Genomic DNA, 56046 nt, shown 5'->3' with positions numbered 1-56046 from the left:
CGCGGGCCGGGCAGGCCGGCCTGATCGTCGGGTTCGGCAAGTCCCGTCCGTGCGGTCGCGAAATGCCCCGTCTCGACCGAGGAGGGGAAGGCGTGGATATTGGCGTGATCGTTGCGCCGCGCCTCCCACAGGGACCAGCCGCCGGTGGTCACCAGATCCGCCGATGCCATCAGCGCGGCCTCCAGCCCGGCCAGCGCGGGCGGCGCAAAGCGGAACGAGGCCAGCTCGTCCATGCAGTCATAGACCACGGCCGCCGCATCGACATGCTGCACGACGGGCCACATCATCGGCGTGTACAGCCACAGGACCGGGCGCACGATCCCGTTCAGGGCCAGCATCTGGTCGAACAGACCCACCAGGCCCGCGGCCTGATCCTGGGGCGACCAGCGGTCGGGAATGCGGGGGCGCACGGCCTGGACGGTCGTGCCGTGAAAGGCGTGGAACTCCAGATAGGGCAGGTGATGCGTGGTGGGGATTGCCTCCTCCCAGAACAGCACGCGGTAATCGCGGGCAAAGCGGTCCATCAGGTGCTGAGGCCGCTGGGTCACGAAATCCCATCGCAGATGCGACAGGCAGATCAGGGCGGGCTTGTCGGTCGTCGCGGGGTGCGACAGGTCGCGGGGCGTCATGACGGCTCCTTCCGGCGACCGCTGCGGATCGCGTCGATGTCTTGGCCAAGGCAGGCGATGCTGGCGCGCCAGCCCCATCGGGCGATCGCGTCGGGGCGGGGATCGGCGGGCGGCGATGCCAGCAGCCCGTCCAGCGCGGCGGCAAAGGGCGCGCCGGGGGATGCGATGGTCCCGGCCGATGCAGGCACGTGGTCCAGCCCGCAGACCAGGTCCGCATTGGCCAGCACCGGCAGGCCAGCCAGCTGATATTCGGTCAGGATCGCGGGGGCGCCGTCATGCTGACCGCACACCACACCGACGCGGGCGCGGTTGATCAGCCGGTTGACGGCATCATGATCCACCCCCGGGGGGCCCACGATCTCGACGTCCAGGCCGCGGCGGTCGGCGTCGGCGCGCAGGTCGTCGTCGCCGTATCCGACGACCAGCAGGGCCGTGGTGCCGGGGCGGCGCTCCATCGCGTCGAACAGGATGTCGTGGCGCTTGTAGGGCTGCGCGCAGGCGACATAGACCACGTCGCGATCCTTGGCCGCACCGGTCGGATGAAAGGTCACGTCGGACGCAAAGTTCGGGCCGATGGGCAGCACGCGCGTGCGGGCGCCGGGGATACGCGCCCTTATTTCGGCCGATTGCCAAGGGGCGCCGGTCAGGAACAGGTCGAACCGCGCCGCCAGGTCGTCGGGGATCCGCAGTGCCGGGGCGTCGATCGAATTGTAGATGGTGACCGCACCGCGTGCCACATCCATGATGTCATGCCCGACCCCCAGGCCCCAGACGCACAGGATGTCGGGCGCGCCGGTCTGGTGCAGATGGCGCACCGCCTCGGCCGATCCATAAGGCGCGTCATGCGCATCGGCGCGAAAGACGCGCCGCGTCAGGCCGGGGCGGTCCGGATCGGCCCGGCCCGCGGCAAGGCCCAGGCTGGCATCGGATTCGCCGCAGCGCCCGGCAAAGCTCCAGATCTCGGCGGTATCGACGATGCCCGCCGCGATCGCTGCCAAGGGCAGGCGTTCCAGATAGCCGCCGGTGACGGAGACCTGTCCCGTCGGGGGCGGCGGCAGGATGGTGTCGATCTGCGCCGGATGCGTCACCGGGACCGGCGGACCATCGCTGCAATGATCCGAGATGACGACAAGACGACGAGAATGCATGGGGCCGCCGCTGAAAGAGAACGCCGTAGGACATTGCGATGTTCACGACATGTTTCAGCTAAGATCAGGGTTAACGACCACGCAACTTGATTAATGTCAGCGTTGCTGGGGCAGGTTTTGCACTCTGTGTCATGCGCCGTTCGGGCGAACCCGTTGCCTTTCATCGGCTTGGCGGGTTGCGGCGTTCGGTGCCGACCGCCCGGCCGGACAGGTGCTGATTAGCAAACGTTATAGGTCATCTGCTGGAACATCGGGCGCAGGCAGGAGCTTCATTACGTCTTCTGAGGAGGAGACGCTGCATCATGGGAGACGAGACATGAAGTATTCGATGACCTGGATGGCCGGCTGCGCGATCTGCGCATTTGCCGGCATGGCGCAGGCGGATTGCGCCGCCGATCTGGCACGCTTTACCGATACCGCCGCGATGACCGGCGACAGCGCGGGTGCTGCGTCAGGCGGGACCGAGGGCATTGCCAAGGACGGATCGCTGGCGCCGCTGGAGCAGCCGGCGGGCGATGACGCCCAGGCGGATGCCCCCGAGGCGTCGGCCGATGCGTCGTCCGACATGCCCGCAGCCGATGGGGCCGACAGCGCCTCGGGCGAGGGCATCGCCAAGGACGGCTCGCTTGCGCCGCTGGAGGGAACGGAGGCAGAGCCCGGAACGGCCGTCGCCATGTCCGGCAGCGACGTCCAGGCGCAGCAGGAAGGCGAACCGACCGCCGCGGAAGAGGCCGAGGGAGACGAGGCCATGCCCGATCGCGACAGCCTGATCGCCGATGCGGAGCGTGCCCTTGCCGAAGGAGACGAGGCTGCCTGTCAGGAAGCGGTCGACCAGCTGGAGGCGATGTGACGACACGCTGCGCCCGTTAGCAGGGCGCAGCGGTGACTGTGGAACAGCAGGCGACGGCAGTGAGCGTCCGCCGATTTCAGATCGCAACATAGACAATTCTGCAAAATCTGGCCGACGTGGTCGATCCGTCGTGGACAGACTGAAACGCGGAATCGCCCTTGCCGGCAGTCCCAAGGCTCAATGACTGGATGAATGGACCGCCGCCGTCAGACCTACGCTTTTAGCAATCCAGGTCCGGCGGGCAGGACCCCAAAGACCGCGCCCGCCGTTTCCGCGAAGGTCAGCGATAGATATACATGATCTGACGATCCTGCGGGTTCACCAGCACCGTCTGGCCGTTGATATGAGCATAGCGATAATCCGGCTGATCCGGGATCTCGTAGATCGTCACGTTTTCCGGAACGCCCGCGCCGATCACGACCTCTCCGTCCAGATAGACGGGATCCACCGTGTTCGACGTGACATAGGTGGTCACTTCGGTCGTGGGCTCCTCGGCTGCGGCAGCACCGGTCGCGCCGCCGATGGCAAGACCGGCCACCGCCCCGACCGGGCCGCCGATCAGCGCACCCATCGCCGCGCCGCCCAGACCGCCCACAGCGGCGTCCTGCCCGGTGGTCGGGTCCTCAACGGGGGCCTCGATGATGGTCACACGGACCGTCTCGCGGTTGGGATAAAGCGACACGACCTCGTCGCCCGCCTTGACGTTCAGATAGTCGCCATAGGCCCAGCCCTCCAGACCGTCGCCGCTGACCTGGCACCAGTTCGCGCTGTCGATGCAGCCCAGGACCGACACCTCGTCCCCCGCGCCGATGGCGCCGATCACGCCGTGCTGGACGCCCGGGCCGGACCGGACGTTCAAATCCGTGGCAACGGTGGCCATCGTCTGCGCCGAGGCGGCCCCCGCAATCGTCAGGGCCGCAACCAAGGTCGGAACAAGATACGCTTTCATGGTAATCTCCTGTCTCTCGGGCATGCTGCCCGATGATGCGGTGCAAACTTGCCGCACCGATCGGCGGTTCCGAACCGGTCCGTTCACAAATGCATAAAATGCAATTTTCAGTTGAAAAGCGCGCGGGCCAGGTTGATCACGGCCAGAATCTGACGCGTCTCGGCATCGACCCGGTACAACTGATCGTCGCTGCGGTAATAGCGCCAACCCTCCCGGCGTTCGACATCGTAACGGTTCAGGTCGCGGACCAGAACATAGTCCTCGACGCGCAGCCTGTCGCCGACGCCGCGGCCATAGCGGAACTCATCGCGCTTTGCCTGACCCGGCGGAACGCAGGACGGCGATTTCTTGGCAAGGCCCGGCGGGCACCCCTGATGGGCGTGGTTGCGGTCGTTGTCGTGATGGCGCCCGCGGCCCGGATCGGCCGCGACGGGTGCGACCAAGGCGAGCGTCAGCGCGGTCGCCAAGGCAATCCCTGGAAAGGTTGGGGTCATCGTCATGCTCCTGATGCTGGCTCCGACAACGGAGCAAAGGACAACCTCCGACCGGCGCGTGGGTTGCCGCACCCTGCCGGTCATGTGAATGCCGGTGATCGCGCGAAGGATCACCGCGATGCAGGGGGCATGGATCGAATGACCACGGCCGCGCGTTGATGTGCCAGAAGCCGATACGGCAGTCAGGAGTTCACATGTCCGACAGAACCATAGGCGATCTGGCAAAGGCGATGGGCAAGATCGACTTTGCCATGCTGACCACCCGGACCGAGGGTTGCCAGCTTGCCACCCGTCCCATGAGCAACAATTCCGATGTCGAATGGGATGGCGACAGCTATTACTTCACCTATGACGACACGCGCACCGTGTCCGACATCGAACGCGACCCCCATGTCGCCCTGTCGTTCCAGGGGCGCGCAGGCATTCTGGGCGCGCCGCCGCTGTTCGTGGCCGTCGAGGGCGAGGCCGGCATCATCCGCGACAAGGCCACGTTCGCCGACCATTGGACCAGCGATCTGGAACGGTGGTTTCCGGACGGCATCGATACACCGGGCATGGCGCTGATCAAGGTCGCCGCCGTGCGCATCCATTACTGGGACGGCGAGGAAGAGGGCGAGGTCGCCCCTCGGGCCTGACCCATCGCAATCCCGAAAGACCCGCGGGCCGGCATGCCGTCCGCGGGTCTTTCAACGACCTCGGTCTGAAGACGATCAAGCGATATTTCGACAGGGGAAAGGCATCCTGATGCAGCATCACCGCTATCTTTTCGTCGGTGGCCTGCACCGGTCCGGGACATCGCTTCTGACGCGGCTGGTGGCGGCGCATGACGCGGTGACCACGATCAGCGATGCGCCGGTGCCCGAGAACGAGGGGTGCTATCTGCAGGGCGCCATCCCCCATACCGCGCAGCACGGCCGACCGATGAATTTCGCGACCGATCCGCGTCAGCACCTGACCGAGGGCCACCCGCTGGACCGGCTGGAGACCCGCCTGCGCCTGGAACACGACTGGAACCGATGGTTCGACGGCGATCGTCCGTGGCGGGTCGAGAAGTCGCCGGTGAACCTGACGCGGACACGGTTGTACCAGCAATTGTTCCCGCTGTCGCAATTCGTGCTGATCATCCGCCACCCCGAGGCCGTGGCGGCAGCGGTCGCGAAATGGGTCGATGGGCCAGCCCATCAGCTGATCGACCACTGGCTGGACGCGCACTCTCAGATGCAGCAGGACCTGTCCCACCTGCACGCGGCCATGGTCATCCGGTACGAGGATCTGGTGGCATCGCCCGCGGCGGTGGTGAACAGCGTTCACGCCTTCATGTCGCTTTCCCCGTCCCGGATGGACGCGACGGTCCGGGACGGCAATCTGGACTACGGATCGGCGCCGCAGATGACCCCGTCGCAGGCAGAGCGTGCCGCGGCATGGGGCTATGGACCGGGGCTTGAGGTAAGACCTGTCGGTCCTCGCTTGTCCCACCCGTTGCGGTCGGTCAGGACAGCGGCCGAAGACGCCTGGACAGGTGGAAAGGCCATCACCGGCTGATGGAACGAAGGCGGGACACTGCGCCTGAAGAAAGTCGCCGTCCTGCACCTGACCATAGCCTGCTGAAATCATGCCGATTTCAGGGAACCGATGCCATGAAGCCTGATCTTTATCAGGCGCAGGTTCAGGAACTGCCCTGTCATGCGTCCGTTTTGCAGGGGGATGCGCAGGACAATCCGGTCATGCATCCGTCGCCGCTCGACCGCCCCGGCCGGACCTTCCTGCATGATACGGATGCTAATGACCCCTTGGCACGATACCCGTCCCGCACTGCGCCACGTCACCGTCGCCATCCCCGTGCGCGACGAGGCCAAGCGGTTGCACCGGCTGCTGCAGGCGCTGGCCGGGGCCGCCCAAGCCTGTGATCTGCCCTTCACGGCCCTGGTGCTGGCCAACAACTGCACAGATGCCAGCGAACGGATCGCCCGGTCCTTCCGCAGCCCTGCGCTGCAGGTGTCAGTGCATTCCGTCACCTTTCCGGTATCGACCGCCAGTGCCGGGCGCGCGCGGCGGGTGGCGATGGACCTGGCCGCCAGGACCGGCGGGCTGCTGATGACGACGGATGCCGACGCGATCCCGGCGCAGGGCTGGATCCGGGCCGCGCTGGACGCGATGGGTGACGGGGCCGATCTGGTCTGCGGATCGATCAGCGCCGACGTCCCGCATGTTCTGGCCACCCCTTCGGGCGCGCGCATCACCCGGGCCGAGGAGGGCTACAGCGCGCTGCTGCGCCGGGTCCGCCACCGGCTGGACCAGGTGGCGGGGCGCCAGTCCGCGCAGTCGCAGACCCTGCATTACATGGAATCCGGCGCGTCGATGGCGATCCGCGCGGATCTGTACCGGGCCATCGGCGGCCTGCCGGCGCTGGATTTCGGAGAGGATCGCGCCCTGGTCTTTCGGGCCGAGGCGCATGGGCTGGCCGTCCGCTATTCCTGCGACATGACGGCGCGTGTGTCCGGGCGACTGCAGGGGCGCGCCGATGGCGGCATGGCTGCCTGCCTGCGCCACCGGATGCAGGATGCCGATCCGCTGGCCGATCAGGCCATGATCCTGCCCGACGCGCTGCGCGCGATGTGGGACGAGGCGATGTCAGGGACCATCCGCGCCTATCCCGACCGCAGCGTTCCGGCCGGCCCGCAGCTGCGCGCCTCGGACCTGGAGGCGCGGCTGGCGGATCTGGCGGCGCTGGTCGACGGGACCGTCGATCCGGACTTTGCCCGCTGGTCCGACCGGCACGCCGCGATGGTGGTCGGATGACCGACGCCATCGACCGTGCCGAACGGATGATCGCCGATGCTCTGCCGGACGGTGCCGACGGCCCGTCGGGCCCTGCCTTGGCAGCGGCATTGCGCGACAGCGGGCTGTTGGCGGAATGTCTGACCTTGGCCCATCACCCGCGTGATCCGCTGGTATTGCTTGACGCGCTGCAGCGGGTGGGCGGCGCGAACCTGTCCGCCGGGCGGCTGTTCGAGGGGCATGTGAACGCCGTCAAGCTGCTGATGCTGCATGACGGTCCGACCGCGCCCGTGGCGCAGGGGGCGCTTTACGGCATCTGGGGCGCCGACGGTCCCGACCCCGCACGGATCGAGGGTTCGGTCATCCGCGGGCAGAAGCTGTTCGCTAGCGGTGCGGACGTGCTGGACCACATGATCGTCACCGTGCGGTCGGATGCCGGGCTGCACCTGCTGATGTTCGCGCGCGACCAGCTGGACGGGCGGCTGTTTCCCGGCGAATGGGACATGTCGGGGATGAAGGCCACCGCATCGGGTCGCTGCGACCTGGACGGGCTGGCCGTGGCGGAGGCCGTGACCCTGGGCGCGCCCGACGCCTATCTGACCGAGCCGCATTTCCACGGCGGCGTCTGGCGCTATGCCGCGGTCCAACTGGGGGCGATGCGTAGGCTGACGGCCCTGACCGCCGATCAGCTGCGCGCCCGCAGCCAGCAGGATGCCCCCCTTCAGGCGATGCGCCTGCACCGCATGATCACGGCCTGCGAGACGGCCCGCCTGTGGCTGGCCCAGGCCGCCTGCCGGATCGAGCGTCCCGCCGCGACCGCAGCCGATGCCCAGGCCGCGATCCTGGCCCGCCTGCGCACGACAGACGAGGCCGTGGCCCTGCTGGCCAACATGGACCAGGCGCTGGGGGCCGCGTCATTCGCCACGGCGCATCCGGCCGACCGCATCCGGCGGGATCTAAGCCTGTACCTGCGGCAGGCGGGGCCGGATGCCTTGGCCCTGTCATCGGTGGACCGGATCCTGGCCGACCCCGACCTGCACCAGCGGTGGATCGGATGAGCGGCTTTCTGGACCATGCGGCATCTGCCCCGTCGCTGACGCCCGCTTCGCTGGTGCAGGGCCGCCCACTGGTCATCCTGGCCCCGCATCCCGATGACGAGACGCTGGGCTGCGGCGCGCTGCTGTTCGATGCGGCCGCGCAGGGCACCCCGTGTCACGTCATCTGCGTGACCGACGGCACGCGCTCGCATCCCGGATCGCGGCGCTGGCCCGCCCTGGTGCTGGCCGCGACGCGTGCGGCGGAACTGCGCGCCGCCTGCGCGATCCTGGCGCCAGCGGCGCGGGTCACCTGCCTTGGCTATCCCGATTGTGCCGCCCCCGACGACGCGCAGGCGGCGGAACGGGTGTCGGCGCTGATCGCGCCCGACGCGCTGGTGCTTGCGACCTGGGAACACGACCCGCATGTCGATCATCAGCAGGTCGCGCGTCTTGCCATGCGCCTTACCGCCATGCGGGCGGATCTCGCGCTGGCCTTCTATCCGGTCTGGGGGCGGTTCACCGACCGCGCGGCGGAGGTCCGGCTGATCGCGGCCTCGGATGCGGCGGTGGCGGCCAAGCGGCGCGCGCTGGCCTGTCACAGGTCGCAGATGACCGGGCTGATCGACGACGACCCGACGGGGTTCGTCATGACCGACACTCATCAGGCCCATTTCCTGACCCATCCGGAGATCGTCATTGCCCCATAGGGACACGGTGGACCATCTGGCCCGCCTCTATGCCGCCAGCGACGATCCCTGGGATCACCGCACCAGCCCCTATGAGGCCGGCAAGTACGCCGCCACGCTTGACGCCATCGGGCACGGCCCGTTCAGGGCCGCGCTGGAGATCGGGTGCGGCAACGGCACGCTGGCGCGGCGACTGGCCGACCGGTGCGACCGCCTGACGGTGATGGACTGCATCCCCGCCGCGATCCGGTCGGCGCGGCAGGTACTGGCCCCCCTGCCGCAGGTCACCGTCCTGCAGGGCTGCGCGCCCCAGGACCTGCCGGACCTGCGCCCCGATCTGGTCCTGCTGTCCGAGGTGCTGTATTTCCTGACCCCCGAGGAGATCACCGGTCTTGGCGGCTGGCTGCGCGCCCGGGCGACGGGCCCGGTGATCGCCGTCAACTGGACCGGCCCGACCGACGAGGCGCTGGACGGACCAAGGGCCGTGGCCATTCTGCAGGCTGTCCTGGGACCATCGCACAGCACGGTGCATGACGGCTTTCGCATCGACCGCTTTGCCCTTCCGGCCTGATCGGGATCACCGCCGCGGGCGCGCGGCGATCACGAAGCCCAGGACACCCACGACGGGCCCGGGGATCAGCAGCCAGACGGCCGCGGGGCCGATGCGCTGGAACAGCGCCGTCGTCAGCGCGATCGATGCGACCGTGATGGCAAAGCCGATGGCGTTCTGGATGGCCAGCGAGGCCCCTACCGCATCCTGCGGACAGGCACGCGCGGAGAGGGCCGAGAATTGCGGCGAATCCGCGACGACGGTGGCGCCCCAGACCACCAGCAGGACCAGAAGCCAGCCCGGCTGCAGCACCGGCCACAGCGTGACCACGCAAAGGGCGCTTGCCCCCGACAGGATCAGCGCGGCAAGGGCTATCGGTGCGCTGCCCAGGACGCGGGCCAGGCTGCCGCCCGCCAGGCACCCCGCGGCCCCGGCACCGATGATCAGGAAGGACAGGCCCGACACGCCAAGCCCCGGATAGGCGTCCGCCAGACCGGTGGCGGCCACCAGCAGGGGGGTGATGGTCCAGAAGGCATAAAGCTCCCACATGTGGCCGAAATAGCCGAAGGCGGCGGCACGGAACCGGGGGATGGCAAAGGCCCGCAGGGCGCCGGCGCTGCCGCGATGGGCGGGGCGCGCCAGATGCGGGCCGTCGCCCAGGGCGCGGATCATGGCGGCGCCGATGACGGCCAGACCCGACGAGGTCGCGACCACCCATTGCCACGGCACCGCCCCCGCGGTCGAACGCAGCAGATGCGGCAGCGCGGTGCCAAGCGTCAGCATCGCCACCAGCAGGGCCAGCGACTGTCCCGCGCGGTCGGGCGCCCAGCTGACGATCATCTTCATGCCGATGGGATAGATCCCGGCCAGCGACAGCCCCACCAGGAACCGGAACCCCGCGCCGGTCGCGACATCCTGGGCCAGCCATGCAAAACCCAGGTTGAACGCCGCCCCCGCCAGGGCCGAGACGACGAAGATCGCGCTGGCGGCGAACCGGTCCGCCAGGCCGCCAACCGCCATGACCAGCGTGCCGACGATGAAGCCCGCCTGCACGGCATTGGTCAGCAGGCCGATATCGGCCGCGGTCGCGCCCCAGGCCTGCATCAGCCCCTCTGCCGCGCTGTTGGCGCTGAACCACAGCGATGTCCCGAACAGCTGCGCGATCGCGATCACCGCGATGGGGGGCAGCCGGTGGCGTCCTTGGGGTCTGGTCATCGATCGTCCCGACTGGCGATTGCGTCAGGGGGCAGGATGGCCGATCGGGGCGACGGGGGGCAACCGTTTCGGATGGCGCGCGCGGTCAGGCGGGCAGGACGGGAAAGGTCAGGCTGAAAGTCGTCGTGCCGTCCCCGCAGGCGACCGCGATCGTGCCGCCATGCGCCTGCGCGATGGACGACGCGATGTGCAGGCCCAAGCCCAGCCCGGAACTTTCAGCGGTCCGGCCCCGCTGGAACGGCTGAAAGATGGCGCGTTGGGCGGCCTCAGGGATCGGCTCGCCCTCGTTCTGGACCTCGATCACGACGGCGCCGTCGGTGCGGCGGCCACGCACGGTCACCGGGGTGTCGGCGTCGCCATGGTTGATGGCGTTCGACACCAGGTTCGACACCGCCTGCGCGATGCGTGACGGATCGCAGCAGACCGGCCCGCCGAAATCCAGCTCGGTCGTGACCCGGTGCTGGGGCGCGGCCAGACGGATCTCGGCCACGACCTGGGCGATGGCGTCGCCCAGGGGGGCGTCGGGCGTGGCCGCGACAGTGATCCCGTCGCCAAGCCGCGCCTTGGCATGCAGCATCATGTTCTCGACCAACTCGCCCATCCGGTGCAGCGAGGACTGCATCAGCCCGATCAGGCCGCGGCCGCGTTCGGTCAGCGGCTCCTTGCCGAGCATACGGATGCCCGACCGCAGGGCGGTGACGGGGTTGCGCAGGTCATGGCCCAGGATGGCGGTGAACTCCTCCTGGATGCGGACCAGCTTGCGTTCCTGTTCGATCATGCGTTCCTGGGCGTCCAGCCGTTCGGCGGTGTCCAGCGTGCCGCCGATGATGGTGGCGAACATCTTCAGCATCGCGACGGTGCGGGCGTTGTTCACGTCCTTGGTTTCGGTGTCGATGGCGCACAGCGTGCCGAAGAAGCTGCCGTCGCCGCGAAAGATCGGCACCGAGGCATAGCTGACGATGCCGAAGGCCGCGGCGATGGGATGGTCGCGATAGACCGGGTCGGACGACGCCTCGTTGAAGATGATCATCTCGGAGGTCTTGCGGACCGTCTGGCAGAAGGTCGACCCGATCTCGATCTCGTCGCCCGCGGCGATCCCGAATTTCAGGTCGTCGACGGTGCGGCACGCGACCCACCGGTCGGCGGTGACGCGCGCCACCCCGGCAAAGCGCATCCGCGTGGCCAGCATCACCGTCTCCAGGATCGTCCCGACCAGCTCGTTCTCGGCCAGGCGCTGGATGTCGGACTGGAAATCATGCTGTCCGGCCTGATAGGCCGCGTGGTCCTGCCTGGGGTGGTCGCTGCTGTGCAAATCCATCGATGATCCCCGGCATTGGACGGTTTGTCGGCCCGCATCTGTATTGCAGGGCGGCGGGAATGCACAGTGTCTTTTCCGCAGCCCCGCCGTCAGCGATCCGGGCGCGCCCGCGGGAATGGCCGGCTGAGCCCCGCCGCCCCGGCAAGGCCGAACCGCCATGGCAGGTCCTGCGCCCGGCTGATCCCGATCCGCGGCCCGACCAGCAGATCGGGCACCGCCGCCACCAGGACGATGCCGAAATCGGGACCGTCGAAGGCGGCGCCGTCATCGTCGGGCCGGATGTCCAGCGCCTGCGTCAACCGCCCCGGCCCACTGCACAGCGGGGGGGCGGGGCGGCGGGCGCGCATCAGGTCCAGGCCGGTGTCGGGGTCCAGCGCGCGGATCAGCACGGCCGCGCCGGGGGTCGCCACGACGTTCAGGCACAGGTGGATGCCGTAGGATCGATAGACATAGGCGTGGCCCGCCGGGCCGAACATCGAGGCGTTGCGCGGCGTCGGCCCCCGATGGCTGTGCGAGGCGGGATCGTCGGGGGCATAGGCCTCGGTCTCGATGATGCTCCCGCCTGCGCCGCGGACGGTCAGCCGCGCACCGATCAGCCGACGGGCCAGGGCCACGGCGTCCAGTCCCGCGATCTGCTGCATGAACGACGACATGGCATCCCTTCCGATCCCGTTGCGGCAGGGGCCTTGTGGCATGAACGTGCCGGGATTGCCAAACCTTGGCATGGACGGGTGGTCAGGGGACGGGGACCGCGCCTGGTCCTTAATGGAGAACCGACTGGTGTGTCGCCGCAGTGCCCTCGGCCACTGGACGGTTACAGGGGGCAGCGGTCAGACCCGCATCCTCTGCACCATGCCGCCGATCCCAGTACGCAACGCAATGCCCAAATTGAACACCCGGATGTCCAGTGCATGCGGTACATCGACCACGTTCGGGCTGACCGTCCGTCCAGGATCTCAAGCCGGGAAAGGGTGGCAAAGGCAATGCGGCCCCACAGGCCGATGATCGGGACCGCCATGACGGCTGGCCTCAGCACCCTTCTGGTGCTGAGGCGAATGCATGGCCGATGCTTAAGCGACCCAGGCCCGGCGTGGCACGAACAGACAATGATGGTGATGGACCCGGCCATGGACGGTCCGATGGCGTTCCGCACCGCCTTCCACGTGGCATCCAGTACCGCCCATAGGTTGACCGGTTCTCGGTCAGGTCCCGGCGCAGTGGATCACGCGGGTGACAATGAAAAAACGTGGGTTACAGCGCGCCTTTCACCACCGGAAAGGCTGCATCGGCTGCCGCCTGCGATGGTGGTCAGCAGGGGCGTCCAACCTGCATCGGCCGGAACTTCGCTGGAGGGCAGTCGCAAGGAACGATAATCGCGACCGATGGTTCTGCATGATCGTCAACCGATCAGGATCGCCCCCATGTCCCTGCGCCCCATCCTCGTCTTTGACGTCAACGAGACATTGCTGGACCTGGACCACCTGTGTCCGCTGTTCGACGACATCTTCGGCGACGGGGCCGTCATGCGCGACTGGTTCGCGCAGCTGATCCTCTATTCCCAGACCCTGACGATCACCGGACTGCGCAGCGATTTCAGCACCTTGGCCGTTGCGGTGCTGCGCATGATCGGGAAGATCAGGGGCGTGGCGATCACCGAGGGGCATGAGGATGCGCTGCGCCGGACGATGGGCACGCTGCCCGCCCATCCCGATGCCGAGGCGGCGCTGGTCCATCTGCGGGACAGGGGGTTCCGTCTGGTGACACTGACCAACTCGCCGCCCTCTGCGGGAGGGACCGCGCTGGACCGCTCGGGCCTGGCGCAGTATTTCGAGGCCAGCTTCAGCGTCCAGCCGACCAACCGTTTCAAGCCCGCGCCCCAGACCTATCAACTGGTGGCCGAGGCACTGGCGGTACCGCTGTCCGATCTTTGCCTGGTGGCCTGCCATGTCTGGGACACGATCGGGATGCAGGCGCTGGGCGGCAAAGGCGCGCTGGTGACCCATGGCGTGAACGCGGCGCTGGTGCTGCCGGGCGTGCCGCAGCCTGACGTGACGGCCCCCGATCTTGCCGGACTGGCGCAGACCATCGCCGCGCGTTGGGGCCGGGCAGGGGCGTGATCGGTCATGCCAAGGGGCATTGGAGACCGGTTTCCGCCGGGCGTTACCGTTCCGTAGATGCATCGGATCGAGCCGCTATTGACCAGCCTTGTCTTCAGGTGTGGACATGACAGGCCAAAAGACCCATCCGGCTCCGACGGCTCCGACGGCTCCGACGGCTCCGACGGCTCCGACGGCTCCGACGGCTCCGACGGCTCCGACGGGGATGACGGGGATGACGGGGATGACGGGGCCGCGTGTACACGGGGACGTGACCGGGCGAGTCGCGGCGGTCCGGTAAGACTTCGGGCATCCTGACGACCTGTCGGATAGGTGCCCCGAGGCCGTGATGAAGGACATGCCGTGACCAGACCCGTTCTGCTAATCCTTGTCGCGGCGATTGTGCTGGCCGGGTCGTGGCTGCTGGGCGGTCAGGACGTGACGCTTCAGTCGCTGCGCGGGCATCTGGCCGCCGTGGCCGAGTATCAGCAGCAGCGGCCGGTGCTGGTCGCGGCGCTGTTCGCCGCCGCCTATGTCGCGATCACCGCGCTGTCCCTGCCGATCGCGGTCTGGCTGACGCTGGCCGGGGGCGCGCTGTTCGGGTTCTGGGCGGGGCTGGCGATCGTCTCGTTCGCGTCGGCCATCGGGGCGACGCTGGCCTTTCTGGCGGCGCGGTACCTGCTGCGGGACTGGGTGCGGGCGCGGCTGGGCGCGCGGGCCAGGGGGATCGAGACCGGGCTGGCGCGGGACGGGGCGTTCTATCTGTTTTCGCTGCGGCTGATCCCGGTGATGCCGTTCTTTGCCACGAACCTGCTGATGGGCCTGACGCCGATCCGGACCCGGACGTTCTATTGGGTCAGCCAGCTTGGCATGCTGGCGGGCACCGCGGTCTATGTGAACGCGGGCACGCAGCTGGCCGCACTGGACAGCCTGTCCGAGATCGTGTCGCCGCCCCTGTTGGCGTCCTTCGCGGCGCTGGCCGTGTTTCCGTGGATCGCCCGCGCCATCGTGGGCATCCTTCGCCGCCGTCGCGTCTATGCCGGATGGACCCGACCCCGGCGGTTCGACCGCAATCTGGTGGTGATCGGCGCGGGTTCGGCCGGGTTGGTCTCGGCCTACATCGCCGCGGCGACCAAGGCCAAGGTGACCCTGATCGAGGCCGGCGCGATGGGCGGCGACTGCCTGAACCACGGATGCGTTCCGTCCAAGGCGCTGATCCGCAGCGCGACCGTGGCGCATCAGATGCGCCATGCCGCGCGCTTCGGGCTGGCCGACACACCGCCCGCGGTCCCGTTTCGCGCGGTCATGGACCGCATCCACCGGATCATCGCCGACATCGCGCCCCATGACAGCGTCGACCGCTATGCCGGGCTGGGGGTCGATGTGCTGCAGGGCCACGCCCGCCTGATCGACCCTTGGACGGTCGCGGTCACCGACCCGCAGGGCGCCGAGCGGCGGCTGACCACGCGGGCGATCATCATCGCGACCGGTGCGCGGCCCGTCATGCCGCCGCTGCCGGGGCTGGACCTGGTCGACCCGCTGACCTCGGAGACGCTGTGGTCGCGGCTGGCGGATCATGACCACGCGCCGCGGCGGCTGGTCGTGCTGGGCGGCGGGCCGATCGGCTGCGAGCTGTCGCAGGCCTTTGCGCGGCTGTGGTCCGACGTCACCCAGATCGAGATGGCCCCCCGCCTGTTGATGCGCGAGGACCCCGAGGTGTCGGCCCTGGTCGCGGACGCCCTGCGCGCCGACGGGGTGACGGTGCTGACCGGGTACCGCGCGATCCGCTGCGGCATCGACGGGGGCAGGTGGATCGAGGTCGAACGGGACGGCGCGGCCCGCCGCATCGGCTTTGACCAGATCATCGTGGCCGTGGGCCGCAGCGCCCGTCTGGAGGGGTTCGGACTGGACCGTCTGGGGATCGAGACCGACCGCACCATCGTCACGAACGCCTTCCTGCAGACCCGCTTTCCTCACATCCTGGCGGCGGGCGACGTGGCCGGACCGTTACAGTTCACCCATGCCGCATCCCACCAGGCATGGTTCGCCAGCATCAACGCGCTGTTCGGCACCCTCAGGCGGTTCAGGGTCGATGACCGCGTGATCCCCTGGGCCACCTTCACCGATCCGCAGATCGCCCGCGTCGGCCTGTCCGAGACCGAGGCCCGCGACCGGGGCATCGCGGTCGAGGTCACGCGCTATGACCTGGCCGACCTGGACCGCGCCATCACCGACGGGGCGGCGCGCGGCTTCGTCAAGGTGCTGACCCCGCCGGGGCGCGACCGCATCCTGGGCGTGACCATCGCGGGTGATCACGCCGGTGACCTGATCGCGGAGTTCGTCTTGGCCATGAAGCACGGCCTGGGCCTGAACAAGGTTTTGGCCACGATCCACATCTATCCGACCTGGGCCGAGGCCAACAAGGCGGTCGCCGGCACTTGGCGGCGCGCCCATGTGAACCCGCGCCTGCTGGCGCTGGTCGAACGCTATCATCGATGGAGGCGCGGATGATCGACGCCCGACTGCAACCGCTGCAGCGCGCGGCCCTGCGGCACCCGGCGCAGATGCTGGCTGCCCGCGGCGTCATGGCGGACACCATCAGCATCGCGGGCTTTGCCGTGGGTCTGCTGGCGGTGGCCGCGCTGGCCCTGGGGTGGTGGACCGCGGCGCTGGTGCTGATCGCGGCGAACCGGATCATGGACGGGCTGGACGGCGCGGTCGCACGCATCCAGGGCCCGACCGACCGCGGCGCCTTTCTGGATATCGCGCTGGACTTCGTCTTCTATGCGCTGGTGCCGGTGGGGTTCGCGCTGCACGATCCCGCGGCCAACGCGCTGCCCGCGGCGGTGCTGATCGCGGCCTTCGTGGGGACCGGATCGTCGTTTTTGGCCTTTGCCGCCATCGCCGCCCGGCGCGGCGACCGGGCGGCGGCCTTTCCGACCAAGGGCATCTACTACCTTGGCGGCCTGACCGAGGGGTTCGAGACGATCGTCCTGTTCCTGGCGATGTGCCTGGTTCCCGCGTCCTTTCCGCTGCTGGCCTGGATCTTTGCCGCGGCCTGCGGCGTCACCACGATCCTGCGGTGGCACCAGGGCTGGACCGCGTTCCGGTAAAGCCTGGGGCTGACCGGTCCTGCGCAGGTCCGAGGCTGTCACCCACAGCCGGCAGGCGGGGCGCAAGGCAAGCCTCAGGTGCGACGTTGGTCAGCAGATCGACGGCTCTGCCGCCAAGGTGAAACATAGGGTCAGTTTCGAACCGCGTGGTCGAACCGCTTCTTGGAAGGCCTGTCGCTGCCATGGCTGTGCCGATCAGACAGGGGCAGGTGCTTTCGATCCCGGGCTGCGGTGAAGACCAACCCCGTGGCGCGTGACGGTGACGATCATGGCCCTGGGCTTTCCCTCTCCAAGGGATGTCACGCCGAACCAGGGCCATGTCATTGATGTGCCGGCCAAGATAAGCAGATCAGCATGCCACAGGGCAAATCATCGTCGCGGCCGCCTCCCTTCTGCCAGACGTGTGCCATGCAACCGCCAGACAGCAAGGCGGGTGCTTTGAGATCCACTGCTTGCCGCATCCGCCCATCTTTTGCCCGCGGACCGGCATGCGCGACAGAAGGATCCGATCAGGGTCCGGCGGCCGGTTCATCACCGCCTTCACGGGATCACGGCGCAGGTCTCTGATCAGGGTGCCAGGCGCGCGATCGCGCGGTCAAGGCGCGCGGCGCGGGCGGGGTCGCCGCCGCGTTCGGCCCGCGCGCGGACGCCTGCCAGATAGTCGGGCAGGTGCCGACAGGCGCGGTAGTGCTGCATCATCCGCGGCAGGGTCGCCCGGCCGGTCGCGATGTCGCGCATCACGTCGCTGAGCACGCGGCCGTTGCGCAGCATCAGCGCCGTCTTGTGATCGGCATGGCGCAGCGGCACCCGCGTCACGTTCGGACCGTCAAAGCGCTGCACGTGGCGGCGGTCATGGTCGATCGCAGGGTCATAGAACAGCCAGACCTGGGACGCCCTGCGCGATTCGGCGGCGGCATCGGCGAACGGTCCGGTCCAGTCAGCCCGCTTGCCGGTCGGATAGCGCTGGTCCCATCCCGCCAGACGCGGCGACAGCGTCGACTGGGGCGAAAACGCGGCCACCCGGCATCCCGGCGCCAGCGAGGCGAAGGCCGCCGCCCCATAGCCCCCCATCGACGTCCCGAACAGCGTCACCTGGTCGAACTGTTCGAAAAAGCCGCTTTCGCGCAGCGACATCAGATAGCGGTGCAGCGCGGCGTCGCGGAACCATCCGGGCACATAGGACAGGATGCCCATATGCGACCAGCCCTCCTTGCGGATGAACTTGTAACCCCAGGGTTCGCGGGTCACCGGGTGTTCGCGCACCGACGCCAGATTGTCGAAGGACACCAGCAGATGTTCGCGCGACCGTGCCACATAGGTGCAGGCATAATTTGGCATCGAATGATAGAATCCGTGCGCCTGTCCCGACAGCCGCAAGTCGCTGAGCCACGCGGGCGCCGCGATCTGGGGCGCGCCGTCGGGGGTGGCGGTGCCGGGCTGCTGGGGCGCGGCGTCGTGGCCCTGGGTGTCGTCATCGGTGTCGTCCCAGTCCTCCTCCGGCGGGGCATCCTCCTCGGCGGGTCGGGACAGGCGTTCAGCCCAGGCCGAATCCATCTCGGACAGGGCGGGGGGCGTCGCGGCGACGCCGAAGGGCACGGACCAGTCGAAGGCCAGGCCCTGGATCGGGCGCCCCTCGACGAAGGCGGCGATGATCTTGGCCGCCTGGGGGTCCTGATGCGCCAGCAGGCGGTCCAGCCGCCCCGCGAATTCGGTCACCACCGCCGCATGGCGCGCCGCGACCTTTGGATGGCTGGCCAGGAACTCGGCGCGCCGCGCGCGGTGGGCCTGAACGAACGCCTGGTCAGGACCGGTATCGGCCATCGTGAAGTTCAGGCGCTGATACTGCTGGATGGTCATCCGCAGGTGGTCGGGCGTAACGAAGGGCAGCGTTTTGCCCGCCCCGGTGCGTCGCAGCAGGAACGTCTCGCGGTCCTGGGCCATGAAGGCGATGACATGCGCCAGGCCCAGCCCGGGCTGGTCGGGCATCGTCATCCAGCCCTTTTGCAGATAGCGGTCGGCCACGTCCTCGGCCGCGCCGTTCAACCAGGTCACGGGCTCCTTGCCGCGGGCGAACTTGGGCTTCAGCGTGGGGCGCGCAGGCTTCAGCCCCCGGGCCAGCTGCGGGCGAAAGATCGTGCGCAGGGGCGTGGCCACCGTCATCCGCCCTGCCGCCCCGCCGGTGCCGCGGCGAAAGCGCTCGACCAGCGGCAGATCGGCATAGCGGTTCTGACCCGACCCGCCCGCGACCTGAACGGTCAGCGACAGGAGGTCGGGGAACCGTTCCAGCCCCTGGGCCAGGTCGGCAAGGGTGCCGGCCCCGGTGTCGATCATGACGAAATCGTCCGGTTCCAGCCACAGCAGGTGATCGTGGCGATCGCGCAGCGCCGTCTCCAGCGCCAGGTCCAGCGCGCGGATCTGGCGGGCCTTGTCATGGGCGATGCCGGGACGGGTCGTGGGCACGAAGTCGATCAGGCCTGCCGCGGCCAGGGCCTGGGCCAGCGCCGTGGCCTGCGCGTTGGCGCCGTCGCCGTGAACGGTGATGCTGCGAAAGCCCGCGTGACGGTGATGCAGCACCCAGTCCAGCAGGACCGGCGCGCTGTCGTTCATCAGCATGTGCAGCGCGATGTCCGGGCCGGCCGGGACGGGTTGAGGCTGCGGGGCGGTCTTGCGGGGCATGCGGGCGCTTTCGGTTGCGGCGTGGGTCAGGACGGGTGCGGCACGGGGGCGGCGGCGCGCGTCTCCAGCGCCTTGGCCATGCCGGGCCGGCCGTTGCGGGCCGCGATGTCGGACAGCCGCCGCAGCCAGGCGGTCCGGCCCCGCGCCTGCAGGCGCTGGCCAAGCGTGTCCAGGTACCACGGCTGAAGGCGCGACTGGCGATAAAGGGCGTGGAATGCCGCCGCATCCATCGTGCGCGTCGCAAGGCCGCGGACCACCGTGGACAGCATGTCGGTCTGGCGCAGCCGCAGCGCGGTCTTGTGGCCTGCCCGCGGAGTCCGCAGCCGCACGATGTTGTCCCCGGTGAACCGGTCCGCATGGGCGGCGTCCGCGGGTTCCGTCGGGTCATAGACCAAAAAGACCGTCCGCGCGGAGGCGGTCTGGGCCGCGGCATCGGCGAAATCGCCGCTCCAGTCCGCGGCGCGGCCGCTGGGAAAGCGCGCCTCCCACGGGACCAGGGCCGGGGACAGCGTCGACTGCGGGGAAAAGGCGATCACCTGCGCCCCCGGCGCGACCGAGGAGAAGGCGCAGGCCGCGTAGGCCCCCATCGAGGTTCCCGCAAAGGTCACCGTCTGATAGCGCGCGAACAGCCCGTTGTCGCGCAGTTGGCGCAGATAGGCGAACAGCGTCGGATTGCGGAACCAGTTGGCGCGGAACGCGAAGATGCCCAGCTGGGACCAGCCCGACTTGCGCGCGAATTCGTATCCCCAGGCCTCGCGGTCGATCTGGTCCTGGCTCACTTGGGACAGGTTGTCGAAGCTGACGAACAGATGCGCCCGTTCGCGTTCGACGTGCAGCGCCGCGAACTCCTCCTCCGAATGGTAGAAGCCCCGGCGGTAGGGCGAGCGCCGCAGGTCGACCAGCCATTGCGGCGGCACCTCGGGGGCGGGTGGATCGGCGGGGGCGGCGGGTTCGGGCGTCTCGGGGATGGTGGCCCAAGGCGTCATCGACAGCAGCGGCATGGTCGGCACCGGCGGGCCGTCCGGCAGCGGTGCCAGCAGGATGGCCGATGCGATCACCGGGCGCGCGGGCAGCTTGGCCGGGGGCGGCGGGGGCGGGGTGGCCGCGATCGACGCCTGCCGCGCGCGGCGCGCGGCCAGTTCGGCCTGGCGGCGTTCGGTCTCGGCCTGCAGGACCGCGGGGTCGAACAGGCGGGCGTGCTGGTCCGGCGCCTCGGCCAGCAGCTGTGCAGAGAGGACATCGATCTGGCGGCGGAACCGGCCCACCGCCTCGGCATGCAGCGCGCCAAGGGCGGGAATCAGCCCGACCAGCTCTGCCCGCGCCTGCGCCACGCGGTCGGCCCATGCGGTGATGCCGGTCTCCTCGACCACATTCAGATTGTGCTGGTCATAGTAGTCGAAGTTGATCCGGTCGGCATCCGCGCTGTTGGCGGTGCCGCGCCAGCGCTTCATCAGGAAGACCTCGCTGGCACGGATCATGTAGTGGTTGACGTGGCACAGATCGTACCCCGCCATCTTCGGGGAGGTGGTCCACCGCTGCCGCAGAAGGTCGCGGGTCACGTCCTCTCCCGAGCCGTTCACGATCAGCAGCGGATGCGCGGGAAGGCCGTAGAAGTTCTTGAAGACCGGTCGATGGACGCCCAGGTGCTGCACCGGCAGCGGTCGAAAGATGGTCTTGATGGCGAACTGGCTGTGCGTGAACGGAATGTCCGTGGGCGAGGCCATGGTGAACTGGCGGATCTGCAGCTCGTCCCTAAACGGGATCACGCCGCCGTTGCCGAAGATGCGCCACTGCGCGGCGACCGCGTCGGTGCGGTCGGGCAGGGCCGCGAACAGCGCGTCCAAGGTGCCGTCCCCGGTGTTGACGTGAAAGAATTCGTCCCCGTCCAGCACCGCGATCCAGTCGCTGCCCGTCACTTCGGGCAGGGCCATGGCGCGGGCATAGGCGCGGCGCTGCGGGTCGTCGGGCTGGCCGGCGATCAGGTCGCTGTTGTCGAAGTGGATGACAATCCCCGCCTGGTCCAGCAGCTGCAGCATCTGGTGCGTGCCGTCGGTGCAGTCGTTGGAATAGATGACGAAGCGGTTGAACCCGATCAGCCGGTGATAGCACAGCCATTCCAGCAGGAACGGCCCCTCGTTCTTGACGGTCGTGACGATGGTCCGCGTCGCGTTCGATTTCCAGCGGAACGAAAGATCGGGGGACAGGCTGTTCATGGCCGCACGGGTTTCCTGTGTCGTGACCCCGTCCATATCAGAGCGGCGCGGCTTCCTCAAAGGGATATGCCGCCCTGCGGTTGTCGGCGCGCGCCCGGCCTGCCCCATGGCGTGCCCGCCTGCCGCGCGGCATGGCATCGGCCCAAATCCTGTGCGCTTTGTGCAACAGCGGCGCCCGCTGCGTCGTTATCCCCTTCACAGGATGCAAGGGGCGGCTTCAAGTCGGATCTGTGACGGCCCGCGCGGGCAGCCCGGAAAGGGATGGTAAAGGCACATGGCATCGATTCTGGGTTTCCTGCAGCTGGCAGGCGCGGTGGCGCTGCTGCTGTTCGGTCTGGGACTGGTGCGCGACGGCATGGTCGAGGCCTTCGGCCTGCGAATGAAGCTGATCCTGGGCGCGGGCACGCGCACGGGGCTGCGGGCCTTCGCATCGGGGCTTGCCGCCACCTTGGGTCTGCAATCGTCGACGGCCACCGCCCTGCTGACCGCGTCCTTCGTCCAGCGAGAGATGATCGCCACCCGCCGCGCGCAGATCGTGCTGCTGGGCGCGAATGTCGGCACGGCGATGACGGCGGTGATCGTGTCGACCGACATCACCGCGGTCGCGCCGGTCCTGGTGCTGCTGGGTTACGGCCTGCGCCGCCGGGGCACGACGGTGACGTCGGGGGTGGGCACGGCCCTGATCGGCGTAGGGCTGATGCTGGTGTCGCTGACGTTGCTGGACCAGGCGACCGCGCCGCTGCGCGCCTCGCCGCAGATGGCCGCCTTCCTGCCGATGCTGGATCAGGCCTGGCCCGTGGCGCTGGCCTTCGCGGCGGGGATCGCGCTTTTGTGTTCGTCATCGTTGGCGGCGGTGCTGCTGATCGGGTCGCTGGTTCTGCCGCCCGACCTGACGGTGGTCATGGTGCTGGGCGCGAACCTGGGCGGCGCGATGGCGCCGGTGCTGGCGGGGGCCACGCTGGATATCGCCGCGCGGCGGGTGCTGCTGGGCAACCTGACGGTGCGCGCCATCGGCTGCCTGATCGCGCTGCCGCTGGCGGGATTGGCGGCGGGCGCGCTGAATGCCATGCCCCTGGCCGTGGGGCCCTTGGCGGTCAGCGCCCACCTGGCGTTCAACCTGGCGCTGGCGGCGCTGATCTGGCCCTTCAACGCGCTGGTCTGCCGTCTGGTGGCGGTGCTGATGCCGCAGGACGCGCATGCGGCCTCGACCGCGCCGCGCTGGCTGGATGCGCAGGTTCTGGACGCGCCGCCCCTGGCCCTGACCGGCGCCCGGCGCGAGGTTCTGGACATCGGCGACAGCGTCGAGCGGATGCTGGCCCAGACCCGCGCGGCGTTCCGCAAGCACGATCCCGCCCCCCTGGCCGAGGTCCGCGCGATCGAGGATCAGGTCGACCGGCGACAGCAGCAGGTCAAGAACTATCTGTCGCGCCTGACCGGCGACGCGACCGAGGCCGAGCGTCGGCAGGCCATCGACATCCTGGATTACGTCATCAACCTGGAACATATCGGCGACATCATCGACCGGGGCCTGTCCCCCGAGGTGGCCAAGAAGATCGGCCTGGGCCTGCGCTTTTCGGGCGAGGGGTTCCGCGAACTGGACGCGCTGTTCCTGCTGACGCAGGAGAACCTGCGCATGGCGCAGACGGTGTTCATGACGCGTGACCGCGACATGGCCCGCCGCCTGATGGAGCAGAAGGTCACCATCCGCAACCTGGAACGCCAGTCCGCGCAGCGCCACCTGATCCGCCTGCGCGAAGGCCAGACCGAAAGCCGCGAAACCTCGTCCCTGCATCTGGACCTGCTGCGCGACCTCAAGCGGATCAATGCCCATGCGGTCTCGGTCGCCCATCCGATCCTGCAGGACGAAGGGCTGCTGATCGAAAGCCGGCTGCGCGGCAGCTAGGCCCGGGGCGCGCGCCAGCCCGCGCCGTCGCGGATGCCGGTCAGGTGCAGGTCCGCGTCCAGCAGGATCAGGTCCGCGGCCCGGCCCGGCGCGATGCGCCCGGCCTTGGCCCCGATCAGGTGGGCCGGGACCGACGTCGCCATCGCCAGCGCCTGCGCCGGGTCCGCGCCCGCCGCCACCGCGACGCGCACCGCGCGGTCCAGCCGCAGGTCCGCGCCGGCCAGCGTGCCGTCCGCCAGCGTCAGCCGCCCGTCGCGCCGCAGGATGCGACGGCCCTGCAACGGAAATTCGGTCAGCGTGGTGCCCGCGACCGCCATGCAGTCGCTGACCAGGAACAACCCTCCAGGCCGTGCGCGCAGCGCGACGCGCAGCGCCGCCGGGTCGACATGGGTGCCGTCCGCGATGATCCCGGCCTGCGCATCGCCCGACAGGACCGCGCCGACCAGACCGGGCTGGCGGTGGCCAAGCGGGCTCATGGCGTTGAACAGATGCGTGGCGCAGCGCGCCCCCGCCGCAAAGGCCGCCTGTGCCTGATCCAGCGTGCAGTCGCTGTGGCCAAGGCTGACGATGATCCCCGCCGCGGTCAGGGCGGCGATCTGGGCAGGGGTGGCGGCTTCGGTTGCCAGGGTCACCATCAGCGCGGGTAGGTCCGCGCGGGCGGCGATCAGGGCGGCCATGTCGGCATCGGTCATCGGGCGGATCAGGGCTGCGTCATGCGCCCCGGCGCGGCGCGGGTCCAGATGCGGCCCCTCCAGGTGCAGGCCCAGAAAGCCCGGCGTGTCGACGCGGGCGGCGGCGATCCCGGCGGCCAGCACGCGTGCCGTGACCTCGGGTCCGTCGGTGATCAGCGTCGGCAGGATGCCCGCGCAGCCCAGATCGCGATGTGCCGCGCAGATGCGCGCCAAGGCTGCGGCGTCGGTTCCTGCACCGACCATCAGCCCGGCGCCGCCGTTCACCTGAAGGTCGACAAAACCGGGGGCCAGGATGCCGGGCATCGGAACCACGCCCGCCGGGCGCGGCACGATGGCCTCGATCACCCTGTCGCGCAGGATCACCGCCATGTCGTCCAGCAGCTGCGCGCCGTCGAACAGGGTGGTGGCGGCCAGGGTCTGCAGGGTCATGGCGCCCAGGCCCGTGCCATGTCCAGCGCACCGTCCACGCCTGTGCCGCGGGCGGGAACGACGGGCCAGTCCGCCGCCAGCGCCGCGGCATAGAAGGGGCCCAGCCCGCCGGTGCAGACCACCGGCAGGCGGTCGCCATCCTGCAGCACGCGCACCGCGTCGCCAATCTGGGCCACCGCCTGGTCCAGAATCGCACGGGCCGCGGGATCGTCCGAGGCGACCAGGCGCGGGGCCAGTTCCGCAAAGCGCGCGGGCGCGGCGCCGGTGCCGAAGGCGATGATCCCCTCGATCCCGCCGAATTCGTCGCGCAGCGCGGACAGCAGGGGCGTGTCCGGGACCAGCCCGTCGCCCGCCCGCATCGCCCGCGCCAGCAGGGTGCGGCCCAGGACGGCACCGCTGCCCTCGTCCCCCATCAGAAAGCCGCGCCCCCCGATCTGGCGCAGCTGGCCGCCGCGCTGGACCGCCAGCACCGACCCGGTGCCGACCGCGACCAGGATGCCATCATCCGCGCCAAGCGCGCCACGCGCGGCAGTGACGGCATCGTTCACCACCAGGCTGCGCGCGAAGGGCAGGCGCGCCTGCATCGCGCGGGCCGCGTCCTGCATGCCGCCCCCCGCCAGGCCCAGCACCGCGGTCAGGTCCGCAGGCGAGGCCCCGGCCTGAGCCATCGCCGCCGTCGCCGCGGCCAGCACGCTGGTCACCGCGCCGAATGGATCGGAATTGATGTTTGCCGGCCCGCCCTGACCGCGGCCCAGCACGCGGCCCGCCGCATCGGCAATGGCCGCCCGGCAGCCCGTGCCGCCCCCGTCGATCCCCAGATACAAGCTCATCACGTCCCCATGTTTCGCCAGAGGGAACGCGACCGACGCGGAAATGAAAAGCCCCAAGGTCGGATCGTCCCGCCGGACAAGCAAAACCCCCGAAAACACGAGGTTTTCGGGGGTTTTGTTTTTGGTGCCCAGGAGAGGACTCGAACCTCCACACCTTGCGGCACACGGACCTGAACCGTGCGCGTCTACCAATTCCGCCACCTGGGCAGGTGGTATGAGCGGCTGATTAAAGCGAGTGCGGGGGGGCGTCAATGGGGGTCGTGAAAGTTTTTCGACAGTTTTTTGCCAAGACCTGCCAAGGCGGTGCGCGAAGCTGCCCGCGACCCTGCGCAGCCTTGCCCGGAACGCGCGTCGGGGGTAAGGATCACGCGACATTCGGCCTATCAGAGGGAGGCGAGACGCCCATGGCGAAACTGGTCACGATCTTTGGCGGATCGGGCTTTGTCGGCCGGCAGGTGGCCCGGCTGATGGCCAAGGAGGGCTGGCGCGTCCGCATAGCCGTCCGCCGCCCCGACGAGGCGCTGTTCACCCGCACCTATGGCGCGGTCGGGCAGGTCGTCCCCGTCATGTGCAACATCCGCGACGAAAACTCTGTCCGGGCTGCCCTGGCCGGGGCGGATGCCGCGATCAACTGCGTCAACATCCTGAACGCGCAGGGCAAGAGCACCTTCAAGACCGTGTTCGAGACCGGCGCCGACAACATCGCCCGCCTGTCGGCGGAGATGGGCGTCGCGCGGCTGGTCCACATCTCGGGGCTGGGGATCGATCCCGAATCGGACAGCACGTACATCGCGTCGAAATCGCGGGGCGAGGCCGCGGTGCTGGCCGCGCGTCCTGATGCGGTCGTGCTGCGCCCGTCGGTGATCTTCGGTGCCGACGACAATTTCTACAACCGCTTTGCGGGCATGTCGCGGATGGGGCCGGTGATGCCCATCGTGGGCGGCAACACCCGGATGCAGCCGGTCTTCGTGGGCGACGTCGCCCGCGCGGCGGTGATGGGCGCCACCGGCGCCGCCGCCCCCGGCATCTATGAGCTGGGCGGCCCCGAGATCCTGACCACGCGCCAGATCGTGGGGCAGGTGCTGTCCGCCGTCCACCGCCGCCGCGCGGTGGTGAACCTGCCGTTCCCGATCGCGAGACTGGCATCGGCCGCGATGGGCGTGGCGCAGGCGGTCACCGGCGGCCTGTTCACCAGCCCGCTGAGCCGCGACCAGCTGGCCCTGCTGCGCAAGGACAACGTCGTCACCCCCGGCGCCCGCGGTTTCGCGGATCTGGGCATCGTGCCCACGGCGGCCGGGTCCGTCCTGGACGACTATCTGGTGCGCTTCCGCCCGTCGGGCCAGTACGATTCGATCAAGCGGTCGGCCAAGAACCTGCGCGAGCACTGATGGACCACAACACGATCGTCGCCGCCGCCCTCGGGGTTCTCGAGGGCCTGACCGAGTTCATTCCGGTGTCGTCGACGGGCCACCTGCTGCTGGCCGGTCATTTCCTGGGCTTCGATTCGCCCGCCCGGTCCTTCGAGGTGCTGATCCAGCTGGGCGCCCTGCTGGCGATCCTGGGCCTTTACGCTGCCCGGCTGGTGCAGGTGGTGCGCGACGCGCCCCACGACCCGGTCGCCCGGCGGTTCATCGGCGCGGTCCTGCTGGCCTTCGCCCCGGCGGCGGTGATCGGCGCGATGGCGCACGGCTTCATCAAGACGGTGCTGTTCGAGACGCCGATGCTGGTCGCGGTCATGCTGATCCTGGGCGGCTTCGTCCTGCTGTGGGTCGACCGCCGCGCCGCCACCCCCCGCTATACCCGGACCGAGGACATTCCTTTGTCGATGGCCTTCCGCATCGGCCTGTTCCAGTGCCTTGCCATGATCCCCGGCGTGTCGCGGTCGGGGGCCACCATCGTCGGTGCCCTGCTGATGGGCGCGGACAAGCGGTCGGCCGCCGAATTCTCGTTCTTCCTGGCGATGCCCACGATGCTGGGCGCCTTCAGCCTGGACCTGTGGCAGAATCGCGCGGTGCTGGATGCGGGCGCGATCAACGACATCGCCGTGGGCTTCATCACCGCCTTTCTGGCCGCCGTCGTGGTGGTACGCTGGCTGCTTGGTTATGTATCCCAGCACGGATACGGGCTGTTCGCATGGTGGCGCATCATCGTCGGAAGCCTTGCGTTGCTGGCACTTGCACTGGGTATGTAAGCAATGCTGACCTAATATTGAGGGTGTTCGGACAAAAACTTGGTCCGCGCACCGAAAAAGTGGCGATTAGGTCAGTACTGCTGACTTTTCATCGCAAAAGCCTTGGTTTATTGCGGTTGCCGAAGTCCTTTCAGGGAAGGTAGCGCAGCCATGGCCACGCAGAAGATGCTGACATTCGTCTCGACCCCGCGCGAGATGCCCGAAAAACGCGCCGCTGCCGACCGCAGCGAGGATTTCCACGAGATCTATCGCGAATTCGCCGCAGCCAAGGCCGCCGAACAGTCCAGCCGCTGCAGCCAGTGCGGCGTGCCCTATTGCCAGTCGCATTGCCCGCTGCACAACAACATCCCCGACTGGCTGCGTCTGACCGCCGAGGGTCGCCTGGAGGAGGCCTATCGCGTCAGCCAGGCCACCAACACCTTCCCCGAGATCTGCGGCCGCATCTGTCCCCAGGACCGCCTGTGCGAGGGCAACTGCGTGATCGAGCAGTCGGGCCACGGCACCGTCACCATCGGCGCTGTCGAGAAGTACATCACCGACACCGCCTGGGACAACGGCTGGGTCCAGCCCTTCAAGCCCGCGCAGGAGCGTGCCGAATCGGTCGGCATCATCGGGGCCGGGCCGGGCGGCCTGGCCGCGGCGGACATGCTGCGCAAGCAGGGGTTCCAGGTCACGATCTATGACCGCTATGACCGCGCGGGCGGGCTGATGACCTATGGCATCCCCGGCTTCAAGCTGGAGAAGGACGTGGTGATGCGCCGCAACCAGCTGCTGGCGGACAGCGGCGTCGAGTTCGTGCTGAACTGCAACGTGGGCGAGGACATCAGCTTCGACGCGATCCGCGGCAAGCACGATGCGGTGTTGATCGCCACGGGCGTCTACAAGACCCGCGACCTGGACCTGGACAACGCCGATCACGGCGGGATCGTCCGCGCGATCGACTATCTGACCGCCTCGAACAAGGTCGAGTTCGGCGACGACGTTCCCGATTTCGACGACGGAGAGCTGAACGCCAAGGGCAAGCGCGTCGTCGTCATCGGCGGCGGCGACACGGCCATGGATTGCGTGCGCACGGCCATCCGCCAGGGCGCGCAATCGGTCAAGTGCCTGTACCGGCGCGACCGCGCCAACATGCCGGGGAGCCAGCGCGAGGTGCAGAACGCCGAGGAGGAGGGCGTCGAGTTCGTCTGGCTGTCGGCCCCCGGCGCCTTTGCGGGCCACGTGACCGGCATCGCCGCCGAGGCGCAGGAGCGTGACGTCGACGGCCTGCCGCAGATCGCCTCGGTGCGCATCCAGAAGATGCGCCTGGGTCAGCCCGACGTCACCGGCCGCCAGTCGCCCGAGCTGATCGAGGGCGCCGATTACGACGAACCCGCCGACCTGGTCATCAAGGCCCTGGGATTCGAACCCGAGGACCTGCCGAAGCTGTGGGGCGTGGACGGGCTGGAGGTCACGCGGTGGGGCACCATCAAGGCGAACTTCCAGACGCACCAGACCTCGATCCCGGGCGTGTTCGCGGTGGGCGACATCGTGCGCGGCGCCAGCCTGGTCGTCTGGGCGATCCGCGACGGGCGCGAGGCCGCGGACGCGATCGCGACCTTCCTGACGGGCGATGCCCGCATCGCCGCCGAATAGGTGCAGGGCGATGGCGCACCACCATGACACGGGGCGTGCAGCGTGCGGACGGCGGCATGGAGCAGCGGCGGCGCGGGCCGTCCCCGCTGTCGGGATCATGTCGGGCCTGTTGACGCTTCTGGTGCTGGCGGGCGGGATGCTGGCGGCGGGGCAGGCGGGGGCGGCCAGCTTCACGCCGCCCGCGGGCTGCACGCTGAACGTCACGGTGCAGAACCGCAGCTGCACCGTCAGCCAGTACTATACCTGCAGTGCAGATCCCCAAGGGTATCAGCACAGCGCCCATTTCGGGCGCGAGGGGCTGTACCACCTGTCCACCATCGACGCTGAGACCCGCTGGATCGAGAGCCAGAGCATGTCGTCCGGCCTGATCGACCGGCTGGTCGAGGAGGCCGATGACCATGCCAGCTTCAGCGAGTTGTTGGCCACGGGGCGCGATGATTTCGACTTCTGGACCCAAACCGATGACGGCCAGCGGCTGCACCACCAGGGCGCCGACACCTTGACCGGAGAGACCGTCACGATCGATGGCCAGGCACTGGAACGGACCCGCTTCCGGCTGACCACCCGCGACGCCGGCGGCGAGGTTCTAATCACCCGCGAGGGCAGCCAGTACATCAGCCGCGAGTTCAACCGCTTCTATGGCGGGACCGAGACCGGCAGCGACTGGACCGGCGCCAAGACCGAGACCGACGACAGCCCCGTGCTGTTCACCTTTCCCGGCGAGGCCGGGTTCGGTTCCACAACCCCACAATTCGACTGCGATCAGTTGCTGACGCAGATCCCGCAGGAAAGGGCCGCATCATGACCATGGACTGGCAAGCACAGGAAGAAGCCCGCCGCGCATGGATGGACCAGAACAGCCTGTACCGCGAGGAGGACGAGCATTCGTCCTGCGGCGTGGGCTTCGTGGTCGATCTGGACGGCAAGGCCAGCCGCCGGGTCGTGCAGAACGGCATCGACGCGCTGAAGGCCATCTGGCATCGCGGCGCGGTGGATGCGGATGGCAAGACCGGCGACGGCGCGGGCATCCACGTCCAGATCCCGGTGCCGTTCTTCTATGACCAGGTGCGCCGCACGGGACACGAACCCGATCAGAACAAGCTGATCGCGGTCGGCCAGGTGTTCCTGCCGCGCACAAACTTTGCCGCCCAGGAGGCCTGCCGGACCATCGTGGAATCCGAGGTCCTGCGGATGGGGCACTATATCTATGGCTGGCGCCATGTGCCGGTGAACACCGCCGTGCTGGGCGAGAAGGCGAACGCCACCCGCCCCGAGATCGAGCAGATCCTGATCCGCTGCGAGAAGGACATCGACCAGGTCCGCTTCGAGCGCGAACTGTACATCATCCGCCGCCGCATCGAGAAGGCCGCCATCGCGGCGCAGGTGCGCGAGCTGTATTTCTGTTCGCTGTCCTGCCGGTCAATCATCTACAAGGGCATGATGCTGGCCGAGCAGGTCGCCGAATTCTATCCCGACCTGAAGGACGAGCGATTTGAATCGGCCTTCGCGATCTATCACCAGCGTTATTCAACCAACACCTTCCCGCAATGGTGGCTGGCCCAGCCCTTCCGCATGCTGGCCCATAACGGCGAGATCAACACGCTGAAGGGCAACTTGAACTGGCTGCGCAGCCACGAGATCCGCATGGCATCGTCGGCCTTTGGCGACGCGGCCGAGGATATCAAGCCGATCGTGCCCGCCGGGTCGTCGGATTCGGCGGCGCTGGATGCGGTGTTCGAGGTTCTGGTGCGGTCCGGGCGGTCCGCGCCGATGACCAAGACGATGCTGGTCCCGGAAAGCTGGTCCAAGGCCACCACCGACATGCCCAAGGCCTGGGCGGACATGTACGCCTATTGCAACGCGGTGATGGAGCCGTGGGACGGCCCCGCGGCGCTGGCCATGACCGACGGGCGTTGGGTCTGCGGCGGTCTGGACCGCAACGGGCTGCGCCCCATGCGCTATGTCGTGACGGGCGACAACCTGCTGATCGCGGGCTCCGAGGTCGGCATGGTCCCGGTGGACGAGACCGGCGTGCGCGAAAAGGGCGCGCTGGGGCCGGGGCAGATGATCGCGGTCGATATGTGGGACGGCAAGCTGTACCACGACACCGATATCAAGGACCGCCTGGCCGGCAGCCAGCCCTTTGGCGAGTGGATCGAGAAGGTCACCGAGCTGAATGACATCATGCGCGACCTGCCCGAGGTGGTGCGGTATCAGGGCGACGCCCTGCGCCGCCGGCAGAGCGCGGCCGGGTTCACCCATGAGGATCTGGAGCATGTCTTGGCCCCCATGGCCGAGGATGCCAAGGAGGCCATCGCGTCGATGGGTGACGACACGCCGCCTGCGGTCCTGTCGAACCAGTACCGCCCGATGAGCCATTTCTTCCGCCAGAACTTCAGCCAGGTGACGAACCCGCCGATCGACAGCCTGCGCGAGACGCGGGTGATGAGCCTCAAGACACGCTTCGGCAACCTCAAGAACGTGCTGGACGAAAGCAGTGCCCAGACCGAGATCGTGGTGCTGGAGAGCCCGTTCATCGCCAACGGCGAATACGATGAGATGGTCAAGATGTTCGGCGACACCGTCACCGTCATCGACTGCACCTTTGCCGAAGGCGCGGGGCCGGACGCCCTGGGTGAGGGTCTGGCACGCATCCGCGCCGAGGCCGAGGATGCCGTGCGGTCGGGCGCGGGCCATCTGGTGCTGTCTGACGACGCGCAGGGCCCTGGTCGGGTCGCGATGCCGATGATCCTGGCGACCAGCGCAGTGCATTCCTGGCTGACCCGCAAGGGCCTGCGGACTTTCTGTTCGGTCAACGTGCGGTCGGCGGAATGCATCGACCCGCATTACTTTGCGGTGCTGATCGGCTGCGGCGCGACGACCGTGAACCCCTATCTGGCGCAGGATTCGATCGACGACCGGATCGCGCGCGGGCTGCTGACCGGGACCCTGGTCGAGAACATGCGCCGCTATCGCACGGCCATCGACGCGGGCCTGCTGAAGATCATGGCCAAGATGGGCATCTCGGTCCTGTCGTCCTATCGGGGCGGTCTGAACTTCGAGGCGGTGGGCCTGTCGCGCGCCATGGTCGCGGAATATTTCCCCGGCATGCAGTCGCGGATCTCGGGCATCGGCCTGCACGGGCTGCAGGCCAAGCTGGAGGCGCTGCACCGGGTCGCCTTCCGCACCGACAACGTGGACATGCTGCCGGTCGGCGGCTTCTACAAGCTGCGGCGGACGGGTGAAAAGCACGCCTGGGAAGCCAATACCATGAAGCTGCTGCAGGTGGCCTGCGAAAAGGCGTCCTATGACATCTGGAAGCAGTTCAGCGCCACGATGCGGACCAACCCGCCGATCCACATCCGCGATCTCTTGGACATCAAGCCCTTCGGCAAGCCGGTGCCGATCGAGGAGGTCGAATCGATCACCTCGATCCGCAAGCGCTTCGTGACGCCGGGCATGTCGCTTGGGGCGCTGTCGCCCGAGGCGCACATGACGCTGAACATCGCGATGAACCGGATCGGCGCAAAGTCCGATTCGGGCGAGGGCGGAGAGGACCCGGCGCACAGCCACCCGCTGCCCAATGGCGACAACCCCTGCGCCAAGATCAAGCAGGTCGCCTCCGGCCGCTTCGGTGTCACCGCCGAATACCTGAACGCCTGCGAGGAGCTGGAGATCAAGGTCGCCCAGGGTGCCAAGCCCGGCGAGGGCGGCCAGCTGCCCGGCATGAAGGTCACCAAGCTGATCGCGCGTCTGCGTCACTCGACGCCGGGCGTGACGCTGATCAGCCCCCCGCCGCATCACGACATCTATTCGATCGAGGATCTGGCGCAGCTGATCTATGACCTCAAGCAGATCAACCCGCGCGCCAAGATCACCGTCAAGCTGGTCGCCAGCAGCGGAGTGGGCACGATCGCGGCGGGCGTGGCCAAGGCCAAGGCCGACGTGATCCTGATCAGCGGCCATAATGGCGGCACGGGCGCCTCGCCCGCCACGTCCATCAAGTTCGCGGGTCTGCCCTGGGAGATGGGCCTGACCGAGGCGCATCAGGTCCTGGCCATGAACCGCCTGCGCGAGCGGGTGACGCTGCGCACCGATGGCGGTCTGCGCACGGGCCGCGACATCGTCATGGCGGCGATGATGGGCGCCGAGGAATACGGCATCGGCACCGCCGCGCTGATCGCGATGGGTTGCATCATGGTCCGCCAGTGCCAGTCGAACACCTGCCCGGTGGGCGTCTGCACCCAGGACGAGAAGCTGCGCGCCATGTTCACCGGGTCGGCGGACAAGGTGGTGAACCTGATCACCTTCTATGCCCAGGAGGTGCGCGAGATCCTGGCATCCATCGGGGCGCGCTCGATCGACGAGATCATCGGCCGTGCGGACCTGCTGACCCAGGTCAGCCGGGGTGCGGCGAACCTGGACGATCTGGACCTGAACCCTCTGCTGATCACCGTCGATGGCGCGGACAAGATCGTCTATGACCGCACCAAGCCGCGCAATGCCGTGCTGGACACGCTGGATGCGGAAATCGTCAAGGACGCCGCACGCTTCTTCGAGGACGGCGAGAAGATGCAGCTGTCCTATGCGGTCCGCAACACCCACCGCACCATCGGGACGCGCACGTCGTCGCTGATCGTGCAGAAGTTCGGGATGCGCAACAACCTGCAGCCCGACCACCTGACGATCCGCCTGACCGGCAGCGCCGGGCAGTCGCTTGGCGCCTTCGCGGCCCCGGGGCTGAAGATCGAGGTCTCGGGCGATGCCAACGACTATGTCGGCAAGGGTCTGTCGGGCGGCACCATCGTGGTGCGGCCGCCGATGGCCAGCCCGCTGGTCGCGGCCGACAACACGATCATCGGCAACACGGTCCTCTATGGCGCGACGAACGGGCATCTGTTCGCGGCGGGCCGGGCGGGCGAGCGGTTCGCGGTTCGCAACAGCGGTGCAAGCGTGGTGATCGAGGGCTGCGGGTCGAACGGCTGCGAATACATGACCGGCGGCGTGGCCGTCATTCTGGGCCGGATCGGCGCGAACTTCGGTGCGGGCATGACCGGGGGGATGGCCTATCTGTACGACCCCGAGGGGCTGGCGCGCGACTACATCAACCCGGAAACGCTGGTGATGTGCGCGGTGACCCAGGACCACTGGGAGGATCAGCTGAAGGGCCTGATCGAACGGCACCTCAAGGAGACCGGCTCGCGTCGCGCCGACGAGATCCTGTCGAACTGGGACCGCGAGAAGGGCAACTTCCTGCAGGTCTGCCCCAAGGAGATGCTGCAGCACCTGTCCCACCCCATCGAGGCGGTGGACCAGACCCGCGCGGTTCCCGCGGAATGACATCCGGCGCGGCCCCCTTGCGGGGCCGCGCTGCGTTTCAAGGCCGGGCGGTGCAGGTGACGGGGTCCGCGTCCGACATGGCGTCGGTGAACGTCACCTGGTCGCCCTTGGTCCACCATTCCAGCGCCCCGGCCACATAGCGCGCGCCCGATGCCGCGATCACGTTGACGAAGATCCGCGGGCCGTCCTCCAGCGTGACCAGCGCCAAGGCATCGTCCCCCGACGTCACATAGGTCACTGCCACCTGACGCCCGTCGTCGCAATCATGCGTGACGCTGGTCATGGTGGCATCGGGCGCCAGCGGCAGGGACAGCATCGGCTGTGCCAGCGCGGGGGCGGCAAGGGCCAGCAGCAGGGGCAGGATCGGCGCGGCACGTCGGGTCATGGCATCCTCGGGGCGGTTGTTCGCGGGCAGGGTGGCGCGGGGCCGCGCGGCTGGCAAGGTGCGCTTGACGCAAAGCGCCGCACCATGAGACATGCGGGCATGATCCTGCGCCGCGCCCACCCCCCCAAGACCGAACCGGCCCGATCCGCCCGCAGGCGCGGCAGGCCGATGTTCTGGCTGCGCTTTCTGGCGCTGAGGGCGGTGCTGGTGATGCTGGGGTCGGTGGCGATCTATGGCGTCGTGAACCCGCCGCATACCTGGACGATGGTCGGCGCCGCGCGCCAGCACCCGCTGACCCCGCGCGAATGGACGCGGCTGGCGGACATCGCCCCCGTGATGCGCCGCGCGGTGGTCGCGGCCGAGGACGCGAATTTCTGCAGTCACTGGGGTTTCGACATGGTCGAGATCCGCAAGGTGGTCGCGTCGGGGTCGTCGCGGGGGGCGTCCACGATCACCCAGCAAACCGCCAAGAACGCGTTCCTGTGGCAGACGCGCAGCTGGCCGCGCAAGGCCGCCGAAACGATCCTGACGCCGCAGATCGAGGCCTTGTGGTCCAAGGCCCGCATCCTTGAAGTCTATCTGAACCTGGCCGAATTCGGGCCGGGCATCTTCGGCATCCATGCCGCGGCGCGCGACCATTTCGGCACCACCCCCGACCGGCTGACCCTGGTGCAGGCCGCGCGCCTGGCCGCCGTCCTGCCCAACCCGCGCCAGCGCAGCCCGTCGGGGCCGTCGGCGCGGTCGCGGGCCATCCTGGACGGGGCGGAGACGATCGCGCGGGACGGGCGGGCCGCCTGCTTCTGATGGCTGCGGTTGAAAGCGGCGGGGTCGGGGCGTATCAACGGGGCGTTGCGACAATAAGAAGAAGGTCTCGAGCAGCCATGAACACCAACACGCAGACCACGCGACTGTACCACACCGCCCTGTCCCCGTTCTGCCGCAAGGTGCGGCTGGTCCTGGCCGAGAAGAAGATCGAGGTCGAACTGGTCGAGGAGCGGTACTGGGAGGGATCGCCCGATCTGAAGCGCCGCAACCCGGCAGGCAAGCTGCCGGTGCTGCGCTATCGCGGCAACCTGCTGGCGGAAAGCCAGGCGATCATCGAATACCTGGACGAGGCGGTGCCCGCCCCGTCGCTGATGCCGCAGACCCCGCTGGAGCGCCACGAGGTGCGCCGCCTGTGCGCCTGGTTCGACGACAAGTTCCATACCGAGGTCACCCAGCCCATCCTGAACGAGCGCGTCTGGAAGAAGATCACCCGGTCGGGGTATCCTGACAGCCGCGTGGTCAAGGACGGGCTGCGCGCGGTCAAGGACCACATCGACTATCTGTCGTCCCTGCTGGAGACGCGGCGCTGGCTGGCGGGCAACACGCTGAGCCTGGCGGATTTCACGGCGGCCGCGCATTTCTCGTGCCTGGATTACATCTCGGACGTGGACTGGGACCGGTCCGAAGGTCTGCGCGACTGGTATGCGACCATCAAGTCCCGCCCCGCGTTCCGGTCGGTCCTGGCCGACCAGGTGCCGGGCATCCATCCCGCTCCGCATTATGCCGAGCTTGACTTCGGCTGAGGGCGGGGGGGCCAGCCCCCCATCGCCTGACGGCGATCCCCCCCGGGGTATTTGGGCAAAGCAGAAGGCCCGGATGCAGGCCGAGGCGCGCGCAGTGGGATTTGCCGCGATGGGCGTCATGCGGCCGGACGGCGTGCCGGAGCTGGCCGGGCGGCTGGCGGATTTCGTGGCCCAGGGGCGGCACGGGCAGATGGGCTGGATGGCCGAACGGATGAGCTGGCGCGGCGACCCGGCGGCGCTGTGGCCGGAGGCGCGGTCGGTGGTGATGCTGGCCGAGCTGTACACCCCCGAGGGCGATCCGCTGGCGGTGCTGGATCAGCGCGACCGCGCCGCCGTCAGCGTCTATGCGCAGGGGCGCGATTACCACGACCTGGTCAAGAAGCGGCTGAAGCGGTTGGGGCGCTGGCTGCTGGAGACGGCGCCCGAGTCGGGGCACCAGATCAAGGTCTTTGTCGACACCGCGCCGGTGATGGAAAAGCCCCTGGCGCAGGCCGCGGGCCTGGGCTGGCAGGGCAAGCACACCAACCTTTTATCGCGCGATCTGGGCAGCTGGTTCTTTCTGGGCGCAATCTTCACGACCATGCCGCTGCCACCGGACGTGCCGCAGGTCAGTCATTGCGGGTCCTGTCGCGCCTGTCTGGACGTCTGTCCGACCGGGGCCTTTCCTGCGCCCTACCAGCTGGATGCGCGGCGCTGCATCTCCTACCTGACGATCGAGCACAAGGGGCCGGTGGACCCCGACCTGCGGGCGCTGATGGGCAACCGGATCTATGGCTGCGACGACTGCCTGGCGGTCTGTCCGTGGAACAAGTTCGCGCAGGCAGGCTCCGAGATGCGCTATCGCGGGATCATCGATGCGCCGCCGCTGGCGGAGCTGGCGGGACTGGACGACGCGGCGTTCCGGGCGCGGTTTTCGGGGTCGCCGATCAAGCGGATCGGGCGCGACCGCTTTGTCCGGAACGTGCTGTACGCGATCGGCAATTCCGGCGACGCCGCGCTGGCACCCGTGGCGCGGGGACTGACCGGGGACGCCGATCCGGTCGTGGCCGAGGCCGCGTCCTGGGCCGCGGCGCGGCTGGCGCGCTAGAGCAGGAAGTCGTCGCCGTCCAGCGACAGCCGACCGTCCAGCCGGATCAGCATGTCGGCCTGTCGGTCGCCGTTCACGTCGATCAGCAGGTGCGTCTGCTGGCCCACATGCTCCCACCGCAGGGATCGCTGGCCCTGATGCCCGCCCGATCCGGCATAGGTCAGGTTCATCGCGCGCAGGTCCAGCAGATCCTCGCCCGTCCGGAAATCGGTGATCAGGTCGGGGGCACGGCGCGGGCTGTCCATCGCGCCGAAGAACCGGAACGTGTCGCGCCCCATGCCGCCCTGCATCACATCGCCGCCCGTCCCGCCGACTAGCACGTCGTTGCCCGGCCCGCCCAGCATCCGGTCCGCCCCCGGACCACCGCGCAGCAGGTCGTTGCCCGGCCCCCCGGACAGCCAGTCATTGCCCACACCCCCGTCCAGCGTGTCGTTGTGCCAGCCGCCGTTCAGGCGGTCGTTGCCCAGCCCGCCGACCAGCCAGTCCGCCCCAATGCCGCCATCCATGACGTCGTCGCCGGCATCCCCGAACATGCGGTCGTTGCCGGCCTCTCCGAACAGGCGGTCTGCCCCCGCGCCGCCGGACATGCGGTCGTTGCCGGCCCCGCCGCGAAGGATGTCATTGCCCAGATCGCCGTTCATCCAGTCGTTGCCGCCGCCGCCCAGCAGGGTGTCGTTGCCCATGCCGCCGGACATGACGTTGTTGCCGCCGCCCCCCATCAGCAGGTCGAACCCCGTGCCGCCGAACATGCGGTCATGCCCGGGGCCGCCGTTCATGTGGTCGTTGCCCGCCCCGCCATCCAGCGTGTCGTCGCCCGCTCCGCCCTGCAGGACGTCATTGCCCACCCCGCCGATCAGGCGGTCGCGCCCGATCCCGGCGGTCAGCGTGTCATTGCCCGTGCCGCCGTCCAGCACGTTCCATCCGACCATCGAGATCAACAGGTCGTTGCCGTCCTCTCCGAACAGGCGGTCGTTGCCGGATCCGCCGAACAGGCGGTCGTCGCCCATGCCGCCGAACAGCATGTCATTGCCGCCCTCGCCGTTCAGGACGTCGTTGCCGCCATCGCCGTACAGCGTGTCCCAGCCCCAACCGCCCCACAACGTGTCCTGGTCATCGCCGCCCCACAGCATGTCGTTGCCGTCACCGCCCCACAGCACGTCATGCCCGGCACCGCCCAGCAGGCGGTCGCCCCCCGTCCCGCCGAACAGCGTGTCGTTGCCCTCGCCGCCGTCGAGCTGGTCGTCATCCTCGTTTCCCTCCAGGACATCGTCGCCGACCCCGCCCAGCAGGGTGTCGCGGCCGGTGCCGCCTGACAGGCGGTCTGTGCCGTCGCCCCCCTCCAGGTGGTCGTTGCCCACCCCGCCGATCAGCAGGTCATCGCCGCCATCGCCGAACAGCCGATCGTCGCCATCCCCGCCCAAAAGCGTGTCGCGCCCATCGCCCGCCTGCAGGCTGTCATGGCCTGCGCCGCCGTCCAGGTAGTCGATCCCGGCCCCGGCGATCAGCGTGTCATCACCGTCCCCGCCCAGAAGGCGGTTGTTGCCGGACAGATCCTCCAGCCAGTCGTTGCCCGCCTCTCCGGACAGCACGTCGTTGCCGTCGCCCCCCGACAGCCGATCGTTGCCCGCCCCGCCATACAGCGTGTCGTTGCCCGAATCGCCATGCAGCGTGTCCGTTCCGTCGCCGCCATAGAGCAGGTCGTCGTCATCGTCGCCGTGCAGCAGGTCGTCGCCCGCATCCCCGAACAGCGTGTCGCGGCCCGGGCCGCCATGCAGGCTGTCATGGCCGTCGCCGCCGCGCAGATAGTCGTTGCCCGCCTCTCCGCGCAAGGTGTCGTCGCCCGCGCCGCCGGAGACGGTGTCGTTGCCCGCCCCGGCCATGATCTGTTCGCGCCGAGCCCCGCCGATGAGGTGATTGGCGTCCGACGTACCGAAGATCCACAGCGCCTCGGTCGAGGGGGGCGGGACGGGGGGCGTCACCACGGGGTCGGTTTCGGGCGCCAGATAGTGGCCCACCGGGAACAGCGCGTTCGAGAAATCGGCCGCGGTCAGGCCGCGCCCGGTGCGGGTGGTGATGTCCAGGATGGTGTCGCCATAGATGATCATCACCCCGTTCGCCGTGGGGATGAAGCGCAGTTGCCAGACACTGCGGATGTTGCCCAGCATCGACATGTCCAGCCGGTCCACCGCGGGGTCATAGTCCAGGATGGTGATCCGCCCGGTCACCCGCGACGGCACGAAGATGTCGGCCCCCGCGCCGCCCACCAGGGTCACCGGGCCCGCGCCCGCGACCAGGATGTCGTTGCCGTCGCCCCCCTCGATCCGGGTGGTGGCGGCGCCGGCGACCAGCAAGTCGCCCCCGGTGCCGCCACGCGCGGTGCCCGCCCCCGCCGTGGCCGTGGCCCCGATCGGGCCGGGCTCGAAGACCAGTTGCGTCACGCCCGTCTCGGTCCCGGAACCGACGAACAGCAGGATGCGGCCGTCGATCACCCGCGCCTCGATGTCGGTGACATCGGCCAGGGTCATCGCGTCGGTGTCGATGATGGTGGTCAGGTGCAGCAGCCGCCCGTCGGGCAGCATGGTGAACACGCTGATCCCGTCATCGGCCCCGCCTGCAAAGACGAAGGCCCGCCCGCCCAGGACCACGGTCTCCAGCGCGGTGGCGTTCTGGAACCGGGTCGACCCCTCGTCCAGGACATGGTCGACGGTGGTCAGCCGCCCGTCGGCGGTCAGGCGGAACACGGTCAGCGTCCCGGACCCCGTCGCCGCCATCACCACATAGGTGCGGCCGCCGAACTGCACCGCATCCACGTCGGATGGCACGTCATAGCCGGTGCCGCGGTCCGCCCCGTGCACCATGCCCGGCGTCAGCGCGCCCGACGCCGACACCAGATGCGTCGCGATGAAGTTCCCGTTCCCCGAGATCGAGATCAGGATCCGCTGCCCGTCCACGCTGACATCGGTGATCTTGTCCAGGTTCGCGTCGGTCGTGCCCGCCGGGGTGGCGATGGTGGCCTGGCCTGCCCGGACCAGCGCGCCGTCCGCGCCCATCCGGTGGGTGGTCAGCGTCAGCCCGCCGCCCTGCGCCGAATACAGCACCTGCGCCTGGCCCGTGTCCACCTGGCCCAGGGCCGTCACCTGCGGACCCAGGCTGGTGCCGAACAGCCAGCCAAAGGTCGACATCGCCCCGATGTCACCGCGCAGCGTCACGCCCAGGTTGCTGGCCCCGCCCATCTGGCCCACGTGGATCAGCGTGTCGCCGCCCATGTGGATCGCGGTGATCTGCGGCGGTCCCTGATAGGTGAAGTCGGCCAGATAGGGGCGGGTGCGCAGCATGGTGATGGGGGCCGCGGGGTCGCTGATCGCATAGGTGCTGATCCCGCCCCGGACCTGGTTCGCCGCCACCAGCAGCAGGCGGCCGTCGGCCTCGACGATCTCGAGGTCGGTCAGATTGGACAGCCAGCGTTGTTCCGTGACGCCAAAGGTCGTCACGTGGCGATACACGATCATGGCAATACTGCGGGTTGTCCGGCCATCGGCGCCGGGAACAGGGGGCAGGTGTTAAGATGGTCTTAACCGCGCCGCCTGGCCAGTCTTGCTTGACGTGAATTTTAGGCAAAGGCCCGCGCCGGGGCGGGAACCCTCAGGCGGGCAGCGCCAGCGGCCCATAGAGGATCAGCCCCGGCTGGCTGGCCGGCCCGTCGCGCGACAGAAGATCGGCCAGCGACGCCACCGTTCCGGGCAGCAGGCGCTGGCCGGGATGGCCAACGGCCTCGGCCAGCAGGGCGGGGGTTTCGGGGGGCAGGCCGTGGTCGATCAGCCCCTGTGCCATCTTGGGAAAGCTACGCTGGCCCATGAACACCACGGTCGTGGTCAGCGGGTCGGCCAGCGCGGCCCAGTTGATGTCGCCGGGCAGCTGGCCGGTGATGTCGGCACCGGTCACGAACTGCACCCGCCGCGCGGTCAGGCGCCGGGTCAGCGGCATGCCCATCGCCGCCGCCGCGGCACTGGCCGAGGTGACGCCGGGCACGATCTCCCACGGGATGCCGGCGGCGGTCAGGGCCACCAGCTCCTCCTCCAGCCGGCCGAAGATGCCGCTGTCGCCCGACTTCAGGCGCACGACGCGGCGCCCTGCCTGCGCATGCTGCACGATCAGCGCGTTCACGGCTTCCTGCTTGGCCGACGGGCGGCCCGCCCGCTTGCCCACGGCGATCAGGTCGGCCTGCGGACCCGCATGGTCCAGCACCGGTCCGGATGCCAGGTCGTCGAACAGCACCACGTCGGCATGGGCCAGCCTGCGCGCGGCCTTCAGCGTCAGCAGGTCGGGATCGCCCGGACCCGCCGAGACAAGCGAGACGAAGCCGGGGGGAAAGCTGGGATCGGACAAGGGCTGTGGGCCTTATGGGCGGGCGGGGTTTCAGCTATACCACCCCGGCCCGGTGTGACAATGCCGCGCGTTTTCTTTGCCCGCGGCACGGGCGATGAAACCATATCGCCGCTGGCGCGTGATCATCCGGGCATCAAGGGAGAATGCGATGACGGTCATCTGTTGGTTCAGGCGGGTTCTGCGGCTGGACGACCACCCGGCGCTGGTCGCGGCCGCCGCCGCGGGCGCGGTGATCCCGCTGGTGATCCTGGACCCGCGCGAGGCAAGCGACCGGCCCGCCAGCGCGCAGCGCCAAGCGATGGCGCTGGCGCCGCTGGACCGCGCGCTGCGCAAGATCGGCAGCCGGCTAATCGTGCGGCGGGGTGATCCGGCCAAGGTGCTGGAACAGGTCCTGCAGGAAACCGGGGCCGATGCGGTGCACACCACGGTGGGGTTTCCCTTCGCCTCAGACGACGGGCTGGCAGAGGTGGTCGAACGCGGCGGGGCGCGGCTGCATCTGCACGACCTGGCCGACCTGGTGCCGCGGGGGTCGGTGCTGACCGGGTCGGGCGGGGTCTACAAGGTCTTCTCTCCGTTCTGGAAGGCGGTGCGCCAGGTCGACATCGCCCAGCCCCTGGCGCCACCGTCGCTGTCCGCGCCCGATGCCTGGCCCGACAGCGATGGCACCGACTGGCCCGAGGCGCGCGCCGCGATGGACCGAGGCTGGGATGTCATGGCCGCCCATGTCCGCGCCGGAGAGGAGGAGGCCCATGCCCGGCTGGAGGAGTTCATGTCGGGCGACGTCGCAGGCTACAAGCAGGAGCGCAACCATCCCTGGCGTCCCCAGGCCACGTCGGGCCTGTCCGATGCGCTGGCCGTCGGAGAGATCAGCGCCCGGCGCATCTGGTCACGCTGCCGCGGAGAGTTCGAGCAGGGCATTCCGGGGATCGAGCCGTTCCTGTCCGAGGTCTGCTGGCGCGAGTTCGCGCGCGAGCTGATGTTCGAGACGCCTGACATGGACCGCAGCTGCTGGCGCAAGGAGTGGAACGACTTTCCCTGGCGCGCCGACAATGACGACGCCGAGGCCTGGCGGCGGGGCCGCACCGGCGTGCCCATCGTCGATGCCGGGATGAGAGAGCTGTACGTCACGGGGCGGATGCACAACCGCGTGCGGATGATCACCGCCAGCTATCTGACGAAACATCTGCTGACCGACTGGCGCGTGGGGCTTGCGTGGTTCGAACATTGCCTGGCCGATTGGGACGCTGCGTCGAACGCCATGAACTGGCAATGGGTGGCGGGCTGCGGGCCGGATGCCTCGCCCTATTTCCGGATCTTCAATCCGGAGACACAGGCCGAGAAGTTCGACGGCAAGAGCCAGTACCAGGACCACTGGATGCGCCCCGACGCGCCCGGCGCCCGGGAATTCGCGGCGGCCATTCCGCGGGTCTGGGACCTTGACCTGACGAAACGCGCCATGCCGCGGATCTCGCTGGCCGAGGGCCGTGCCCGCGCCCTGACGGCCTATGAGGAGGTGAAATCGTGACGCGCGCGCTGATCCTGGGGGCGACGGGCGGCATCGGGCGGGCGCTGTCCGCGCGGCTGGAGGCGCAGGGGGCGCAGGTCACGGGCCTGTCGCGATCCGCCGACGGGATGGACCTGACGCGGCCCGACACGGTCACGGAACACGCCGCGCGGCTGGCGGGGCAGTCCTTTGACCTGATCGTGAACACGACGGGCGCGCTGGTCATCGACGGGCACCAGCCGGAAAAGTCGCTGGACGCGGTCGATGCGGACGCCATGGCACGACAGTTCGCGCTGAACGCCACCGGGGTCGCACTGGCGATCCAGGCCTTTGGTCCGCTGCTGGCGCGGGACCGGCGGGCGGTGCTCGCGTCGCTGTCGGCGCGTGTGGGCTCGATCGGCGATAACGACCTGGGCGGCTGGATCGGCTATCGCGCGGCCAAGGCGGCGCAGAACCAGATCATCCGCACCGCATCCATCGAATACCGCCGCCGGAACCGTCACGCGATCCTGGTCGCGCTGCATCCGGGCACGGTCGAGACGCCGCTGACCGCGAAATACGCCTCCCGCTATCCGACCATCACCCCCGACCGCAGCGCCGAGGCGTTGCTGGCGGTGATCGACGGGCTGACGACCGACGATACCGGCAGCTTCTGGGACTGGAAGGGCGCGCGGGTGCCGTGGTGATCAGGTCAGATAGGGCGACGCGGCGCCCATGATCTGACGCCCGCCCGGCTTGACGAACGACCCCCAGGTGCCCGCGATGCGGCCCTGCGGGTCCAGCAGCACCTTGTTGAAGTTCCACTGCGGCACGAATCCCGTCTGCGCCCGCGCCCAGGCATAGAACGGGTGCACGTCCCCCTTGGCCACGTGCAGGATGTCGGTCATCGGCAGGGTCAGCCCGTATTGCAGCTCGCAATATTCCTTGGCCTCGGCGCCGCTGGCCAGTTCCTGGTTGAAATCGTCCGACGGCACGGCCAGCACCACCAGCCCGCGCGGGGCATAGGCGTCGTGCAGCGCCTGCATGTCGGCCAACTGGCCCGCGAACCCGCACATGGACGCGGTGTTCACGATTAGCACCGGGCTGCCGCGCCAGTGGGCGGTGTCATAGCTGCCCCCGTCGACGGACGGAAAGGTGAAATGCGGCACGTCCTCTGCCCGCGCGCGGGTCAGGCCCAGGGCGGGCAGGGCGGTGGCAAGGGACAGGAAAAGGCGGCGTCTCATGGGCTTTCTCCTTGGGTGCGGGTCAACTCATCGGGCGGTGGCAAGGCGACCCGCCAGCGCGGCGGCGCCAAGGGTCGCGATCAGGATCACGGGCCAGTTTCCGGCGCCCCAGTTGGCGACGACGATCCCGGCCAGCGCCCAGATCACGGCCGCGGAATAGGCCCATTCGCGCGGGCGCAGCGACTGGACCGCCAGTGCCAGCGCGCTGACCGCGATCAGGCACAGGATCGCGGCGGTCTGGGCCGACAGCCAGCCGTGGCCGCCCAGCCAGATCCCAACCGACACGCCCGACGCCGCCGTCAACCAGCCCGCGTAAAGCGCGATGGGCCGCCCCTCCAGCCAGCGGTCGCGGCGACCGGCCCAGATCATCGCGACGATGGCACTGACCAGCATCGCAATGATCATCAGCGTGGCCAGACCCGGCAGGCGCTGCGCCACCGGCAACCAGAAGAACCCGACGACCAGGCTGACCAGCAGCGGCGCCCGCAGCGGCAGCCAGCCCTCGTCGTCGGCACGGCGCCACAGTCCGAAGGCGGCGCCGGCGATCAGCCACAGATAGATCAGGCCCCAGATCGAGAAGGCCCAGCCCGCAGGCTGGATCGGCGGGTCCGGCTGGGGAATCGGAAAGCGGTCGGGATCGTAGCCCGCAAAGCCCGGGAACAGCAGCGGAGAGACGGCAAAGGCCACCGCCGCCAGCAGGACCAGAAGGGCAAGGGTGCGGTTCGGCATGGGCAGGGCTTTCTGCTGGGGCGCGGGGTGCAGGTTGGCGCGTTGTGCGCGTTTGTCAACGTGCAGGGTGGCGCGGCGGTTGCCATGGGCGCGCGTTCGCGCCATGGATAGGGCCCCCGCATCCCGGCGCGACACCGCGCCGCAGCCCGATGGCCCGTGCAGACGATGAAGCTCAAGGATTTCGCCAAGCTGGTGGGCATGTCCGCGACCACGGTCAGCCGCGCCCTGAACGGCCACCCCGAGGTGAACGAGGCGACCCGCGCCCGCCTCGTCGCCGCCGCCCGCCAGCACGGTTATCAGCCGAACGCCCATGCGCGCTTTCTGGCGATGGGCCATGCCAGCACCATCGGCTGCGTGATCCCCATCGGCGGCCGGAACGAGATCGTGAACCCGATCTATGCCGATTTCCTGGCCGGGGTCGGCGAGGAATGCGCCCGCCGCCGGTTCGAGATCAACCTGACCGTCGTCCCCGAGGAGGATCAGCCCGACGCCTATCGCGCGCTGTCGTCAAAGGGTCTGATCGGGGGCGTGATCGTGCAGTTCCCGCGCCATGACGACCCGCGCCCCGCGCTGCTGGATCGGATCGGACTGCCTTATGTCGTGCATGGGCGGGTGACCGGGCATGACGGTCCCTACAGCTGGGTGGACGTGAACAACCTGCGGGCCTTTGAACGCGGGACGGGGTTCCTGCTGCAGCTTGGTCATCTGCGCATCGCGCTGCTGAACGGGGACGAACGGCTGGATTTCGCGCGCCGCCGCCGCGACGGATACCTGCGCGCGCTGCGCGATGCGGGCCATGCGCCGCGGCCCGCGCTGATGACCACCGGAGAGATGACGGCCGCCTATGGCTATGCCCAGGCCCGCGCCCTGCTGGCGGGCCCCGAGGCGCCGACCGCGTTCCTGTGCGCGGCCACGATGATCGCAACCGGCGTGCGCCAGGCGATCGAGGAGAGGGGGCTGGTCCTGGGCCGCGACGTGTCGGTGCTGACCTTTGACGACGACCTGTCCTATTACGCGAACCGCGATGCGGTGCCGGTGTTCAGCGCCATGCGGTCGCCGGTGCGGGTGGCGGGGGCGCGCTGTGCGGCGCTGCTGATCGACCGGATCACCGGCGGTCCCGGTGATCCGGTGCAGGAGCTGCTGGAGGCCGAACTGGTCGTCGGCCGGTCCACCGCGCCGCCGGCCTAGGGCATCGGCCCGTCGCCCGTCCGGGGCATCGCCGCGCGCAGGGCCGCGTCATGGCCGAACCCCAGGATCTGCCCCTCGGCCGCCAGATCGGTGATGCGGGGGTCGGGGGCCAGCATCGGCACCAGCGCGTCGCGGTCGTCCAGCGCGCGCAAGGTGCGGGCCAGCAGCCCCACCTGCGCCGCATCCAGGCAGGGCCAGCCCGCAACATCCAGCCGCCCCAGCATCGAGGGATAGACCTCGGCCAGCACCAGTTCCGCGTCCTGCCATGGCTGGAACGGCCAGACCGCCGTGCCCGCCCGCTGGCGCAGGCGGTTCAGCCAGGGGATGCCCGTCAGGCTCTGCGCGCCGACCGCACCCGCGCCGGCCAGCTGAAAGGGCGATTTCGGGCGCGGGCCTCCGGGAATTGGGGTTTCCGTCACGCGGTGCGGTGCCAGGTCGGGATGGGGCGGGGGCCTCAGCCGCGGCAGGTCCGGCGTGGGCAGCCGCCGCCCGTCCCCCCAGAAGACCGGCGCATCCAGCGCCCGGTTCAGCCCCGCCGCCACGTCACGATAGTTGCTGCAGTTGCGCGCGTCGTCGCTGTGCTGCGCGTCCAGGTGGTCCCACAGCGCAAGCGCGTCGGCCCGTCCGGTGATCTGGCGCGCCAGCCCCGACGGATGGCCAAAGGCGAAATCCGCCCCGATCAACAGCCGGGTTCCCGGTTCGGCCAATCTCTGCAGCAGGTGGTGGGCCTCCATCCGGGTCGGCGGGTTGGCCAGCAGGCCGCGGTCGTCACCGATCCAGATCGAATCGGCCCCTCGTGTCGGGCGTCCCGCCGCCGACCAGTCCAGGACCACGATCCGGTCAAAGCGCGGCAAGACGCGCCTCGGCCCGGGCCAAGTCGGCGGGGGTGTTGATGTTGGCAAAGACCGCGTCTGGCCAGACCGCACGCCCCGGCTGATGGCGTTCGGCAAAGCGGCGGACGCGGCGCTGATCCGCGGCCAGCGTCGCGGCCAGGTCGTCGCGCAGCGCCACGGGCCACAGCCCGAAGGTCGGATGTTCGCGCGGCCCCTGCGGATCGTCGCCCGCTGCCAGCGCAAACCCCATGGGCCCCCGCGCCGCCCACAGCCGCGCCACCAGGTCCGGTGGCAGGAAGGGCGAATCGCCCGGCACGGTCAGCACCTGCGCGGCCCCCAGGCCCCGCGCCCAATCCATCGCCACCAGCACCCCCGCCAACGGCCCGGGGCGGTCGGGCAGGCTGTCAGGCAGCACGGGCAAACCGAACCGGGCAAAGCGCGCCGGATCGCCGTTGGCGTTCAGCGCCAGCGGCTCGGCCTGCGGGCGCAGGCGGTCCAGCACATGCGCCAGCATCGGTCGCCCGGCCAGCGCCATCAGGGGCTTGTCGCCGCCGCCCATGCGGGTCGCGCGGCCTCCGGCAAGGATCAGGGCGGGGATGCGGGGGGGTGATGTCATGGCGCGACTGTGGCCCCGCCGCATCGGCGGCACAAGGCATCACCGCGTTTCCAATAATTGACAGTTTTGCTTGGTGGGCCGATAACCCCCCGGACCGCCGCAGGCCCGACGCCCTTTCGCGCCCGCCTGCCCGACACCAACTGGATGCAAGGACCGCCATGACCCATCTGCTCAGACAGCCGCTTCGCGCGGGGCTTGCCGCATTTCTGGTCGCCGCGACGCTGGCCGGTGCGGGCCTGGCCCAGGACGTGCCGACGACCCAGAGCCAGCCAGAGGCTGCAGTTCCTGCCGCCCCGCAACCCGCCGCCGACGGGGCCGCACCGGCGGCTGCGCCCGACGCCGCGGCCCCTGCGGCCGTCCCCGACGCCGCGACCCCGGATGACGCTGCGGCGGGCGTGCAAGCCCCGTCCCCGACGCAACCTGCCGCGCCGGGCCAGACCGCGACCCCTGCTGACCCTGCCGATGCGGCGCAACCGGTGCCGGTCGTGGCCGAACGCGACCCCGGCCTGCCGCATGACCTGTCGCCGATGGGCATGTTCCTGGCCGCGGACTGGGTCGTGAAGGGGGTCATGATCGGGCTGGCGGTGGCGTCGGTCATCACCTGGACGATCCTTCTGGTGAAGCTGATCGAGCTGTGGGCCGCCTCGCGCCGGGTCACGTCGGCCACGCGGCGCATCCAGGCCGCGCCGTCCCTGCCGGACGCCCTGGCCGGGATCGGGCGCCGCCGCGATCCGGTGTCGCGCATGATCCGCTCTGCCGCCGAGGAATACCGCCGGTCCGAACCGGCCCTGGCGCAGGCGGGCGATCACGGCATCAAAGAGCGCGTCGCCTCCCAGCTGGACCGGCTCGAGGTCGCCGCCGGTCGCCGCATGGCACGGGGCACGGGGGTGCTGGCCACCATCGGGTCGACCGCCCCCTTCGTGGGTCTGTTCGGCACCGTCTGGGGGATCATGAACAGCTTCATCGGCATTTCCGAATCGCAGACGACCAACCTGGCCGTCGTGGCGCCGGGCATCGCCGAGGCACTGCTTGCCACCGCCATCGGCCTGGTCGCGGCGATCCCCGCGGTGGTGATCTACAACGTCTTTGCCCGCGCCGTCACCGGCTACCGGATGCGTCTCGGCCATGCCGCGGCGGGGGTCCAGCAGATGGTCAGCCGCGATCTGGACTTTCGCGGCCGCGGCCCTGCGGCGGGGGTCTAGGCCATGGCCGGAGGCATCCGCGACACCGACGACCTGGCCGACAACCACGAGATCAACGTCACGCCCTTCATCGACGTGATGCTGGTGCTGCTGATCATCTTCATGGTGGCCGCGCCCCTGGCGACCGTCGACGTGAACGTCGATCTGCCGGTGTCGAACGCGACCCAGGCCGAACGCCCCGAGCAGCCCGTCTATGTCAGCGTCAGGCCCGATCTGAGCCTGGCCGTGGGCGATGACAACGTGGCCCCCGGCGCGCTGGCCGCGGCCCTGACCGCGGCGACAGGCGGCGACCGCGAACAGCGCATCTTCCTACGCGCAGACCGTGCGGTGGCCTATGGCGACCTGATGGGGGTGATGAACACGCTGCGCGACACCGGTTATCTGAAGATCGCCCTGGTGGGGCTGGACGCCGTGCAGGCCCCGCCCGAGGTCCCGGCCGTGCCTGCCGCGGGTGCCGCGCCATGAGCGGTCGCGCCCTGCGCATGCTGGGCGAAGGGGGGCTGTGGGCGGGTGCCTCGGTCCTGGTGCTGGCGGCGCATGTGGGGGCGGGGATCTGGATCATGGGGCGCGCGGATGCAGGCGCCCCGCCGGGCCTACCCGATGCGGTCTTCGTCGACCTTGCCCCGGCGATGCCGCCTGCTGCCGACATGCCCCAAGGCGCGGAGGCTGCCGCCGGCTCGGACGCCCGTCCCGAAGTCGAGGCCGAGGAGGAGCCTTTGCCTGAGGAGCCGCAGCCCGAACCCCAGGCCGAGCCCGAACCCGATCAGGTGGTCGAACCCATCGACCCGGCGACGCTGGACCTGCCCGATTTCCAGCAGTTCGCGCCCCCCGACATTCCGGTCCGGACGGCGCTGGCTCTGGACAGCTCGACCCGCCCGCAGCGGCGTCCCGAGCCGCAACCCGAACCCGAACCGCGCCGCGACCCGGAACCGGCGGCAGAGCGTCAGCCCGAACCGCAACGCCGGCAGGCGGCACAGGCCGCCGGGCAGCGCGGTCAGGCCGAGACCAGTCGCCCGGCGGGCAATGCCCAGGGCGGCGGGGCCTCACGGCAGGCTGCGGCCGATGCCGCATCGCTTTGGGGCGCGCAGGTCGGGGCCTGCATCCAGCGGCGCGCATCGCTGCCCCGGAACGTTCGTCAGGGGGGGCGGGTCAATCTGGCGCTGACGGTCTCGCGCAGCGGTGCCATCCAGGGTGTTGGCATCGCCGGATCGTCGGGAAGCCCGAACGTGGACCAGGCGGCGCTGACCGCCGCGCAGCGCGCAGGTCGCTGTCCCGCAGCTCCTGCAGCGCTGACCGATCCGATCTATTCGTTCACGTTGCCGATCCGTCTGGACGTCCGCTGACCGCAGGGTCGCGCAAGCCGCCCCCATCGAAGGGGCGTCTTGCGCCGGGGGCTGCGCCCCCGCGGTACGGTGCCGAAGGGGCAACTCCATGCGATGCCTTGGCGGGTGCGGGGGGTCCGGGGGGTGCAGCCCCCCGGGGCTCCGCCGGGCTGCAGGCCCGGCAGCGGCGCGTCAGACGTGGTGCAGGACCAGCGGGCGGCCCTGATGCGCGCCGACGCGGATGGGCGCGTCGTAGAGGTCCGACAACACCGCCTCGGTCAGCACCTCGGCCGGGGTGCCTTCGGCGGCCACGCGGCCGTCCTTCATGGCGATCACGTGATCGGCCCAGGCCGCGGCATAGTTGATCTCGTGCACCACCATCGCCACGCTGCGCCCGCCCTGATCGACCAGCCCTCGCAGCCGGCCCATCAGGGCGCGGGCATGGGCCATGTCCAGGTTGTTCAGCGGCTCGTCCAGAAGCAGCCAGTCGGTATCCTGCGCCCAGGCCATCGCGATATGCGCGCGCTGCGCCTGACCGCCCGACACCTCGTCCAGGAACCGGTCGGCCAGATCGGTCAGGGCAAAGGTCTTCAGCGCCAGCCAGACCAGCGCGTGATCCTGCGGACCCGGGCGGCCCTTGTGATGCGGCCAGCGGCCGAAGGCCACCAGCTCGGACAGGCGCAGGCGGCTGGCGATGGCGGTCTGCTGGCCCAGGATCGCCATGACCTGCGCCAGCCGGTCGGTCGGCGTCGTGGTCACGTCGTGGCCGGCCACGGTGACCCGGCCCCGCTGCAGCGGCTCCAGCCGGCCGATCAGGCGTAGTAGCGTCGACTTGCCCGCCCCGTTCGGGCCGATCAGCGCCGTCAGCCGACCCTTGGGCAGGGTCGTCGTGATGTCGTGCAGGATCGGCGTGCCGGCGATCGCGTGGCAGACCCCTTCGATCTGGATCATCGGATGCGCCCCTTCAGCAGCAGATAGAGGAAGAACAGCCCGCCCGCGAATTCCACGACGACCGACAGGGTAGCGGCCTGGCCCAGCTGGCGTTCGAACAGCCACTGTCCCCCCACCAGCAGGATCGCCGCCGACAGCGCCGACGCGGGCAGCAGGACGGCGTGGCGCGCGGTCCGCATCAGTCCATGCGCCAGCCCCGCCACGATCAGCCCGAAGAAGGCCACCGGCCCGACCAGCGCGGTCGAGACCGAGACCAGCACCGCCACCAGCCCCAGCACGCCCAGCACCATGCCGCGGTGGGCCAGCCCCAGTGACACCGCCGGATCGCGTCCAAGCGCCAGCACGTCCAGCTGCGCCGACAGCCGCCACGCGACCAGCACCGCCACCGCGGTGATCGCCGCCGCCCAAGGCAGCAGCGTGGCATCGACCCGGTTGAAGCTGGCAAAGCTGACCGACTGCACCACGGCGAATGCGTTGGGGTCCAGAATGCGGCCCAGAAATCCCGACAGCGACCGGAACAGCACGCCCAAGATCACCCCGGTCAGGATCATTCGTGGCAGGTCCCGCGCGCCGCGCAGCAGCAGTGTGCCGAACAGCAGGGCTGCCAGGGCGGTCATCACCGCGATCTCGGCCAGGAATTTCGGGCCTGCGGGAAGGCCGGTCAGGCCCGCGCCGCCCAAGGCCACGACCAGCGCCGTCTGCAGCAGCACGTAAAGCGCGTCGAACCCCATGATCGACGGTGTCAGCACCCGGTTCGCGGCGACCGTCTGGAACAGGATCGTGGCGACGCCGATAGCGGTGGCCACGGTGACCAGCGCCGCCAGCTTGGTTGCGCGCAGGCCCAGGATGAAGCCGCGATTGCCGCCGCCCAGCCCCTGCAGCATCCAGACCGCCGACAGTGCCGCCAGCAGCAGCGCCATCCCGCCCAGCATGATCCGCGCGCGCCTATCCATGGGCGGGCTTCGACCGAGCGGGCCGCCGATGCAGCAGCCACAGGAACAACAGCGCGCCCAGAACGCCCAGGATGGTGCCCGCGGGGACTTCATAGGGGTGGATGACCAGCCGCCCGGCCAGATCGCAGCCCAGGACCAGCACCGCCCCGGCCAGTGCCACCACCGGCAGGGAGGCGCGCAGGTTGTCGCCCATGATCCGCGCCACCAGGTTCGGCACGACCAGCCCCACGAAGGGGATCATCCCCACCGTGGTCACCACCATCGCCGTCACCACCGACACCACCGCCAGGCCCAACCGCATCACCGCCGTCGACGACAGGCCCAGCCCCGTCGCCACCTGATCGCCCAGGCCCAGGATCGCGAAGCGGTCGGCCGAGAACCAGACCAGCCCCGCCGCCGCCCCCGCGATCCACAGCAGTTCATAGCGCCCCGAGATCACGCCCGAGAATTCGCCGCTGAACAGCCAGGTGCCGACATATTGCATCAGGTCGCTCTGCCAGCCCACGAAGGTCACGACCGAGCCCAGCACACCAGACAGGACCAGCCCCGCGATGGGGACCAGCATCACCTCGCGCACGGGCAGGCGGCGGATCACGGCCAGAAACAGCGCGGTGGTGACCATGGCCGACAGGCTGGCCGCGACCATGCGCAGCCACAGGGGGCTGGTCGGCCACAGGATGGTGATGGCCAGAAGGCCAAGCGCCGCGCCCTCGGCCGTGCCCGACGTGTCGGGGCCGACGAAGCGGTTCCTGACCAGCGCCTGGATCAGCACCCCCGCCACCGACAGCGCGGCCCCGGTCAGCACCACCGACAGCGTGCGCGGCAGGCGCGATTCCAGCAGGACCAGCATGGCCTGCGGATCGCGAAAGGCGTCCGTCACGCGGATGTCGGCGGCGCCGACCGTCAGGCTGGCCAGCATCAGCGCGACCAGCGCCGATGCCAGGGCGGGCAAGGGGCGCATCAGTCCGCGAAGGCCTGCGTCAGCTGGTCCAGCACCGCCATGGTCGAGGCGTAGCCCCCGGCCGAGATATAGGCCGCCGCCGGGTCCAGCCGGATCACCTGATCCTGCTGCCAGGCGGTCGTGCCCGCCACCAGGTCCGAGCGCAGCGTCTCCATCGCGCCCTGGCCGTCCTCGCCGATGGCGGCGCCGCGATCGACGACCAGCAGCCAGTCGGGATCGGCCTGGGCGACGAATTCATGGCTGATCGCCTGGCCGTGGGTGGCGTCGTCCAGGCCCGGCACGGCCTCCTCCAGCCCGGTCGCGTCGAAGATCCAGCCGAAGCGCGACCCGGCGCCATAGGCGGACATCTTGGAGCCGTTGGTCATCACGATCAGCGCGGTGCCCTGGCCATCGGCGGCGGCACGCAGGTCGGCCAGCCTGGCGTCCAGGGTGGCGGTCATTTCCTCGGCCTGGGCGGTCTTGGCGAACAGCGCGCCATAGGCGTCGATCCGGGCGCGGGCATCGGCCAGAAGATCCGGGCCGAAGGTCATGTCGATGGCCGGCGCCACCTGCGACACCGCCGCCAGCTGGGTCGAGGAGCGGCCGCCGACGATCACCAGGTCGGGCGCCAGCCCCGCCAGCGCCTCCAGATCGGGTTCGAACAGGGTGCCGACGGGGGTGGCGCCCGCCGCCGCATCGCGCAGGGCGGGGACCAGGATGTTGTCGATGCTGCCCGCGGGCGTCACGCCCAGGGCGGTGATCGTGTCCAGCGCGGCCATATCATAGACCGCGACGTTGTCGGGATTGTCCTGCAGGGTCACGGGACCCTGGGCGGTATCGACGGTGACCTGGGCCAGGGCCGCGACCGGCGCGGTCATCAGGGCGGTGGCCAACAGGGCGGGCGATGCGATGCGGCGCATGGCGTTCCTTTCGATCAAGGTTGCGCGTGGTGGCTGGATCCTGGCTGCACGCAGGGCGGGCTTAGCGCCGTCGCGCGCGCCGCGCAAGAATGTCAGGGTCTTTTTGTCGGAATATCGCGGCGAATTGTTGACTCAATCACTTTGGCATCCTAGCTGCGGGGCATTCGCGAAAGGACATCCCATGCGCATGACTGCCGATTTTCCCACCGCCCGCGCCGCCGCGCTGACCGGCACGATGGCCAAGCATTTCGGTCACAAGATCCCGGTGACCCATGACGACCGCCTGGCGGTGCTGACCTTCGAGATGGGCGTGGCCCGGATCGAGACGCAGGACGCGTCCCTGCGCCTGACGCTGGAAGCCGCGGATACTGAATCGCTGGAGGGTCTGCGCGCGGTGATCGAAAGCCACCTGATGCGGTTTGCGCATCGCGAGGAGCCCGGGCCCCCGGCCTGGACGCCCCCTGCCTGACCGGTCACGCGATTTTCGCTGGATTGGCGGGCCGGTTTCTGGTCGAAGGGGCGCCAAGCCGCGGGTCCGGGGACGGGCCGGGCGGCGCGCAATTCAGGCAGGACCGGCGATGAGCATCCATCTGTACCCGAACGACCTTCCCGACGATCTGGTGCTGGGCCCGGTCGTGGCCATCGACACCGAGACGATGGGCCTTGACCCGCGCCGCGACCGGCTGTGCCTGGTGCAGCTGTCGTCCGGCGACGGCGAGGCGCATCTGGTCCAGATCGACCGGGGCCAGACCGAGGCTCCGAACCTGACCAAGCTGCTGACCGACCCCAAGGTGGTCAAGCTGTTCCATTTCGGCCGTTTCGACATCGCCGCGCTGGAGAACGCGTTTGGGGTGGTCACCTCGCCCGTCTGGTGCACCAAGATCGCCTCGCGGCTGGTGCGGACGTTTACAGACCGGCACGGGCTGAAATACCTGCTGCAGGAGCTGGTGGGCGTCGATGTCAGCAAGCAGCAGCAGACCAGCGACTGGGGCGCGGCCGACCTGTCGGACGCGCAGCTGGAATATGCCGCGTCGGACGTATTGCACCTGCACAAGCTTAAGGATGCCCTAGAGGAGCGGCTGAAGCGCGAGAACAGGCTGGGTCTGGCGCAGGCCTGCTTTGACTTTCTGCCCGCGCGTGCCCATCTGGACCTGCTGGGCTGGGGCGAAGAGGGCGACATCTTTCGCCACTGAGCGGGCAACGGGTATTTGGACAAAGAAGAAGGGCAGGGCGTGGCGGATTACATCGAGACGGCGCGACGGGTGATCGGGGTCGAGATCGCAGGGCTGGAGGCCCTGTCGGCGGGTCTGGGCCACGAGTTCTCGCGCGCGGTCGAGATGATCCTGGCGGTGCGCGGCCGGGTGGTCGTGTCGGGCATGGGCAAGTCGGGCCATGTGGGCCGCAAGATCGCGGCGACCTTCGCCTCCACCGGGACGCCCGCGCAGTTCGTGCACCCGGCCGAGGCCA

General features: G+C 69.4%; 51 protein-coding genes and 1 tRNA gene (2 of these 52 cut by a window edge). 28 read left to right on the top strand and 24 right to left on the bottom strand.

Annotated elements, in window-relative coordinates; all coding sequences use genetic code 11:
* Nucleotides 1-629 carry the 5' end (the start) of a UDP-galactopyranose mutase gene (glf, locus tag EOJ32_RS00850; protein WP_205963163.1) on the bottom strand. It extends 1660 nt beyond the left edge of the window, so only the first 629 of its 2289 coding nucleotides appear in the window; it begins with the start codon at nucleotides 627-629; its stop codon lies beyond the left edge, outside the window.
* Nucleotides 626-1777 carry a glycosyltransferase gene (locus EOJ32_RS00845; protein WP_127897398.1) on the bottom strand — a complete coding sequence of 384 codons (1152 nt, stop codon included), beginning with the start codon at nucleotides 1775-1777 and terminating at the stop codon, nucleotides 626-628. The genes glf and EOJ32_RS00845 overlap by 4 nt, the downstream gene beginning before the upstream one ends.
* Nucleotides 1778-2093: 316 nt before the next feature.
* Between EOJ32_RS00845 and EOJ32_RS00840 the strand changes: the two genes are divergently transcribed.
* A complete protein-coding gene (locus EOJ32_RS00840) occupies nucleotides 2094-2627 on the top strand; it encodes a hypothetical protein (RefSeq protein ID WP_052714768.1) in 534 nt (177 codons plus the stop codon).
* A 280-nt stretch (nucleotides 2628-2907) separates the two neighbouring features.
* On the opposite strand, the gene EOJ32_RS00835 is transcribed toward EOJ32_RS00840, so the two are convergent.
* Both EOJ32_RS00835 and EOJ32_RS00830 read right to left on the bottom strand, forming a co-directional pair.
* The gene (locus tag EOJ32_RS00835) at nucleotides 2908-3576 is read right to left on the bottom strand and encodes a DUF1236 domain-containing protein (protein WP_127897397.1); all 669 of its coding nucleotides are present in this window, start codon (nucleotides 3574-3576) and stop codon (nucleotides 2908-2910) included.
* A gap of 107 nt (nucleotides 3577-3683) precedes the next feature.
* Nucleotides 3684-4070, bottom strand: coding sequence for a hypothetical protein (locus EOJ32_RS00830; RefSeq protein WP_127897396.1), 387 nt, complete (start codon nucleotides 4068-4070; stop codon nucleotides 3684-3686).
* Nucleotides 4071-4264: 194 nt separating this feature from the next.
* Between EOJ32_RS00830 and EOJ32_RS00825 the strand changes: the two genes are divergently transcribed.
* Both EOJ32_RS00825 and EOJ32_RS00820 read left to right on the top strand, forming a co-directional pair.
* Nucleotides 4265-4705, top strand: a complete 441-nt coding sequence (locus tag EOJ32_RS00825) for a pyridoxamine 5'-phosphate oxidase family protein (protein ID WP_127897395.1) — start codon at nucleotides 4265-4267, stop codon at nucleotides 4703-4705.
* Nucleotides 4706-4814: 109 nt separating this feature from the next.
* Nucleotides 4815-5612: a sulfotransferase gene (locus tag EOJ32_RS00820; RefSeq protein ID WP_127897394.1), complete on the top strand. Its 798-nt coding sequence runs from the start codon at nucleotides 4815-4817 to the stop codon at nucleotides 5610-5612.
* 68 nt (nucleotides 5613-5680) lie between these two features.
* Here the strand turns inward: EOJ32_RS00820 and EOJ32_RS20015 are convergent, their stop codons facing one another.
* Nucleotides 5681-5839 (bottom strand): hypothetical protein, encoded by a 159-nt coding sequence (locus EOJ32_RS20015; RefSeq protein ID WP_164871365.1) that lies wholly within the window; start codon nucleotides 5837-5839, stop codon nucleotides 5681-5683.
* A 13-nt stretch (nucleotides 5840-5852) separates the two neighbouring features.
* Here EOJ32_RS20015 and EOJ32_RS00815 point away from each other — a divergent pair, with 13 nt between their 5' ends.
* The 4 genes from EOJ32_RS00815 to EOJ32_RS00800 are packed head-to-tail and all read left to right on the top strand — an operon-like array spanning nucleotide 5853 to nucleotide 9142.
* Entirely contained in the window at nucleotides 5853-6869 is a 1017-nt protein-coding gene (locus EOJ32_RS00815) for a glycosyltransferase family 2 protein (RefSeq protein ID WP_164871364.1), read from the top strand.
* Nucleotides 6866-7906: an acyl-CoA dehydrogenase family protein gene (locus EOJ32_RS00810; protein ID WP_127897392.1), complete on the top strand. Its 1041-nt coding sequence runs from the start codon at nucleotides 6866-6868 to the stop codon at nucleotides 7904-7906. Before EOJ32_RS00815 ends, EOJ32_RS00810 begins: the two co-directional genes overlap by 4 nt.
* Nucleotides 7903-8592 (top strand): PIG-L deacetylase family protein, encoded by a 690-nt coding sequence (locus EOJ32_RS00805; RefSeq protein WP_127897391.1) that lies wholly within the window; start codon nucleotides 7903-7905, stop codon nucleotides 8590-8592. Before EOJ32_RS00810 ends, EOJ32_RS00805 begins: the two co-directional genes overlap by 4 nt.
* 7 nt (nucleotides 8593-8599) lie before the next feature.
* Nucleotides 8600-9142, top strand: a complete 543-nt coding sequence (locus EOJ32_RS00800) for an SAM-dependent methyltransferase (protein ID WP_164871363.1) — start codon at nucleotides 8600-8602, stop codon at nucleotides 9140-9142.
* 6 nt (nucleotides 9143-9148) lie between these two features.
* Here the strand turns inward: EOJ32_RS00800 and EOJ32_RS00795 are convergent, their stop codons facing one another.
* From EOJ32_RS00795 to EOJ32_RS00785, 3 genes are all read right to left on the bottom strand, one after another.
* Nucleotides 9149-10336 carry an MFS transporter gene (locus EOJ32_RS00795; protein WP_127897389.1) on the bottom strand — a complete coding sequence of 396 codons (1188 nt, stop codon included), beginning with the start codon at nucleotides 10334-10336 and terminating at the stop codon, nucleotides 9149-9151.
* An 85-nt stretch (nucleotides 10337-10421) separates the two neighbouring features.
* Nucleotides 10422-11654: a GAF domain-containing sensor histidine kinase gene (locus EOJ32_RS00790; RefSeq protein WP_127897388.1), complete on the bottom strand. Its 1233-nt coding sequence runs from the start codon at nucleotides 11652-11654 to the stop codon at nucleotides 10422-10424.
* 89 nt (nucleotides 11655-11743) lie between these two features.
* Nucleotides 11744-12307: a DNA-3-methyladenine glycosylase gene (locus EOJ32_RS00785; RefSeq protein WP_240542465.1), complete on the bottom strand. Its 564-nt coding sequence runs from the start codon at nucleotides 12305-12307 to the stop codon at nucleotides 11744-11746.
* A gap of 768 nt (nucleotides 12308-13075) precedes the next feature.
* On the opposite strand from EOJ32_RS00785, the gene EOJ32_RS00780 reads away from it, so the two are divergent.
* The 3 genes from EOJ32_RS00780 (at nucleotide 13076) to EOJ32_RS00765 (ending at nucleotide 16863) form a co-directional block, all read left to right on the top strand.
* A complete protein-coding gene (locus tag EOJ32_RS00780) occupies nucleotides 13076-13771 on the top strand; it encodes a haloacid dehalogenase type II (RefSeq protein ID WP_127897387.1) in 696 nt (231 codons plus the stop codon).
* 342 nt (nucleotides 13772-14113) lie between these two features.
* Nucleotides 14114-16261, top strand: coding sequence for an FAD-dependent oxidoreductase (locus tag EOJ32_RS00770; protein WP_127897386.1), 2148 nt, complete (start codon nucleotides 14114-14116; stop codon nucleotides 16259-16261).
* Entirely contained in the window at nucleotides 16258-16863 is a 606-nt protein-coding gene (locus EOJ32_RS00765) for a CDP-alcohol phosphatidyltransferase family protein (protein WP_127897385.1), read from the top strand. Before EOJ32_RS00770 ends, EOJ32_RS00765 begins: the two co-directional genes overlap by 4 nt.
* Before the next feature lie 567 nt (nucleotides 16864-17430).
* Here the strand turns inward: EOJ32_RS00765 and EOJ32_RS00760 are convergent.
* Both EOJ32_RS00760 and EOJ32_RS20560 read right to left on the bottom strand, forming a co-directional pair.
* The gene (locus tag EOJ32_RS00760) at nucleotides 17431-19539 is read right to left on the bottom strand and encodes a glycosyltransferase family 2 protein (RefSeq protein WP_127897384.1); all 2109 of its coding nucleotides are present in this window, start codon (nucleotides 19537-19539) and stop codon (nucleotides 17431-17433) included.
* A gap of 26 nt (nucleotides 19540-19565) precedes the next feature.
* Nucleotides 19566-21752 carry a glycosyltransferase family 2 protein gene (locus EOJ32_RS20560; protein WP_164871362.1) on the bottom strand — a complete coding sequence of 729 codons (2187 nt, stop codon included), beginning with the start codon at nucleotides 21750-21752 and terminating at the stop codon, nucleotides 19566-19568.
* Between the two features lie 274 nt (nucleotides 21753-22026).
* Between EOJ32_RS20560 and EOJ32_RS00750 the strand changes: the two genes are divergently transcribed.
* Entirely contained in the window at nucleotides 22027-23655 is a 1629-nt protein-coding gene (locus EOJ32_RS00750) for a Na/Pi cotransporter family protein (protein ID WP_127897382.1), read from the top strand.
* Here EOJ32_RS00750 and nagA read toward each other — a convergent pair.
* The 3 genes from nagA to EOJ32_RS00735 all read right to left on the bottom strand — a co-directional run bounded on the left by nagA (nucleotide 23652) and on the right by EOJ32_RS00735 (nucleotide 25813).
* Complete coding sequence (nagA, locus tag EOJ32_RS00745; RefSeq protein ID WP_127897381.1) at nucleotides 23652-24776, bottom strand: N-acetylglucosamine-6-phosphate deacetylase; 1125 nt, start codon at nucleotides 24774-24776, stop codon at nucleotides 23652-23654. The genes EOJ32_RS00750 and nagA overlap by 4 nt on opposite strands.
* Nucleotides 24773-25606, bottom strand: coding sequence for a BadF/BadG/BcrA/BcrD ATPase family protein (locus EOJ32_RS00740; RefSeq protein WP_127897380.1), 834 nt, complete (start codon nucleotides 25604-25606; stop codon nucleotides 24773-24775). The genes nagA and EOJ32_RS00740 overlap by 4 nt, the downstream gene beginning before the upstream one ends.
* 122 nt (nucleotides 25607-25728) lie before the next feature.
* Nucleotides 25729-25813, bottom strand: a tRNA-Leu gene (locus EOJ32_RS00735).
* 197 nt (nucleotides 25814-26010) lie between these two features.
* Here EOJ32_RS00735 and EOJ32_RS00730 point away from each other — a divergent pair.
* The 5 genes from EOJ32_RS00730 to gltB all read left to right on the top strand — a co-directional run bounded on the left by EOJ32_RS00730 (nucleotide 26011) and on the right by gltB (nucleotide 34772).
* The gene (locus tag EOJ32_RS00730; RefSeq protein WP_127897379.1) at nucleotides 26011-26994 is read left to right on the top strand and encodes a complex I NDUFA9 subunit family protein; all 984 of its coding nucleotides are present in this window, start codon (nucleotides 26011-26013) and stop codon (nucleotides 26992-26994) included.
* Nucleotides 26994-27797: an undecaprenyl-diphosphate phosphatase gene (locus EOJ32_RS00725; protein WP_127897378.1), complete on the top strand. Its 804-nt coding sequence runs from the start codon at nucleotides 26994-26996 to the stop codon at nucleotides 27795-27797. Before EOJ32_RS00730 ends, EOJ32_RS00725 begins: the two co-directional genes overlap by 1 nt.
* 150 nt (nucleotides 27798-27947) lie before the next feature.
* Nucleotides 27948-29432 (top strand): NAD(P)-dependent oxidoreductase, encoded by a 1485-nt coding sequence (locus tag EOJ32_RS00720; RefSeq protein WP_045982537.1) that lies wholly within the window; start codon nucleotides 27948-27950, stop codon nucleotides 29430-29432.
* Nucleotides 29433-29529: 97 nt separating this feature from the next.
* Nucleotides 29530-30237: a hypothetical protein gene (locus EOJ32_RS00715; protein WP_127897377.1), complete on the top strand. Its 708-nt coding sequence runs from the start codon at nucleotides 29530-29532 to the stop codon at nucleotides 30235-30237.
* 2 nt (nucleotides 30238-30239) lie between these two features.
* Nucleotides 30240-34772 carry a glutamate synthase large subunit gene (gene gltB, locus EOJ32_RS00710; RefSeq protein ID WP_164871460.1) on the top strand — a complete coding sequence of 1511 codons (4533 nt, stop codon included), beginning with the start codon at nucleotides 30240-30242 and terminating at the stop codon, nucleotides 34770-34772.
* A gap of 37 nt (nucleotides 34773-34809) precedes the next feature.
* Here gltB and EOJ32_RS00705 read toward each other — a convergent pair whose 3' ends face one another.
* On the bottom strand, nucleotides 34810-35157 hold the full coding sequence (locus EOJ32_RS00705; RefSeq protein ID WP_164871361.1) for an MliC family protein: 348 nt from the start codon (nucleotides 35155-35157) through the stop codon (nucleotides 34810-34812).
* Nucleotides 35158-35241: 84 nt separating this feature from the next.
* On the opposite strand from EOJ32_RS00705, the gene mtgA reads away from it, so the two are divergent.
* The 3 genes from mtgA to queG all read left to right on the top strand — a co-directional run bounded on the left by mtgA (nucleotide 35242) and on the right by queG (nucleotide 37812).
* Nucleotides 35242-35961 carry a monofunctional biosynthetic peptidoglycan transglycosylase gene (gene mtgA, locus EOJ32_RS00700; protein WP_127897374.1) on the top strand — a complete coding sequence of 240 codons (720 nt, stop codon included), beginning with the start codon at nucleotides 35242-35244 and terminating at the stop codon, nucleotides 35959-35961.
* 77 nt (nucleotides 35962-36038) lie between these two features.
* Complete coding sequence (locus EOJ32_RS00695) at nucleotides 36039-36725, top strand: glutathione S-transferase family protein (protein WP_045982541.1); 687 nt, start codon at nucleotides 36039-36041, stop codon at nucleotides 36723-36725.
* A gap of 73 nt (nucleotides 36726-36798) precedes the next feature.
* A complete protein-coding gene (gene queG / locus EOJ32_RS00690) occupies nucleotides 36799-37812 on the top strand; it encodes a tRNA epoxyqueuosine(34) reductase QueG (RefSeq protein WP_240542464.1) in 1014 nt (337 codons plus the stop codon).
* Here the strand turns inward: queG and EOJ32_RS00685 are convergent.
* Nucleotides 37809-41321, bottom strand: coding sequence for a calcium-binding protein (locus tag EOJ32_RS00685; protein ID WP_240542463.1), 3513 nt, complete (start codon nucleotides 41319-41321; stop codon nucleotides 37809-37811). The genes queG and EOJ32_RS00685 overlap by 4 nt on opposite strands.
* Before the next feature lie 133 nt (nucleotides 41322-41454).
* Nucleotides 41455-42198 (bottom strand): uroporphyrinogen-III C-methyltransferase, encoded by a 744-nt coding sequence (gene cobA / locus EOJ32_RS00680; RefSeq protein WP_127897372.1) that lies wholly within the window; start codon nucleotides 42196-42198, stop codon nucleotides 41455-41457.
* Nucleotides 42199-42346: 148 nt separating this feature from the next.
* On the opposite strand from cobA, the gene EOJ32_RS00675 reads away from it, so the two are divergent.
* Nucleotides 42347-43723, top strand: a complete 1377-nt coding sequence (locus tag EOJ32_RS00675; RefSeq protein ID WP_127897371.1) for a deoxyribodipyrimidine photo-lyase — start codon at nucleotides 42347-42349, stop codon at nucleotides 43721-43723.
* Complete coding sequence (locus tag EOJ32_RS00670) at nucleotides 43720-44388, top strand: SDR family NAD(P)-dependent oxidoreductase (protein ID WP_127897370.1); 669 nt, start codon at nucleotides 43720-43722, stop codon at nucleotides 44386-44388. The genes EOJ32_RS00675 and EOJ32_RS00670 overlap by 4 nt, the downstream gene beginning before the upstream one ends.
* Here EOJ32_RS00670 and EOJ32_RS00665 read toward each other — a convergent pair whose 3' ends face one another.
* Together EOJ32_RS00665 and EOJ32_RS00660 are read right to left on the bottom strand one after the other, a co-directional pair.
* A complete protein-coding gene (locus tag EOJ32_RS00665; RefSeq protein ID WP_045982546.1) occupies nucleotides 44389-44925 on the bottom strand; it encodes a glutathione peroxidase in 537 nt (178 codons plus the stop codon).
* A 27-nt stretch (nucleotides 44926-44952) separates the two neighbouring features.
* Nucleotides 44953-45759, bottom strand: a complete 807-nt coding sequence (locus tag EOJ32_RS00660) for a tryptophan-rich sensory protein (RefSeq protein ID WP_341872765.1) — start codon at nucleotides 45757-45759, stop codon at nucleotides 44953-44955.
* Between the two features lie 60 nt (nucleotides 45760-45819).
* Between EOJ32_RS00660 and EOJ32_RS00655 the strand changes: the two genes are divergently transcribed.
* Nucleotides 45820-46842: a LacI family DNA-binding transcriptional regulator gene (locus tag EOJ32_RS00655; protein ID WP_046001216.1), complete on the top strand. Its 1023-nt coding sequence runs from the start codon at nucleotides 45820-45822 to the stop codon at nucleotides 46840-46842.
* On the opposite strand, the gene EOJ32_RS00650 is transcribed toward EOJ32_RS00655, so the two are convergent.
* Nucleotides 46839-47696, bottom strand: a complete 858-nt coding sequence (locus EOJ32_RS00650) for a hypothetical protein (RefSeq protein ID WP_127897369.1) — start codon at nucleotides 47694-47696, stop codon at nucleotides 46839-46841. The genes EOJ32_RS00655 and EOJ32_RS00650 overlap by 4 nt on opposite strands.
* Nucleotides 47683-48291 (bottom strand): molybdenum cofactor guanylyltransferase MobA, encoded by a 609-nt coding sequence (gene mobA / locus EOJ32_RS00645; RefSeq protein ID WP_127897368.1) that lies wholly within the window; start codon nucleotides 48289-48291, stop codon nucleotides 47683-47685. The genes EOJ32_RS00650 and mobA overlap by 14 nt, the downstream gene beginning before the upstream one ends.
* A 158-nt stretch (nucleotides 48292-48449) precedes the next feature.
* Between mobA and exbB the strand changes: the two genes are divergently transcribed.
* The 3 genes from exbB to EOJ32_RS00630 are packed head-to-tail and all read left to right on the top strand — an operon-like array spanning nucleotide 48450 to nucleotide 50836.
* The gene (gene exbB / locus EOJ32_RS00640) at nucleotides 48450-49493 is read left to right on the top strand and encodes a tonB-system energizer ExbB (protein ID WP_127897367.1); all 1044 of its coding nucleotides are present in this window, start codon (nucleotides 48450-48452) and stop codon (nucleotides 49491-49493) included.
* Nucleotides 49494-49496: 3 nt separating this feature from the next.
* Nucleotides 49497-49958: a TonB system transport protein ExbD gene (exbD, locus tag EOJ32_RS00635; protein WP_127897366.1), complete on the top strand. Its 462-nt coding sequence runs from the start codon at nucleotides 49497-49499 to the stop codon at nucleotides 49956-49958.
* A complete protein-coding gene (locus tag EOJ32_RS00630; RefSeq protein ID WP_127897365.1) occupies nucleotides 49955-50836 on the top strand; it encodes an energy transducer TonB in 882 nt (293 codons plus the stop codon). Before exbD ends, EOJ32_RS00630 begins: the two co-directional genes overlap by 4 nt.
* Nucleotides 50837-51007: 171 nt before the next feature.
* Here EOJ32_RS00630 and EOJ32_RS00625 read toward each other — a convergent pair whose 3' ends face one another.
* From EOJ32_RS00625 to EOJ32_RS00610, 4 genes are read right to left on the bottom strand one after another with little or no spacing between them, the layout of a single operon-like run.
* Nucleotides 51008-51766 carry an ABC transporter ATP-binding protein gene (locus EOJ32_RS00625; protein ID WP_127897364.1) on the bottom strand — a complete coding sequence of 253 codons (759 nt, stop codon included), beginning with the start codon at nucleotides 51764-51766 and terminating at the stop codon, nucleotides 51008-51010.
* Nucleotides 51763-52719 carry an iron chelate uptake ABC transporter family permease subunit gene (locus tag EOJ32_RS00620; protein ID WP_127897363.1) on the bottom strand — a complete coding sequence of 319 codons (957 nt, stop codon included), beginning with the start codon at nucleotides 52717-52719 and terminating at the stop codon, nucleotides 51763-51765. Before EOJ32_RS00620 ends, EOJ32_RS00625 begins: the two co-directional genes overlap by 4 nt.
* The gene (locus EOJ32_RS00615; protein ID WP_127897362.1) at nucleotides 52712-53680 is read right to left on the bottom strand and encodes an ABC transporter permease; all 969 of its coding nucleotides are present in this window, start codon (nucleotides 53678-53680) and stop codon (nucleotides 52712-52714) included. Before EOJ32_RS00615 ends, EOJ32_RS00620 begins: the two co-directional genes overlap by 8 nt.
* Nucleotides 53680-54579, bottom strand: a complete 900-nt coding sequence (locus EOJ32_RS00610; protein WP_127897361.1) for a siderophore ABC transporter substrate-binding protein — start codon at nucleotides 54577-54579, stop codon at nucleotides 53680-53682. Before EOJ32_RS00610 ends, EOJ32_RS00615 begins: the two co-directional genes overlap by 1 nt.
* A gap of 181 nt (nucleotides 54580-54760) precedes the next feature.
* Here EOJ32_RS00610 and EOJ32_RS20010 point away from each other — a divergent pair, with 181 nt between their 5' ends.
* The 3 genes from EOJ32_RS20010 to EOJ32_RS00595 form a co-directional block, all read left to right on the top strand.
* Nucleotides 54761-55048 (top strand): DUF2218 domain-containing protein, encoded by a 288-nt coding sequence (locus tag EOJ32_RS20010; protein ID WP_164871360.1) that lies wholly within the window; start codon nucleotides 54761-54763, stop codon nucleotides 55046-55048.
* 109 nt (nucleotides 55049-55157) lie between these two features.
* Nucleotides 55158-55772, top strand: a complete 615-nt coding sequence (locus EOJ32_RS00600; RefSeq protein ID WP_127897359.1) for a ribonuclease D — start codon at nucleotides 55158-55160, stop codon at nucleotides 55770-55772.
* Nucleotides 55773-55811: 39 nt separating this feature from the next.
* Nucleotides 55812-56046, top strand: partial view of an SIS domain-containing protein gene (locus EOJ32_RS00595; protein ID WP_127897358.1) — the 5' end (the start) only. It continues 710 nt past the right edge of the window; only the first 235 of its 945 coding nucleotides appear in the window; the start codon lies at nucleotides 55812-55814; its stop codon lies off the right edge, out of view.

Origin of the sequence: Paracoccus sp. Arc7-R13 (genome assembly GCF_004010775.1) — a bacterium.
Classification (GTDB): domain Bacteria; phylum Pseudomonadota; class Alphaproteobacteria; order Rhodobacterales; family Rhodobacteraceae; genus Paracoccus; species Paracoccus marcusii.
This window is presented reverse-complemented; position numbering and strand designations above follow the sequence as displayed.

Bases quoted from the DNA above. Each gene is read 5' to 3' on its own strand.
- EOJ32_RS00705 (WP_164871361.1), bottom strand. From the start codon at position 35,157: ATGACCCGACGTGCCGCGCCGATCCTGCCCCTGCTGCTGGCCCTTGCC.
- mtgA (WP_127897374.1), top strand. From the start codon at position 35,242: ATGAGACATGCGGGCATGATCCTGCGCCGCGCCCACCCCCCCAAGACC.
- EOJ32_RS00725 (WP_127897378.1), top strand. From the start codon at position 26,994: ATGGACCACAACACGATCGTCGCCGCCGCCCTCGGGGTTCTCGAGGGC.
- EOJ32_RS00845 (WP_127897398.1), bottom strand. From the start codon at position 1,777: ATGCATTCTCGTCGTCTTGTCGTCATCTCGGATCATTGCAGCGATGGT.
- EOJ32_RS20010 (WP_164871360.1), top strand. From the start codon at position 54,761: ATGCGCATGACTGCCGATTTTCCCACCGCCCGCGCCGCCGCGCTGACC.
- EOJ32_RS00620 (WP_127897363.1), bottom strand. From the start codon at position 52,719: ATGGATAGGCGCGCGCGGATCATGCTGGGCGGGATGGCGCTGCTGCTG.
- EOJ32_RS00835 (WP_127897397.1), bottom strand. From the start codon at position 3,576: ATGAAAGCGTATCTTGTTCCGACCTTGGTTGCGGCCCTGACGATTGCG.
- EOJ32_RS00715 (WP_127897377.1), top strand. From the start codon at position 29,530: ATGTCGGGCCTGTTGACGCTTCTGGTGCTGGCGGGCGGGATGCTGGCG.
- EOJ32_RS00790 (WP_127897388.1), bottom strand. From the start codon at position 11,654: ATGGATTTGCACAGCAGCGACCACCCCAGGCAGGACCACGCGGCCTAT.
- EOJ32_RS00720 (WP_045982537.1), top strand. From the start codon at position 27,948: ATGGCCACGCAGAAGATGCTGACATTCGTCTCGACCCCGCGCGAGATG.
- EOJ32_RS00665 (WP_045982546.1), bottom strand. From the start codon at position 44,925: ATGAGACGCCGCCTTTTCCTGTCCCTTGCCACCGCCCTGCCCGCCCTG.
- EOJ32_RS00815 (WP_164871364.1), top strand. From the start codon at position 5,853: ATGACCCCTTGGCACGATACCCGTCCCGCACTGCGCCACGTCACCGTC.
- EOJ32_RS00610 (WP_127897361.1), bottom strand. From the start codon at position 54,579: ATGCGCCGCATCGCATCGCCCGCCCTGTTGGCCACCGCCCTGATGACC.
- EOJ32_RS00780 (WP_127897387.1), top strand. From the start codon at position 13,076: ATGTCCCTGCGCCCCATCCTCGTCTTTGACGTCAACGAGACATTGCTG.
- gltB (WP_164871460.1), top strand. From the start codon at position 30,240: ATGGACTGGCAAGCACAGGAAGAAGCCCGCCGCGCATGGATGGACCAG.
- EOJ32_RS00760 (WP_127897384.1), bottom strand. From the start codon at position 19,539: ATGCCCCGCAAGACCGCCCCGCAGCCTCAACCCGTCCCGGCCGGCCCG.
- EOJ32_RS00820 (WP_127897394.1), top strand. From the start codon at position 4,815: ATGCAGCATCACCGCTATCTTTTCGTCGGTGGCCTGCACCGGTCCGGG.
- exbD (WP_127897366.1), top strand. From the start codon at position 49,497: ATGGCCGGAGGCATCCGCGACACCGACGACCTGGCCGACAACCACGAG.
- EOJ32_RS00785 (WP_240542465.1), bottom strand. From the start codon at position 12,307: ATGTCGTCGTTCATGCAGCAGATCGCGGGACTGGACGCCGTGGCCCTG.
- EOJ32_RS00615 (WP_127897362.1), bottom strand. From the start codon at position 53,680: ATGCGCCCCTTGCCCGCCCTGGCATCGGCGCTGGTCGCGCTGATGCTG.
- EOJ32_RS00625 (WP_127897364.1), bottom strand. From the start codon at position 51,766: ATGATCCAGATCGAAGGGGTCTGCCACGCGATCGCCGGCACGCCGATC.
- EOJ32_RS00840 (WP_052714768.1), top strand. From the start codon at position 2,094: ATGAAGTATTCGATGACCTGGATGGCCGGCTGCGCGATCTGCGCATTT.
- queG (WP_240542464.1), top strand. From the start codon at position 36,799: ATGCAGGCCGAGGCGCGCGCAGTGGGATTTGCCGCGATGGGCGTCATG.
- EOJ32_RS00655 (WP_046001216.1), top strand. From the start codon at position 45,820: ATGAAGCTCAAGGATTTCGCCAAGCTGGTGGGCATGTCCGCGACCACG.
- EOJ32_RS00730 (WP_127897379.1), top strand. From the start codon at position 26,011: ATGGCGAAACTGGTCACGATCTTTGGCGGATCGGGCTTTGTCGGCCGG.
- exbB (WP_127897367.1), top strand. From the start codon at position 48,450: ATGACCCATCTGCTCAGACAGCCGCTTCGCGCGGGGCTTGCCGCATTT.
- EOJ32_RS00675 (WP_127897371.1), top strand. From the start codon at position 42,347: ATGACGGTCATCTGTTGGTTCAGGCGGGTTCTGCGGCTGGACGACCAC.
- EOJ32_RS00765 (WP_127897385.1), top strand. From the start codon at position 16,258: ATGATCGACGCCCGACTGCAACCGCTGCAGCGCGCGGCCCTGCGGCAC.
- EOJ32_RS00795 (WP_127897389.1), bottom strand. From the start codon at position 10,336: ATGACCAGACCCCAAGGACGCCACCGGCTGCCCCCCATCGCGGTGATC.
- EOJ32_RS00740 (WP_127897380.1), bottom strand. From the start codon at position 25,606: ATGAGCTTGTATCTGGGGATCGACGGGGGCGGCACGGGCTGCCGGGCG.
- EOJ32_RS00825 (WP_127897395.1), top strand. From the start codon at position 4,265: ATGTCCGACAGAACCATAGGCGATCTGGCAAAGGCGATGGGCAAGATC.
- mobA (WP_127897368.1), bottom strand. From the start codon at position 48,291: ATGACATCACCCCCCCGCATCCCCGCCCTGATCCTTGCCGGAGGCCGC.
- EOJ32_RS00600 (WP_127897359.1), top strand. From the start codon at position 55,158: ATGAGCATCCATCTGTACCCGAACGACCTTCCCGACGATCTGGTGCTG.
- EOJ32_RS20015 (WP_164871365.1), bottom strand. From the start codon at position 5,839: ATGCAGGAAGGTCCGGCCGGGGCGGTCGAGCGGCGACGGATGCATGAC.
- EOJ32_RS00810 (WP_127897392.1), top strand. From the start codon at position 6,866: ATGACCGACGCCATCGACCGTGCCGAACGGATGATCGCCGATGCTCTG.
- EOJ32_RS00830 (WP_127897396.1), bottom strand. From the start codon at position 4,070: ATGACCCCAACCTTTCCAGGGATTGCCTTGGCGACCGCGCTGACGCTC.
- EOJ32_RS00695 (WP_045982541.1), top strand. From the start codon at position 36,039: ATGAACACCAACACGCAGACCACGCGACTGTACCACACCGCCCTGTCC.
- EOJ32_RS20560 (WP_164871362.1), bottom strand. From the start codon at position 21,752: ATGAACAGCCTGTCCCCCGATCTTTCGTTCCGCTGGAAATCGAACGCG.
- EOJ32_RS00630 (WP_127897365.1), top strand. From the start codon at position 49,955: ATGAGCGGTCGCGCCCTGCGCATGCTGGGCGAAGGGGGGCTGTGGGCG.
- EOJ32_RS00805 (WP_127897391.1), top strand. From the start codon at position 7,903: ATGAGCGGCTTTCTGGACCATGCGGCATCTGCCCCGTCGCTGACGCCC.
- EOJ32_RS00660 (WP_341872765.1), bottom strand. From the start codon at position 45,759: ATGGCGCGAACGCGCGCCCATGGCAACCGCCGCGCCACCCTGCACGTT.
- EOJ32_RS00685 (WP_240542463.1), bottom strand. From the start codon at position 41,321: ATGATCGTGTATCGCCACGTGACGACCTTTGGCGTCACGGAACAACGC.
- nagA (WP_127897381.1), bottom strand. From the start codon at position 24,776: ATGACCCTGCAGACCCTGGCCGCCACCACCCTGTTCGACGGCGCGCAG.
- EOJ32_RS00750 (WP_127897382.1), top strand. From the start codon at position 22,027: ATGGCATCGATTCTGGGTTTCCTGCAGCTGGCAGGCGCGGTGGCGCTG.